The following is a 57,671-nucleotide window of genomic DNA, read 5'->3' as shown; positions in this document are numbered from 1 at the left end:
TCTCCGCGCCCATCTCGACGTGCACGGCGACCTTGCCATCCACGAGCGGACCGACCACGGTCGCGCCGTCTGCCGGGGCGACGAAGAACACGCGCGCGTCGGGCGAGACCTCGGGCATGGGCATGGGCTGTTCCTCGCCATGGGCCGCGTGCTCGTGCGCATCGTCCTCGGAACCACAGGCAAGGCAGAGCCCGACGAGCGAGGCACAGAAGACGGCCGACACCCAACGGGCAGGGGTGGCGACGCGCGAGGGGGTTGAAGCAGGGCGGAACGATACGGACACAGTGGCTCCCGAGCGAAAGGTGGTGCGGGGAGTATGACCCCTTTCGTCCAGTGGCGCCCCCGTTGGTCGCCGCGACGTCGTCGGCTGGCCTGGCTCGTCCACGTCCTCGTGCTCGGACCCAACGCGTCAGCGCAGCAGGACCCCACCGCCACGGAGGATCCACGCTGCCAACGTGGTGCTCCAGGCGAAGTGCCCAGCCAGCCACGCCACGAAGACCCAGCGCGGCGCAGCCCCTGCGGGGGCAGCCGTGAACGCCCACAGCATCGCCGCGAGCGTCAGCGCCACCGCCGCGACGTTCGCGCGCGCGAGGCGGGGCGTGACCGTGCACGAGACCAGCAGCTTGACCCCAGGGAGGTGACCGACGAAGCCGATCAGCGCGCAGCGGCGTAGACGTTCGGGAGACGGCGGCGCGGGCGTCATGGGCGCAAGATAGGCGGCGGGTGGAGTCGGCGCGAGCACACGCATGGTAGGCTGGCCCAGGACGCGACGCGCACTCCTCAGCCGTGAAGCTTCTCGCCAGATAGTCGGAGCACCAGAACAGGGAGCATGACCGAGCCGACGCGGTACTGGACCCCCACCCTCCACCCCGTGACGGCGGAGCTCGTGGGCCTGAGCACGAGGCTCGAGGGTCGGGACCATCCGCTGCAACTGGAGTACGGCGGGCTGCGGCGCCTGCGCGTGGCGCGCGGGAACGAGCCCCTGATCTGGGCGCGGGTGCTCCCACGTCACGAGGGCCTGTGGGTGGTGCGCAGGCGAGGGCCGCGCGAGCTGGGTGTGCTCCCACCCATCCGCGCCGACGACGCGCGCACGCGACGCACGTCCGTCGACTGGATGAAGTGGGTGGCCAACGGGCTCCAGCGGAGCGAGACGCCGCTGCGCGCGGGCGAGTGGCAGCTGACCGACATGTACCAGGCTCCGCCGTCGCTGATGAACCGCGTCCGGGGGGAGCTGCCTGACGCCTACGGTTCGAGGGAGCCCGACCACCTGCCGTCTCCGGCCTTCGGCGTGCGCGATGCGCTGCGGGTGCCGAACGTGTCCTTCCAGCGCTGGTGCGTCAACGGTTCCGCGCGCGTCCTCCCGCTGAGGGATCCATCGCCGCCGGACGCGGGGCGAGTGAAGGCCTGGCGCAAGCATGCACGCAAAGGCACGCTGCCGCCCCTGGTGCTGTGGTGGGTGAGCGCGTTCGACATGCACGTGCTGGTGGATGGACACGATCGACTGCAGGCCGCGGTCGCCGAAGACGTCGCGCCGCATGCGCTCGTGCTCTGGCAGGCGCGCGAGGAACCCTCGTGGAGCTCCCCCGAGTGGCGCCATGAGATGCTCGGGCGCTACCAGCGGGCCTTCATGGCCGAGGACAGGCTCTCGCTCCGTCGCAGGCTGGGCCTGAACGCGTCGCTGGTGGAGGCCTTTCGCACCTATCGACGGGTAGGCACACGGGCGCGGGCGCGGGCGTCGATGGGCGCCGAGTGGGCCGCCGAGGTACGGGCGGAGCTCGCCGACGACCCCGCCGCGGCCCGACGGGTGTGCGACGAGTAGATGAGGGTCGAGCGCGTCCACGAGCGCCGTCGACCCGGCGAGCCGACGCGCGCATTGCCCCAGGATCAGGACGCGTCGCCAGCCTCGCCGGTGCGCTGCGTGACCGCCTCGGGGGTGAGCGAAAGGCGCGCAGGGATGCCCGAGCCACGGTGCTCGCCGATGGCCTCGACGAGCGCGCGGCGCATGCTCTGGCAATCGCTGTAGCGCACGCTCCGGTCGCGGTGCAGGGCGCGGCTGACGATGCGGCTCACCTCGGGCAGCACGTCGGGGCGTAGCTCGTCGATGATCGGCGGGGGCTCGTCGATGATGCGGCGGAAGAGCGCCGCCACGCTGCGCGAGTCGCGCAGGTCGTAAGGGGGGCGCCCGGCGAGCAGCTCGAACAGCGTGCAGCCCACGGAGTACACGTCGGAGCTGGGGCCCACCTGCTCGCCCATGATCTGCTCGGGCGACATGTAGGGGGGCGTGCCGAGCGCGACGCCCGAAGCGGTCAGGCGGTCGTCCTCGCCGAAGCGGCGCGAGAGACCGAAGTCCACCAGCTTCACCATGCGCTCGCCGCCGACGGTGCCGACGATGATGTTCCCGGGCTTGATGTCGCGGTGGACGATGCCCGCCGCGTGCACCGCCGTGAGCGCACCCAGCAGGCCAATCGTGATGGCGACGGCCAACGACTCGTCGACGGTTCCGTCGGCGATCAGCTCGGCCAGGGTCTGCCCGTCGAGCAGCTCCATCACGACGAAGGGGTGACCCACGGCATCGAAGCCCATGTCGAACACCTTCACGATGTTCGGGTGACTCACCGTCGCGAGCGCCTGGGCTTCGCGCAGGAACCGCACCCGCTCGACCGAGCCGGGGAGGAACTTGCGGTGGAGGATCTTGACCGCGACCTCGCGGCCCGTGTAGCGCTCGGTGGCGCGGTACACGACACCCATCGCGCCACGCCCCAGCTCCTCGGTGAGGACGTACCGATCCGGCCCGTTGGCGCCGGGCTCAGAGTCCGCGACCGGGGGGTAAGACGACCGGAGACCGCAAGCGCAACCCCCGGACTGGGGACGACGCTCTGCACCGCAAGCGCGGCATATGGTCAGTGTGGGTTCATCCGACATGATCTGGCATCGGGTGCCTAAGCAAAGAACGCGCCATCTCATTTCTGGGACAGTTGGTCAAGTTCGCGGTGAAGATCATTGGACAAAAGCGTATACGCGGATCCATGGGGTAGCCATCGCGGCCACTGCGCATTTCACCAGGGTGGGGGGCGAACCCAACTCTGCGAAGGCTGGCGCCCACACTTCATGCCGGCGGCCGAGCCAAGCTCAGGGCTTGGAGTCGTTGCGCTGCTTCTGAGCCAGCAGGCGCTCGGCGAGTGACTGCCCGGCAACCGACGCCGCGACGGGGACCTCGACGGTCTCCGACCCCGCGCGCGCTGGCTGCGACTCGGTGGGTACGGGATCCGCAGCGACCGCCCGATGGATGGGTGGTCCATCGCCCACCTTGGCGGGTGGATGCCGGACGAGCGCGATCTCTGGGGCGACATCCCGCTCGTGCTCGGCAGCGCGGGCCGCACGACGCGCGGCGAGCTGCTCCGCTGTCGACGGCGCCTCGCCAACTCCGTTCGGGATCGTCCGGGCCTGGATGCGCGCACGCAGCAGCTGGTGCACGGGTGGCAAGACGAGTCGGCGCCCAGACACGCCCAACAGCAACGCGAGCAGCGCCATCCGCAGGGCCCACTCCCACAGCGGGTCGAACGCGCGGTGAGGGGGCGGCCGCTCGACCAGCGCGTCCGCCAAGGAGAGGTGCACCCGTCCTCCGGTGAGCGCGGCGACCTGGGCGAGCAGCACGTGGTCGGTACCTTGCCCGCGCAGCTCGTCCGCCGCGGTCATCACGCCCCCCGCCGTCCCAACGAGCTGTTCGCCCGCCGAGGTGGTCACCAGGTAGGCCCCCGGCGCACCCGGTGTGAAGGTGGCCTCGTAGCGCCCGGGACCTGTCTGTCGAAGCTGGAGCGCCTCGCTGCGTCCGTGGGGTCCCGCCACATGCGCACGCAGCTCGAGGTGGTTGCGGTAGCGGCCGTCGTCGTCGAGCGCCTCGACCACCACGCGCCCCTGGCCGCCCGTGAGCGCGAGCTGCACGCGGGCGTGTGGATCCTGGCGCGGTCGCGCGACGTCGCGCGCGAGCTGACCCATCAGCGGCACGTAGCCGGGCCAGCTCAGCCAGGGAGCGGCGTAGCGGGCGCCCGCGTCGGTCGTGAACACGGCGGACCGGCCGAGGCCGTGCTGCCACGTCGCGAGCAGCGGATCGCCCTGCCCGGCGAACAGCAGCACGGACGCGTCACTGCGCGCGTTCACGATGCTGTACCCGAGCAGCGGCGGCGCAGTGGACACCTCGATGCCGTCGGTGGGCGGCCCTCGCTCGCCGAGGCTCACGGAGGTGGGCTCGCGTCGCAGGACGGAGCGGCTCGCCTCGATGGTCTCCTGCGTGAAGATGCGAGGCAGCTCGGTCAGGTCCTCCACGATGTAGAACCGACCACCTCCGGTGGTGCTGAGCCGCTCCAGCGCCGGAGTATCGGGCCCGTTCCCCATCGACACCACCGACGTCGTGATCTCGCCACCCTCCGCGCTCGCCGCCGCGCGCACGAGGGACTCGGCCCGGGTCATCTCCTCCGAGTCCGAGCCGTCGCTGAACAGCAGGAGGTGGCGTAGTTGGGTGGGCTCGTCGCGCAGGGCCGCGTAGGACGCCTCGAGCGTCACATCCACGTAGATGCCGCCACCACCCGGGCTCGCGCGTCGCACCGCCGCCGCGACCCGCTCCGGGTCGGTGACGCTGACCATTGGTTGCGTCCAGTGGACCTCCGTGTCGACGTGCATGACGCCGACGCGGTCGTTCACGCTCAGCAGCAACGCGGAGCGTGCGGCCGCCTCGTTCGCGAGGTCCAGCTTGGTGCGCCCGCCGCTCACCGTGACGCCCATCGAGCCACTGTTGTCGATGGCGATCACCATCGCGAGCGACATCCGGTCCCGGCGTCGTCGTAGATCGAAAGTCGCGGGGAGCACCTCCTCGACCTCGGTGTACGCATAGCCGCCGAGCCCGAACGCGTCGTGGGCCCCCTGCATCACCAGCCCTCCGCCAAAGTCCCGTACGTAGGCCCCGAGTGCCTGCATCTGAGCCTCGGACAGCAGGCGCGCGTTGACGTCGGAGAGCCAGATCAGGTCGTAGGCGCCCAGCTCACCCAAGGTGGTCGGCAGGCCCGCCCCCGGGACGAGCGTCGTGAGCAAGTCGCGCGCCTGCAGCGCGCCCGCCAACCCGCTCGCCTGCTCGGGGTCCCCCGCCACGACCAAGGCACGCGCCGGGCCAACGACGCGCGTGAACGCGCCGCCCATGTTGTTGAGGCGCGCGACGTCGCGCGCCTCGTCCAGCGGCACCAAGGTGACGTGGTAGTGGTGTAGCCCGGGTCCGGGGGCGCGGTCGCGGAACACGAAGACATCCTCCCCCACGGGCAGCTCGATGTCGGCTTGCGCGAGCGGCTCACCGTCGCGATCGACCAAGACGCGCGCTGGTGTCGCCGCGGTGGCGCGCGTGACGATGCGCACGTCCACCGGTTCGTCGCCCTGGACGTCAGCTGGCGCGCGCACGCTCGTGATGGCGATGTCCGGCCCCGGCTCACGCTCGACGGGCACGACGTCTATCGCGATGCCGCGGGCCGCCGCAGCCTGCGCTGCGGCGAGCGTATCCCCCTGCGTCGCGTGTCCGTCGGTGAGGAGCACGAGCCGCCCGACGTAGCCATCTGGGACGTCCGCCAACGCGCGACGCAGCCCGGCTTCGATGTCGGTACCGTCACGCGGCACGCTGGCGCTCAGCGGTCCCAGCTCGCGCCGGGTCGCGGGCCTGCGCTCCGTCGCCGCCTCGCTTCCGAACACGACCACCCCGGCCGCATCCTCGGGGGCCAGGGCACGCAGCGCCCCGCGCACGTCGTCGAACGAGTCCGTCGAGGTTCCGTCGGCCGCGGCCACCGAACGCGAACGATCGAGCACGAAGACCACGGCCATCCGGTCGACGTCGCGCCCCAGCTCGAGCCCCCCGACAGCCGCGAGCGTGAACAGGGCGGTGAGCGCCATGCACACCTGCACGAAGCGCCGACGTGTGCCGACGAGGGAGGCGGGGAGCCTGCCCAAGCGCAGCAACACGAAGAGCGCGAGCGGGGCTGCGACCGCCAGCAGCCACGGCTGAGAGAAGCGCATCACGGCCGCGTCGCCTCTCTCATGCGGCGCTCCGACGCGTCGCCCAGCCCACCTCGAGCGCGCACACGAGCAGCAGCGCGAGGGCGAAGAGAGGGTGCAGCGCCCGCTCGACGTCCAGCGCGGAAGGCGTGGGCGCCTCGACGCCCCCTTCTCCGCGCGACGCCTCCGTGGCGGCGACGACCGACCGCGGGCGGAGGTCGCTGGCCTCGGCGCGCAACAGGTGGCGGAGCGCGACCTGCGTATGGCCCGCGACGTCCACTACGAAGGGTCCCGCGAGCGGCGGGACGGGCAGGATGGCCACACCGGCCCGCGACGTGGCGCGCAGCGTGCTGCCGTCTGGGGCGAGCGCGCTCACCTCGCTCCCCGGCGGCGCCGGGACGCGCAGCGGCATCCCGACCTCACCCGCTGGGATACCTCCCTCTGACCGGAGCGCCCGCGCTTGCTCGATGAGGTTGCGAAAGAAGATGACGAACCCCGGTGTTCGGGCCCAGCTGCCGCCGTCGGGGTCCACGGACACGACGGTGATGTCGGGACCGCTCCGTGGGATGACGCCGATGGCGGCGCCGACGGTGGTGTGCACCAGGGGGCGGGCGCCGTCGCCCAACGCGCGCACCTCGGCGAGCTCCACATCCGTGAGCCCCACGAAGCGCAAGAGGGGGTCATCCTCTTGCCAGCGGGTGACCTGCGCCCCACTGGCTCGAGCGCCGAGCGTCACACCGAACACGTCGGCGCCGCTCGGGCGAACGACGAGCACGGGAGCGTCCGCTTCCGGGACGCTGGGAAGGTCCCCCGTGTAGACGACGAGGCCCTCGAGCCTCCCGGCGGCGTCGCGCGGTTCGGCACCGCCCGACGAGGCACGGCGCGCGAGGCGCACGAGGTCCGTCTGGAACAGCTCGACGTCGGGGTCGAGCCCCAGCACGCGCTCGACGACGCGCGGCGCTTCCCCCACCAAGAAGACGGGGAGGCGCGAGCGGCCTGGGCTGGGGAGCCACACCTCGTCGTCCAGCGCGAGCGCGTCGGGCTGGTCGGCAGAGAGCTTGACCCGCACGAACGGCGCGCGGCCGTGGGCGTCTGGAGGCAGAGACGCGCGCAGCACGACCTGGGACGGCTCGTCCGGCGAGACCACCACGCGCTGGGACGCGAGCACGCGTTCCTCGGACGTGCCGCGCTCGACCGCCTCGCGCGGGTCGTAGCTGGCAGACGCCGTCACGAAGACCTCCTGCGGCACCGCACCAAAATGGGCGACGCGGACGAAGATCTCGACGGCGTCTCGTGCGTCCTCGGACGCTCGCGCGTCGGGGCGCGCGTCCGCCGCGACAATCCCCGTGTTGGCCCTCGAGTCTCGTCGCGCGTCGCCCGTCTCGGCGAGGACCGAGGTGACACGCACGGGCACGTGCAAGCCGCGGACGTCGATGGGTGCGTCCTGAGCGAGGTCCGTGAGGAGCACCACCTCGCTTCCGGACGGCGCGTCCGCCAGGCGCTCAGCTGCCAGGTCCAACGCAGCCCCGAGATCGGCGACCGCGCAGCCCACTCGTAGACCTTCCACCGCGCGCACCAACGCGGCGCGGTCGCTGGTCAGGGGGCTCAGCAGCGTCGCTGAGGTGCCGGCCGCGACGACCAGCGCCCGACTCCCGGGCGGGAGGTTCTGCGCGCGCTGCTGCACCAGCCGGCGCGCGCGCTCGAGCGGCGCGTCACGTCCGTCCTGCCCCGGGCCGTGGGCTCCCATGCTGAGAGACGTGTCCACGACGAACGCGACGTGGGCCCCCTCGGGTACACGCGCAGCGCCGGAGGGGCGCGCGAGCGAGAGCGCACCGAGGACGACGGCCAACGCCTGTAGCAGCAACGACAAGTGCGGCACGAGGCGACGGAAGGGCCTCTCGGCGCGGAGGTCGCGCAGCGCGGACTCCCACAGCAACGTGGAGGCCACGACGCGTCGCTCGCGGCGCCGCCGCAGCACGTAGAGGAGCACCAGCGGCACGAGCAGCGAGAGCCACGCCAACTGCGCGGGCGCAGCGAAGGTCACGAGGCGCTCCGCAGGTAGCGCATGAGCGCGTCCTCGAAGGCGGCATCCGGGACGAGCACGTAACGCACGCCTCGTCTGCGGCAGTAGTCGCGCGCACCAGCGAGGAACGCCTCGAGCCGGCCACGGTAGGCGCGGAGCGCGCGCTCGTCGAGCGTGACCGCCACCTCGGCTCCGGTCTCGGCGTCGACCAACGAGAGGTCCCCTCCGAGCGGAGGCGATAGCTCCGCGGCGTCCATCACGTGGAAGAGCGCGACCTCGAAGCGCGCGGCAAGCAGGCGGTCGATGGCGCGCTCGTATCCGCCGCGATCGAGCAGGTCGGTCAACAGCACCACCAAGCCAGCGCGGGGGCGTTGCGCCAGGAAGCGCTCGACTGACGCGTAGAGGTCGGTCCCTCCTTGCGGCGTGAGGGAGACTAGGTAGCGCATCAGCGCGCCGACCTTGCGGCGACCGCGCATGGCCTCGAGAGGACGCCCCAGCGAGGCGGCATAGGGCTGCACCGAGACCCGCTCGCTCCCGAGGAGTCCCAGGTAGCCGAGGGCGGCCGCGACGCGCCGAGCCACCTCCAGCTTGGACGGGTCACCCACGCTCAACGAGGCCGAGGTGTCGAGCAAGAGGTAGACGTGGATGTCCTCCTCGGCGGAGTAGAGCCGCAGCACCAGCTCGTCCAGGCGCGCGTAGGCGTTCCAGTCGATGCGCCGGATGTCGTCCCCCGCCGCATACGGGCGGTGATCGGCAAACTCCACCGACGATCCGCGGCGCACCGACACACGGCTCCCGCCAGCGCTCCCGGCGTAGCGCCGGCCGACCAAGAGGCGCAGCTTGCCGAGACGCGCGAGGAACGCGGGGTCGAGCAGCGCGCTGTCGGAGTCGGTCACTCGCCTGCCTCGGCAGGCGCACGCGTCTGTGCCACATCGTCCGTTGCCTGGGGCTCGCTCGCCGACGGTTCCGACGCCGGGCTCTCGAGCGCTGCGCGCGAGGCGGCCACCTGCTCGATGATTTCGCGCGTGCGACGGGCCGCGCTGACGTACAGGGCCAGCGCGAGCGTGGCGTACACCGCCGCAAAGAAGCCGAGCATCCACAGGTCTCCGGTGCGTCGACTCGCGACCATCACGGCGCCCGAGAGGGGCGCGAGGGGGGACAGGCTGAGCACGAGCGGGATGTGACGGTCGAGGTCGTCGAACACGCGGGGGTCGAGGATGATCGCGGTCATCGACGGTAGGACGACCAGCGCTGCCACGGTCCCGAGGAGCACCGCGCGCGCCGTGCCGCCGCTGCGCGTGCGGATGCGCACGAGCGTCCCGAGCGCGAGCAGGAAGCACGCAAAGATCGCCATGCTCGCGCCGACCACGGCGAACCCCAGCACGTCGTCCGCCCGAGCGTGGCCCGTGTATCCGCTCACGACGGCGAACACGCCCACCATCAGCGCGGTGGCGGCCAGCGTGAACCACACGCCGAAACGCATGGTCGGACGCGCCCCAGGGCCGAACGTGCGACGCAGCGACTCACGCAGCGCTCCGCCCTTCGCGCGGGCCGAGCGCGGCGGCAGCGGCGGCTCGTTCACGAAGATGTTCACGTAGACGTAGAGGGCCACGAAGAAGAAGCCGAGGATGAGCGCGAACACGTCGCGAACGTCGTGGCTCGGCGCCAAGCCGGAGGCGACGGAGACCAGCACGAGCGGGCACACCATCGACGCGAGCGCCCACACCTTGAGCGGCGTCGAGCGGTCCTCGGCGGCGGGGCGCACGCCCGCGATGGCGGACGCGACGAAGAACCACACGCACGTGACCACGGCGCAGAGCGGCAGCACACCCACGGCGAAGAACGTGTCCAGCGAAAGACCGCGCTCGACGAGCACCTCGGCGAACCAGAACGGGCCCGGACCGTCGATGTCCCAGGTGGACCGCATCTCCTCGCCGAAGATCGTGAACCCGATGAACCCGAAGAAGACGACGAGCGGCCACGTGCCCAACACGACCAAGATGGCCAGACGCGAGGTGGGCACGTGCGCCGAGACCGACACGCCGTAGGCCACGGCGGGCAGCAGCAAGACGAGCACGGACGCGAAGGCCACGAGAACGTAGCTCGGCGCGACACCCCCGAAGAGGAACACCACCCCGCCGATGGGGGAGAGCGCGACAAGCACGAGGGCCAGGGACGCGTAGGCCGCCCAGAGCTTGCCCACCACGATGCGCGCGGGGTCCATGCCGGTCAGCAGCAGCGACTCGTACGTGAGCCCCTCGCGCTCGCTGGTGATGCTGGACGCTCCGTAGATGGGGCCGACCACGCTCAGCACCATGACGCAGAGCGAGAAGAACGACTGGTAGATGACGCGCCCCGCCTCGGCGGGGGAGATGCGCCCATCGACGATGGTCGCGCCGATCAGCAGCACCAGCGCGCCGATGGCGAAGGCGCTCAGATACAGGAAGCGGACATAGAGCTTGGTGCGGAAGACGGAGCGCAGCTCCTTCACCACGATGGGGTTCGGGTCGTCGAACGCGCCGCGCAGGCGCTTCAAGAAACCGTTCATTGGAGCTCTCCTCGGGTGACCTCGAGGAAGAGCTGCTCCAGGTCGTCACGCTCGGGCTCGACGCGCACCACCCGTAGGCCCGTACGCACGGCTGCCTCGACGACGTCGGCGACGACGTGCTCCTCCCCCTGGTAGGCCACGCGCAGGTCGCCCTCGGGGCTCCGGTCGACGGCCACCACTCCGGGCACGGAGCGCAGCGCGTCGAGGTGCTCCGCGGCCAGCGCGCCCGCCGCGCGCAGCATGCGCATGCGGAGGACCCGCTGCGGCTCGGCTTGGCGGTCGAGGGAGCTGACCGCGCCGATGGGCCCCGCCGCCCGCACGCGCCCCGCTTCGAGGACCACCACCGACGTCACCATGTCGCTCAGCTCGGTCAGGATGTGGCTCGAGAGGATGATGGTCTTGCCCATCCCGCGCAGCTGCTCGATCAGGTCGCGCATCTCGATGCGCGCGCGGGGGTCGAGGCCGTTGGCGGGCTCGTCGAAGATGAGCACCTTCGGATCGTTCAGCAGCGTACGCGCGATGCACAGGCGCTGCTTCATGCCCTTGCTCATGCTGGACACCATCCGGTCGCGCAGCTTGCCGAGGTCCGTCAGCTCCATCACCGCGTCCATGGTGCGTGTTCGCGACTCGCGTGGGAGCCCATAGGCCGCCGCGAAGAACTCGAGGTACTCGCGGACGGTGGTCCGCTCGTAGACGCCGAAGCCATCCGGCATGAATCCGATGGTGCGGCGCACACGCGCCGGATCCTCCATCACGTCCACGCCATCGATGAGGATGCGTCCGTAGTGAGGCTCGAGCAGGGTGGCGAGCATGCGCAACGTGGTCGTCTTGCCTGCGCCGTTGGGACCGATGAAGCCGAGCACCTCGTTGGCGCCCACGGTGAACGAGACGTCGCTGAGGACGTGCAGCTGCCCGAAGAAGTGCGAGACATGCTCGACGCGGACCATGCTCACGGGGCGCCCTCCTGCGCGGCGGGGTCCAGCACGGCGCCGTTCCAGCCGAACGGGTCACTGCCCTCGTCCGTGCCGGCCTGCGGATCGGGCCGCGTGCTGGGCGCGTGCGCAAGCGGGTTGGCCGCGACGAACACGAACCGATGCTCCCAGTCGAGCTCGAAGCCCTCGGCGCTGGGGCCCTCGCCGGACGCCTCCAGCACGGCCCACACGCCCTCGCGCGAGGCCGCCTCACGGATGACCGACAGCGCACCGCGCAACGCGACGGAGGCGTCACGGGGCAGTCCCATCGCGTTCGCCATACGCTCCACCTCGGGCGAGTCACCACGCGGCATCCGCAGCTCCCACTCCGAGAGCACCGCGATCGGGGCGCCGGACGTCGTGGCGGTCCCCCCCGGGGCGACGTCTCCCAGCACGTGAACGTCGCCCGCCGGACCGACGTACACCGCGCCACGCAGCACGTCCGTCCCTTGGTTCACGGCGCTCGCTCGCGCGCCGTCCACGTGGAGCAGGACACGGAGCGCGTCCCCCGTGTCCACGGGGGTCTGCTCCTGCGCGACGACGGTCTCCCACAGGCCACTACGCACGTCGGTCAGCCGATTGCCGACACCCGTCGGCACGGACACGGGGCCCCGCCCGCCGCCGCCGCGTTCGAGCAACGTGACCCGCGTCCCGTCACGCGGCGTGAGATCGAAGGTGGTCGGACGTGTCAGGTAGTAGCCGAGGTAGCGCGTGCGCACCCCACGCGCCTCCCCGCTCATCAGCTCCACGACCTCCACGCTGCGATAGCGCCGGAACACACCCTTGCTGAGGTACGCCGCACCCGCCATCACGAACAGGCAGGACAGCGCGATGATCGGCGTCGTCACCAGCGCGAGGGTGGGCTTCCCGCGTTGTGACACGAAGTGGAAGTTGAGCGGTCCGACCGCGAAGACGTACAGCAGCAGCAGGATCGCGACGGCGCCCAGCGCAGGGCGGAACGACTCGTTCGGGTCGAGGGCGGTCCGCAAGGCGGCGCTGTCGTCGGGCACGCCCCCGAGGACGTGATGGGGCCGAGCTCCCCGGGATAGATGCACGACCATCGCGCGGAGCACCTGCGCCGTGGCGTTTGGGTCCGCCTGGGCGGCGTTGGCGTCCCAGGCCAGCATGAACGCGGTCCCGAAGCCCAGGGGGCGCGAGAGGCCGAACGGCTCGACCAGCGCGCGTGCGTCTCCATGCATCTCCAGCTGCCGAGCAGTGTCCCAAGCTGCACCTGACCCTGCATCCGGTTCGGGCGCCACGGCGAGCTCGGCGCAGCGCACCTGACCCATGAGCTCGCGGACGATCGGGAGCGCGCAGTCTTCCGACCGGTGGGGCACGAGGATGATCCGCGCACCCGCTTGGACGTGCTCGACGAGCGCGCGCCGCGCGACGCCCTCCAGTCGCTCCAGCGCCGCGATGGTGGCGAAGACCACTGGGAAGTTGGACCACCCCGCCGCCTCGTCGGGCACGAGAGGGTCCCCGCTCTCGGGGTCGAACGTGACCTCGCCCATGGCGAGCGGTCTGTGGTAACCCGCCGGCGCGGGCATGCCCGAGGCCGTCAGGAGCAACTGGGCGCGCATGCGCGGTGGGTCGGCCAGGATGGCCACGGCCGGCCCCGCGTGCAGCTCGGCCGAGACGCTCTCGGTGGTAGCGGGTTGGTCCACGGGTCGGTAGACGAGCTCGAAGCGCTCGGTGTTTCCGGTGACGCGCATGACGACCCGCAGCGTGCGTGACGCCCGTGGTTCCAGGTCCACGTGGGTGCGCAGGGTCTCCCCGGGCTCGCGCCAACCATACGGCGTGATGAGCAGCTCACCCCGCATCGCGCGCGGCGTGTGATTCGTCAGCGACACGCGCAAGGGCGTGGTCCCTGGGGCACCCAGGCCGTCCACGTTGAACAGCGGCGTGACACCGAGCGAGACCGCGCGAGCGACGGCGGCGTCCTCCTGGGCCTGGACGCTCGCGGAACCGAAGCTCCACACCAGCACGGCCAACGCGAGCCCGCAGACAAGTCGGAGGAGCAGGCGCGTGCCCGCGGCGAAACACGGAGAGCGTCGTTGGTCCAGCCTCACCCCGCGATCCCCGCGACGGCCTCGGAGGTGGTCGGGACCTCCAGCAAGAGCCGAGCGAGGATGGCGTCCGTGCTCACCCCGTCCGCGTCGGCCTCGAAGTTGGGGATGAGCCGGTGCCGCAGCGCTGGCGCGATCACCCGCTGGACGTCCGCGAGCGACACATGGGCACGCCCGGCCATCAGCGCCACGACCTTCGCCGCGAGCAGCACGCTCTGCGCGCCGCGCACTCCCGCTCCATAGCGCAACCAGCTCTTCGCGGCCGGTGCGGCGACGTCGGCTTCTGGGTCCGACATGCGCACGAAGCGCGCGACGTAGCGCGCCACGGGGGAGGCCACCTGCACGCTCCGCACGAGCGCGCGCTGGCGCTCGATGCGCGCTCCGTCGAGCACCACGGGCACCGCGTCCGTCACGTTCCCGGTAGTGCGGTTCAGGATGTCCACCAGGGTGTCCTCGTCCGGCTGTGGAACGAGCACCTTGAACAGAAATCGGTCGAGCTGCGCCTCGGGGAGCGGATACGTGCCCTCCATCTCGATGGGGTTCTCGGTGGCGAGGACGAAGAAGGGCGCCTCGAGGGCATGACGCGCACCCGCGATCGTCACGCTCTGCTCCGCCATCGCCTCGAGCAGGGCGCTCTGCGTCTTGGGCGTGGCGCGGTTGATCTCGTCGGCCAGGACGAGCTGCCCGAAGATCGGTCCGCGCTGCAGCTCGAAGCGCTTTCGGCCGTGTTCGTCCTCCACCACCATCTGCGTCCCGACGATGTCGGCGGGCATGAGGTCCGGCGTGAACTGGATGCGCGCGAAGCGCAGCGCCATGGCCTCGGCGAGGGTGCGCACGAGCAGGGTCTTGCCGAGCCCAGGCGCTCCCTCGAGGAGCACGTGCCCCCCCGCGAACAGGCAGATCAGCACCTCCTCCACGACGGGCGCTTGACCCACGATCACGCGCGCCACGGCGTCGCGCAAGCGCGCCACGTCCTCACCGAAGTGGTCCAGCTCGTCTTGTCCGGGGAGCCCACTCTCACTCATCGATCACCTCCGAAGAACTCGCGTACGTGGTCTTGGTATTCGCGTGGGATGGGGTCGCGCGTCACGCCCTGTCCACCTTCGCCCGCGACGGCGGGGCCGCCACCGATCGCCTCGCCGGCCGTGGCGTCGCTGCCACGTGGGTCGACCCACTCGACCCATGAACGCGACGGAGCACCGGCGCGACGCGCGGGGCGGACGCGCCCGAGGAGCTCCGCGTCGGCGTCGAGGGCGTCGGTCTCTCCCCCCTCGACGCCTGCGCCGCCGCCTCGTCCAGGTCCTCCCGTTCCGCCGCGCGTTCCCTCACCATCGTGCGAGCCACCGCCCTGACCCTGGCCCTGACCTTGACCCTGGCCCTGGCCCTGGCCAGGACCCTGACCAGCGCCGCCGGCGGCCTGACGTGCGACCGGGATCCCAGCCCCCGCACCACGTGCGGGCGAGCCGGACGACTCTCCCGCCGCGCCCCCAGCACCCGCCTGCTGCTGCATCCGATCGAGCGCCGCGAGCGCGTCACGCAGCTGCTGCTCCAGCTCGTCGGCCGTCGGGGGCTGCGCGGCCGCGGCCGCCTCTGCCGCGGCCTGATTGTTCTCTGCCTCCTGCGCCTGCGCGAGGGCGCTCCCGAGGCGCTCGCGCTCCTCCGGAGTCAGCCGCTGCCACGCCTCGGCCATGGCGTCTACCATCGCCTGGGTCAGGCCCTCCGCGTCCCCGTCGCGCGCCAGGCGCTCCAGCTGCCGCCCGAGCGCTGCGCGCTGTGCCTCGGGCATCGCCTCGGCCAGCTGCCGCGCGAGGTCAGCCTGCTGAGCGCGTCGGTCGAGCGTGTCACGCTGGCGCAGCAGGCCGTCGGCCAGCTCGTCGTCTCCTGCTGCCCTGGCCGCGTCGGCTGCCTGGGTCAGGGCGGCGCGGGCTCTCTCTCGGTCCGCAGCCTCACGTCGGCCAGCGGCCCGTTGCGCTTCACGGGCGAGCGACTCGAGGTCGCGCTCGGCCACCGCGCGGGCCAGCTCCGGCTCGGCGGCCAGCGCTTCTGCGGCGGCGTCACGCGCGCGGCGGCGCTCGGGGGTCTCCGCACGTCGCGCACGCGCGACCTCCTCGCGCACCCGCCCGAGGGCGTCTAGCGCCTCTCGCCGCGGCATTCCTTGTTCCAACCTCGCACGAAGCGTCTCTGCCTCGACCGCGGCACGCTCGAGCTGCGCGCGCTGCGCCTCGTCGCGGGCGGCGCGGGGGAGCTCCGTCACGCGCGTCAGCGCTGGGGTCGACGTCATGGTGATGGATTCGGTCCCTGGCGGCGGAGGAGGGACGGCCGGCACCGGCACCACGAAGGCCGCCGCGAGCGCCGCCGCGCAGAACAGGAGGCCGATCCACTCGCCACGCCAGATGTTCGGACGCACGTCCGCCGCCGTCTTGCCCGCCAGCGCGGCGCGAGCGCTCGCGCGGGTGCGCTCGTGCGCCCCGCCTTCCACAGCCGCCACCAGCGCCAGCTCTGCGCCGAGCCGTTGGTCCACGTAGCTCACCAGATCGAGCGGGGCCTCGCGGCGCGACGCGGCTCGCTGGAGTGCCGCCACCAAGGCGATCCCCACCCCGACCAGGACGTAGCCACGAGGGGCCCGAGGCTGCGACAGCGCCAGCAGCACCCCCGCCGTCCCAGCGGGGATGGCCCACGTCGCGAAGGTCCGCACGAACGTCCGGAGGCGGACGGCGCGCTGCACGGAGGCGAGCAAGTGGGGGAGCTGGTCCATGGGGGCGATACCCGGTGCGAGCCCGCGGTCTTGGGCTCACAGAAGGAACGTCCGCATTCGACCACACCTTCCCCGCGCGCCGAAAGCCCTTCCCTCCGGGGTCAGTCTGCCGCGGTGGCGGCGGGGGGCGCGCTGGAGGTGGTGTCACCGACGCCGCCGTCCGCCGGCGGCCGCGTGTCGGCGGGAGCCGCCTGGGGCGCGAAACGGCGTATGTGAGCGACGAGGGCGCGCAGGCCATCGGCAGGGATGCGGTCGCCGAAGGCTGGCATCATCCCTCGGCCGAGGGAGATGATCGACAGCAGCTCGTCGTCGGTGCGGCTCGCCTGCCACGTCGCAGACGCGAAGTCCGGGAGGCGCATGACGGGCGCGCGCTCGGGGCCGTCGCCGTGTCCCGCGGGTCCATGGCACCCCGCGCAAGCCACCAAGAACACCGAGCGCGCCGTACGCTCCTCGGAGCTGAGACCGTCGTCCACCTGCGCTGCTGGGGTCTGCCCCGTAGGCACGCTCCCTGGCGCATGGGCGTGGTCCTCGGCCGTCCAGGTCCGCGTCGCGGGCGGCGTCTGGTCGCACGCCGCCAGCGTCAGACCCAGCAGCGCACCCCACGGTGCCATGAAACGGCTCCGACTCATTGGGAGTCCTTCAGCGCGGCCAAGAGCGGCGCGATGAGCTCACGCTTCAGCTTGAACCCCGCGCGGTTGGCCACGACCACGGACGACACGTCGGCGACCTGCTCGAGTGGAACGAGCCCGTTCTGGCGGAGCGTCTCCCCCGTCTCCACGAGGTCCACGATGACGTCGGCCAGTCCCGTCAGCGGCGCCAGCTCGACCGAGCCCTGGCAGAAGATGGTCTCCACGGGGAGTCCCAGCTGCCGGAAGTGACGCATGGCGATGTTGGGGAACTTGGTCGCGACACGCAGCGTGCGGCCGTTGCCCCCCGCGACGGGGTAGCTCCCCGGTACGCCACACACCATCATCTTGCAGCGACCGATGCCCAGGTCGATGGGGGCGTAGAGATCGTATTCGCGCTCCAGCAGGACGTCGCGGCCCACGACCCCGACGTCCGCCGCGCCGTACTCCACGTACGTGGGTACGTCGTCCGGCTTGAGCAACAAGAAGCTGACGCCCCGCCGTTTGTCGCGTCGGATGAGCTGACGCGAGTCCTCGGTGAGCGCGGTGGTGTCGATCCCGGCACGCTGGAAGCGCGGGACCAGCTGCTTCAGCACGCGCCCCTTCGGCACGGCGATGATGAGGTTGTCCTCGGGCGAACGCTGCATCACGGCCATCTCAGGCGTCTCCTTGCACGCGCTCGATCGTGGCCCCCAGCCCGGCCAACTTGCGCTCGATGTGCTCGTAGCCTCGGTCCAGGTGGTAGACGCGGCGCACCATGGTGGTGCCCTCCGCGATCAACCCGGCGATGACCAAGCTGGCGCTGGCGCGCAGGTCCGTCGCCATCACCTCCGCGCCGCTGAGTCGTGGGACCCCGTCCACCGTGGCGGTGCGACCGTGCACGTCGATGGTCGCGCCCATGCGGTTCAACTCGGGGACGTGCATGAAGCGGTTCTCGAAGATGGTCTCGGTGATCTGGCTGCGGCCCGCGGCACGGCACATGAGCACCATGAACTGCGCCTGCATGTCGGTGGGGAAACCCGGGTGCGGCTGTGTCGTGATGTCGGCGGAGCGCAGCGGCCCGTTGGCTACGACGCGGATCCCCGTGCCTTCGCGCTCGATGGCCACGCCGGCGCGGCGCATCTTGGCCGAGAGGGCCTCCAGGTCCTCCAGCGAAGCCCCCTCCACCAGCACATCGCCATAGGTTGCGGCCGCGGCGACCATGTAGGTCCCCGCCTCGATCCGGTCCGGCATGATGGCGTGGTCGACAGGCGAGAGGCTCTCGCGGCCCTCGATGACGATCACGTCCGTTCCCGCCCCCTCGATGCTGGCGCCCATCTTGTTCAGGACGCGCGCCAGCTCCTCCACCTCCGGCTCACGCGCCGCGTTCACCAGGGTGGTGCGCCCGCTGGCCAGGACAGCCGCGCTCATCAGGTTCTCGGTCCCCGTGACCGTCGGCATGTCCAGGTAGATCTCGGCGCCGCGCAGCCGCCCGCTGGGGACCTCCACGTGTACGTAGCCGTGCGACAGGCGGATGTCCGCCCCCATCGCCTCGAGGCCCTTGAGGTGCTGGTCGATGGGGCGCGCGCCGATCGCGCACCCGCCCGGCAACGAGACGCTCGCGCGGCCGTAGCGGGCCACGAGCGGCCCGAGCACGAGCACCGAGGCGCGCATCTTCTTGACCTGCTCGTAGGGCGCGGTGGGGTCCACCACAGGCGTCGCGTTCACGATCACGCGTCCATCCTCGAAACGCGCGTCCTGACCGAGCTGGCGCAAGAGGGCGCACATGGAGTGCACGTCCCGCAGGTCGGGGACGTTGCGGAAGACGTGCTCTCCATCGGCCAGGAGCGCCGTGCACAAGATGGGGAGCGCCGCATTCTTGGCGCCGCTGATGCGCACCGTGCCCGAGAGACGCGCGCCACCTACGATGCGGATATTGTCCACGGGGGCCTGCTTACGCCACCCCACCCCAGGCCGCAAGAGCCGGCCGCGAGGCGGGCGCCCAGAGAGGCGAACCGTTCTTGACGTCACCGACCACCCGCGTGAGCCTGCCGCGATGGCGACCTCTCCGACGATCCTGGCTGTCAACGGAACGATCTCTCACGATGCATCCGTCACGGTCGTCCACCGCGGAGAGCTGTTCGCCGTGGAGTGCGAGCGCCTGGACCGCCTGAAGAAGTCCGGAGGACACCGTTACACGGTCGAGCGCACGGAGTCCGGACTGGTCTATCGCTTGACGGCCTACGGGGACGTCACCGCGGCGATCGCGTATTGCCTCGATCTGGCGGGCGTGACCCAGGTGGACCACATCGTTCACTTGGCCGAGTGGAAGTTCATCGTGGGACTTCGCCTCCACCAGTACCTCGCCCCCGGCGGCAAGATCCAGCGCTTCCCCTCCCATCACCTCGCGCACGCTTGCAGCGCGTTCTACTACTCACCGTTCGAGGAAGCGGCGGTGCTGGTCGTGGACGGCTCTGGGAGCGACGGCGGGACCCCGGCCATGGTGCTGCAGTCGTCGTACTTCTTCGGCGGCCGCACCATCCGCGTCGTTCGCCGCACGCTCAACACGGACGCTCACCAACTCGGAATCGGCCTCAACTACTGGCTCCACACCATGCTGACGGGCCACGAGGAGGGATCCATCATGGGGCTGTCGTCGTACGGCGACCCCAAGCGCTTCCCGCAGTCGATGCTGCACGAAGCGGGGGGACACATCTACGTCGACCCGACACGTCTGCGGGGCAGGGTCTCCACCAACGGCGACGGCGCCGACGCGAGCACGCTCCTGGACCACTACGGGCTCAGCGCAGAAGAAGCCAGAGACGCGCGCCACAACATCGAGCGAGGCGTATTGGCAGATGTCGCGGCGCGATTGCAGGAGGAGACCGAGGACCGCTTGGTGCAGCTCGCCCAAGAGCTGTACGACGAGACCCAGTGCAAGCAGCTGTGCTTCGCGGGCGGCGTCGCGCTGAACAGCGTCGCGAACCACAAGCTGCTGGAGCGCACCCCTTTCGAGCGCATCTTCGTGCAGCCTGCGGCGCACGACGGGGGCATCAGCCTGGGCCTCGCGTTGTTCACCCACCATCACCTGCACGGAGCGCCGCGCCAACCGAGGCACCACGTCTCGCTCGGGAGGGAGTACACGAACGCGGAGGTCGAGTCCGTGTTGCGCCAGCACGCCGACCACCTGCGTTGGGAGCGCGTGGAAGACCCCGCGCTCGCGGCCGCCGAGCTGATCGCCAACGAGGCGATCGTCGCGTGGTTCCAAGGGCGCATGGAGTTCGGCCCGCGGGCGCTGGGCAACCGCTCGATCCTCGCGCACCCCGGGAGCGACGCCATGCGGGACCGCGTGAACGACGTGAAGACGCGGGAGCGATGGCGCCCGCTGGCCCCCGCGGTGCTCGCCGAAGCGCTGCCACACTACTTCGAGATGCTGGACACCAACGCCTACATGTTGCTCGTGGCGCGGGCGACCGAGCGCGCGCGACGCGAGGCCCCCGCCGTGGTGCACGTGGATGGCACGGCGCGCCCACAAGCCGTCACGGAAGCGGGGAACCCGCGACTGCACGCCCTACTCCGCGCCTTCGAGGCCCGGTCGGGCGTGCCGATGGTCCTGAACACATCGCTCAACTCGAAGGGCGAGCCGCTGATCGAGAACCCAGAGCAGGCGGTGTTCTTCCTCCTGCGCAGTGGCGTCGACGCCCTGGTCATCGGGGACTTCGTCGTCCGCCGCGACCCTACCTCCCCGCTGCGGCCCCACGTCCAGGTCATCCGGCCGAGCGAGTCCGCCCAGCACGCCGATCTCTCGGCGCTGCGCGACGCCTTGAACGCGTCGTCGAGGGGAGCGTACGTGCAGCGGATCGAGCAGCACGGCGACACGTTCCTCGCGACCGTGACCGCGGGACTGACCCAGCACAACCGTGTCCTCGAGCTCGCGTTCGAGGTCGAGGGAGGGCGCGTGGTGCGCGTGATCAACACGAAGCGCCGAGCGCCGCTGAACGACAAGTTCCTGCCACTCGTCAGCCAGCTGCTGGCCGCGCTCGAACAGCAGCTCGCGACCCCGTCGACGCCACGTCCTCGCCCATGACGCCGACCCAGCCCGCGCCGACGCCTGACGCGTGTTGGCCACCCCGCCCCGACGTACGTGCGACCATCGGCGCCCAGGCGCCGAGGCGCGGCGCACGTGCGACGTCACACCAAGGACCAGAGACCGGGGGCCGGGGGCCAGGGACGGAGCGCCCGCGGCTCGCTCCCGTGCTCATGCTGCAAGGGACGGCCTCCGACGTCGGCAAGAGCCTGCTGGCGACGGCGCTCTGTCGCGCGTTCGCCCGCGAGGGCCGCCACGTGGCGCCGTTCAAAGCGCAGAACATGTCGCTCAACGCCTACGTCACGCCGGCTGGCGAGGAGATTGGCTCGGCGCAGGGCTTCCAGGCGGAGGCCGCGGGGGTGGTGCCCAGCGCCCTGATGAACCCGCTGCTCATCAAGCCGATGCCCGGCGGCACGGCGCAGCTCATCGTGGCGGGGCGCGCGGCGGGCGCGTACGACTACACGCGCGTCCGGAGCGCCCGCGAGGAGCACGCGGCGCTGGTGGCGCGCTCCCTGACCACGCTCCGGGAGACGCACGATCTGGTCATCGCGGAGGGTGCGGGGAGCTGCGCCGAGATCAACCTGCGCGCGTGGGACCTGGCCAACATGCACGTCGCTCAGCTGAGCGACGCGGCCGTGCTGCTGGTGGGCGACATCGACAAGGGCGGGGTCTACGCGTCCCTCCTTGGCGCCCTGTCGCTGTTGTCCGACGCGGATCGGCGACACGTGCGCGGTTTCATCATCAACAAGTTCCGAGGTGACCCGAGCGGACTGCGCCTCGCGAACGACGAGCTCGAGCGCCGCAGCGGCCTGCCGCTCCTGGGCGTGGTGCCGCACCTCGCGTCCCATGGCCTCCCCGAGGAAGACGCGGCCAGCCTGGACAGTGCCGGAACGACGCGCCGTGGCACGATGGAGGAGCTGGAGCTCGCCGTGGTGCGCACACCGGCTCTCTCGAACTTCGACGAGCTGCGCGCCCTGGCCGACGAACCGGGCGTGCTGCTGCGCTTCATCGACAACCCGCGCGAAGTGCACGGCGCAGATCTGGTGATCCTGGCCGGGAGCCGGGCGACGCTGAGCGACTTGCGCTGGCTCCGTGAGCGCGGCTTCGACCGAGCGCTCGCGCTGCGGGCCGTGCGCGGAGAGCCCGTGTTGGGGGTATGTGGTGGGTGCCAGATGCTCGCGGAGCGCATCCACGACCATGCCGGGGTCGAAGCCTCCGGGGGCTCGACCGAGGGCCTCGGGCTGCTGCCCCTCGAGGTGCATTTTGCGCCCGAGAAGCGCCTGGCACGCGTCGAGGCGCGCAGCGAACACCCCCTGCTGCGCGGACCTCTGCTCTCGGGGTACTTCATGCACCACGGGCGCGCGGTACCCACGCACGAGCGCGTCGCGCCGCTCTTGTGGATCACGGGCGGCCCAGAGGGGGAGCGCGACGGCGCGGTCGCAGGGTCCGTGTTGGGCACGATGATGCACGGCTTGTTCGAGGCGCCCGAGGTCCGACGACGCGTGGTCCACCACCTGCGCTCGCTGCGGGGCGAGGAGCCCACAGCTGGCGTCACGAGCGCCTCCGCCGACGAAGGCACCCCGCTGCGCCATCCCCGCGACAGGGTGTACGACGCGCTCGCCGCCCAGGTGTGCGCGGCGCTCGACATGCCGCGGCTGCGTGCGATGGTGCCGAGGCCATGAGTGACACACCCACCCCCGAGCAGACCGAAGAGCAGCGCAACGCCGAGCACAACGCGAAGATGGCGGAGCTGAAGCGCATCCAGGACGCCGAGGTACGCAGCAAGAAGGAGCGGCGCGGGCTGACGCTGGTGCACACGGGCGACGGCAAGGGCAAGAGCACGGCCGCCTTCGGGCTGGCCCTGCGCGCGGCTGGCAACGGCTTCCGCGTGTGCGTCGTGCAGTTCACCAAGGGCACCTGGAAGACGGGCGAGGGCGTGCTGCTCAAGACCCTCCCGGGGGTGGACCACTTCATCGTGGGCGACGGATTCACCTGGAACACCCAGGACCGCGCCGCAGACGTCGCGTCGGCGAAAGCCGGCTGGCAGGTGTGCGTGGACGCCATCGAGGCCAGCCGTGGCCCCGACCCCAAGTACCACCTGATCATCATGGACGAGCTCAACATCGTCCTGCGCTACGATTACCTGCCCATCGAGCCGGTGGTCGAGGCCGTGCGCAACAAGCCGCGCGACCTGCACCTGTGCATCACGGGGCGCGACGCAAAACCCGAGCTGATCGAGGTGGCCGACACGGTGACCGAGTTCAAGAAGGTCAAGCACGCCTACGAGGCTGGCGTGCGCGCCATGCGCGGCATCGAGTTCTGAGCCGCATTTCACCCGGCCGTCACGCCCCGTGTGGTAGACAAGCGGGCGTGAGCGCGCCGCGCACGAGCCCCGACACCGAGCCCCCCAGCCTGCCCCACGACCCTACGCCCCTCTCGCGCGTGCTCGCGCGGGTGAGCGCCTCGCGCGCCGCAGGGGGGCCGACGCCGGTCGTGGTGTTCGACCTCGACGCCACGCTGTACGACAACCGCCCGCGCACCCTCGCCATCGTCCGCGAGTTTGCTGCAACCGTCCCTGCGAGTGAGGCCGGCCTTCGTGAGCGCCTCGACACGCTCACCCTCGACCACATGCGCTACCTCGTCGCCGACGCCCTCGAGTTGGTGGGCGTCACGGACCCGAGCGTGGTGAAGCGCGTCACGTCGTTCTGGTGGGCGCGCTTCTTTCGCGACCGCTACATCAAGCACGACGTTCCAGCCCCCGGTGCCGTGGCGTTCGCGCAGGCTTGCTACGACGCGGGCGCGAACCTGGTGTACCTGACGGGCCGCGACCTCCCGGGGATGCTCACTGGGACGGTGAAGAAGCTGCGCGACGACGCCTTCCCGTACGCGGTGGCGGGCACGCAGGTCATCCTCAAGCCCACCAAGAAGGCCTCCGACGACGCGTTCAAGCGCGCCGTGCTGCCCACGCTCACCCGCCTGGGCGCGCCCGTGGCGTTCTTCGACAACGAGCCCGCCAACTGCAACGCCGCGCGTGAGCTGCTGCCAGACGCCGACGTGATCTGGCTGGACACGCAGTGCGTGCCGAACCCCCCGCCGCTGGCCGAGGGCATCCCCATGGTGCGCCACTTCGAGGGCTTCCGGTGAGCACCGCGGCGCCCGCGCACGCGGACGCGTTCCGCCGCCGACGCTTCATGAACTGGTTCCCGCTCGGCGTCTCGTACGCCTTGCTCTACATGGGGCGCTACAACCTCACCGTCGCCAAGACGAACCTCGGTCAACTGATGACCAAGGAGGACTTCGGGCTCATCTTCGCGGCCGGAACGGTGGTCTACGCGCTGGCGTTCTTGGTGAACGGTCCGCTGGTGGACCGCGTCGGGGGGCGGCGCGGCATGCTCATCGGGCTCGCGGGTTCGTTCGTGGCGAACGTCGCGATGGGCGCGTACCTGCACCACGTGCTGCGCAGCGCGGACCCCACGGCCGCCCCGCTGCGTGCGGTGTTCTCCGTGCTGTACGCGGTGAACATGTACTTCCAGAGCTATGGCGCGGTGTCCATCGTGAAGGTGAACGCCCACTGGTTCCACGTGAGCGAGCGCGGGGGCTTCTCCGGCATCTTCGGCACGATGATCGCCAGCGGCATCTTCCTCGCGTTCACCGTGAACGGGTGGCTGCTCGACCTCGCCGAGACGCACTTCCCCGGGTCGGGCACGGCCGAGCGCGCGTGGGTCGTGTTCGCAGTCCCCGGGGCGCTGCTGGGCCTGGCGTGGGTCGCGGAGCTCCTGCTGCTGCGCGACCGACCGAGCCAGGCGGGGCACGCGGACTTCGACACCGGCGACGCGTCGAGCGGGGACGACGACGCCCCCGTCCCGACCGCGCTGCTCTTCCGGCGCATCCTGACCAACCCGGTGATCCTGACGGTGGCGCTCATCGAGTTCTGCACCGGCGTGGTGCGCAACGGCGTGATGCACTGGTTCCCCATCTACGCGAGCGAGATCTGGGTGCTGCCGCGGACACACGTGCTGCGGCTCGGGCAGTGGGAGCACCTGGGCGTGGTCGTCGCCTGCTTCGCGGCCGCCGCCGTGTCCGGCGTGCTCGCGGCGCGCGCCGATGGTCGACGACGCGGGGCGCTCGCCGTGTTCTCGGGGCTCGCGTTCCTTGCGCCGTTCTTCCAGGCCGGCTGGGGTGGCCTCCTGATGATCGCGGGCGTGCTGGGCGGGAACGTCGCTGGCTGGGTGTCGGACCTGCTGTTCCAGAGTCGGCGCGGTCCGGCCGCGGCGGGCATGTACGCGCTGCTGTGCGGGCTGACGCTGGGCATGACGCTCACGCTGGCCGTGCCCGGCACGACCGTGGCCAGCGCCGGTCCAGCGTCGGGGTTGGTCGCGGGTGACCAAGTGCTCGCCATCGCGGGGCGCGACGAGCTCGGCACCTGGTCCGACGTCCGCGCCGCCGTGGCCTGCTTCGAGCCCGTGTGTCGTGACAGCCGCTGGGACCCCGAGCGCTGCGAATGCCGCAGCGCGCCAGCCGGACGGGTCGCGCCCATCGACGCGGAGAGCCCCCTGCCCCACCGGGCCATCCCCGCGCGGGTGCTGCGCGACGGTGCGACGCTGGAGCTGCAGTTGACCGACCCGCGCCCCGAACACCGAGCCGGGGACCTGCGGCTGCTGGACGCTCGGCCGGAGCTCCCGCTGAGTCCGCTGTGGCTGGGGACGTTGGTGTTCCTGATGAGCCTGTGCGTGATCGGGACGCACGGCTTGCTGTCCGGCACCGCCACCATGGACTTCGGTGGCCGCAAGGGCGCCGCCACCGCGGTCGGCGTGATCGACGGCTTCGTGTACCTGGGCACCGCATTGCAGTCGGTGTGCCTGGGGTACCTCACGAGCAACAGCTGGACGTACTGGCCGTGGTTCTTGCTCCCCTTCGCGCTCATCGGCTTCGGCCTGTGCTTGCGCATCTGGCACGCCAAGCCGGGGCGCGCCGCCGCTCACTGAGCCATGACCTACCGCGACGACACGGAGAGCCTGCACGCGCAGGTCGAAGACCTCGAGCGGCGGCTCGCCGAGGCAGACCAGGAGATCGCGCGCCTCAAGGGGCTCGCGCCGGTCGGGGCTGCGCAGGCCGCACACGGGAACGTGGACCGCTGGGTGGGAGAGCCCCTGACGTACGAGGACACAGTGGAGCTCCCGTACCGTGTGGGCGAGCGGGGCTACGAGGCGATCGCCGCGCTGCTGACCGAGCGGCTCGGCACGAGCATCGCCCAGGTGGGGAGCACGCTGCGCGGTGGCGCCTTCAGTCTGACCACCGAGGGTGAGAGCACCCGCATCACCCTGCGCACGGACCTCCGGCCGCTGCGTGCGAGCGTGCTCGCCGGCGGGAGCATGGCGGCGCTGTTCGGCGGCCTGCCGTTGGTCGGCGTGCTGATGGACGTGACCCACAGCGCCGCGATGGTCGGGCTGCACAGCTTGTGGGCCCTCCCCGCCCTGGCAATCGCAGGGGGCGCCGCGACACGCCGGGTCGCAGCGCGCCGCGCGCGGGAGGGGCGCGCGAAGCACCAGGGCACGCTGGCCGCGGTGGTGGCCCTGGCGGAGCAGCACCGCGGTTCGGGGGGCACGGCGGCGCGCGTGCGCGTGGCGGAAGAGGTCGCCGAGCGGGGGTCCTGGGCCGCCGCCGAGGGCGCCTTGGACATCGTCACGGTGGGCGCGCACGAAGGCTCGTCGGCCGCCAGCCCGCCGACGGCGCGCGAGAGCGACCGCTGAACGCCGCACCTCGTCGCGCCGGGTGGCGGGTCGCTCGCCACGGACCGCAAGCTAGCTACACTGCGCCGCATGTCGCCGTCGTGGACCGCGGTCCGATCCCTACTCGCCACGCTGTGGCTCTCTGGCTGCCTCGCGCCATCCACGCTGGTCGGCTGTGGTTCGGCGGAGTCCACCACGGCGCAACCGAGCGCGGGCGGAGCGTCCGCCACGCCCGCCACGTCCACGACGGAACAGCCGGCTCGACCCCGTGAGGCCGACCCGGGCCACGAGGCGGAGCCCGCAGCGGGGGACGACACGGGCCCTGAGACTGCGCTGCCCACGCGCGCCTCGGAGGAGCCCACCGAGGCGACGACCGCCGCCGCCACCGACGCCGCAGCCGCCCCTGCCCCGTCTGCCCCCACGGCTGGCGACGTCGCGCCGGCCGGCCCGCGCGCGCATGGCCCTTTGCCGGCCGCCATCCGCGCGCACTTCGACGCCATCCGTCACGACCCCGCGCCGCCCGCCATCGTGCGCTCGAGCCACTACTACCGCACCAACGAGAACGCGCACTACGTGTACCGGGAGCGGGTCACCGACCTGGGCGGCGTCATGACCGGCGTGGGCAGCGATCAGCTCTATCTGCTCGCGGGCTGGGCGCACCCGGAGATCCTGGTGCCCCTCGACTTCGACGCCGAGATCACTCAGACGCACCGCGTGTTCGCCGCGGCGTTCCTCGCGAGCGAGACGGCGGATGACCTCTTCGCGCTGTTCGACGAGGACGGCTTCGGGACGCTGCTGGGGCTGGTCCGCACCCACTACGCAAACGACCCCGACCTCGAGAGCCTGCTGCGGACGGCGCAGCGAGCCGCTGGGCCCCTGCGCGACTCCCTGCGCTCCATCCGCCGGCGCTACCGGCAGTTCGGCGTGCCCACCTACCTCACCGATACGGCGCAGTACGACTTCGTGCGCGGGCTGTTCGTCGAGGGGCGCGTGTTCCCGGTGCGAGGCGACCTCACCGCCGACAACACCATGCTGGACCTCGCGCTGGCGGCGCGCCGCGCGCAGCTCCCGGTGCGCCTGGTGTACGTCTCCAACGCCGAGACCTACTTCGAGTTCGGGCCCACATATCGCCGAAACATCGTGGCGCAGCCGTTCGACGAGCGCTCCGTGTTCCTGCGCACGTTCCACTCGAACCTGGAGCACCCGGAGGGCGAGCCGAACTACCACTACAACATCGAGACGGGCCCCCACGTGGCAGCCATGATGCAGCGCTCGCCCATCGACAGCGTGCGGACCCTGCTCGTGCAGACGCGCAGCCGCACGGGCGTGCGTGGCCTGACCGAGATCATCGCGGAGCCCACGGGGGCGCAGCAGCCCATCGCGCCGCTGCCGGAAGGTCACCCGCTGGCCGCCCTGTGGACACCGCCTACCGCGTCCCCTCCGGCCGCGAGCGCGCCTGCTGCGGCGCCGAGCGCGCCCGCCACAGACGCGGAGTAGGGCCCTACGGGGCGCTAGGCAGGCTCTGCGCGCAGCGGAAGCCGAAGTGATGAATCAGCCGGTTGTCTGGCATGTGCCGACGTCGGTGGTAGCCCGTCGCGTGGGACGCAGGCCAGTACCACGAACCTCCGCGCACCACGCGCCGGTTGTGGCCCGGACACTCGTCCGCGCCTCCGCACGGCCCCTGCGGGTCTCGTCCTAGGCACGCCTCCCCGCACGCGGCGTACGTGGGCGACCACCAGTCCGCCACCCACTCCTCCGCGTTGCCCATCATGTCGAAGAGCCCGTAGCGTCCGGCCGGGCGCGCGGCGACTTCGTTGACGCGCCCCGAGGTGGGACGCGTGCTGCGCTGCTGACGTCCGCACGAGCGTCCGGTGCTGTCCTTGATGATGGCCAGCGTGCAGTCGGACTCCTGGTTGCCCCACGGGTGGGTGTCCCCGTCGGGTCCGCGCGCAGCCAGCTCCCACTCGGCCTCGGTGGGGAGCCGCTTGCCTTGCGCGCGACAGAAGGCTCGCGCGCTGAACCAGCTCACGCCCGTGATCGCCTGCGTCGGAGCGGAGAAGTCACGGTAGCGTGGTCCGTCGCGCGGACAGTCACGGGCTGCGACGCACGCCTGATACGCGCCGTTGGTGACCTCGGTCAGGTCCATGAAGAACGTGCTGACCTCCACCCGGTGCGCGGGCGTGGTCGTCGGCGCGCGGTCGTGGTTGTTGCCAGGCTGGTCGCAGACGTGGGCGTCCGCGTCCACGCCCATCACGAACGACGCGCCAGGGACGCAGGCCATCCCCTCGGGCGCGGCCGGGCAGGGAGCCGCAGTGGATGGCGCGCGAGGGGCAGGCGCTTGTCCGGGCCCTGGGGACGGACCGAGGGACGACCTGCCCGCGGGTGGGGGAGCGGGTTCCGCGGTCCGGGGTGGGTGCGCAGCGGGCGGAGCGGGGCGGACCGCGGGCTGTGCGTGGGCGTCGGCAGGACCAGGCGTCTCGCACGCCGACATCACGATGGCCGCGCAGAGCGACCACCACGGGCCGAGACGGCGGGCCGCCCCGAGGCACCGCGGCGTGCCCCCTCGGTCGGTGTGGTTGCAGCAGTCGAAGGGGTTCGGGAGCTGACAGAGGGCGGGTCGGGTGGGCGTCACGACAGCGACCATACAGGACGGCGCCCAGACTGCACGCCGGTCGCGAAGGCGCCCCGTCATGACGCGCCGACGCGCACGACCTGTTCCCCGTGGAACACACCGTCGGCCGTCCACCACGTGATCAGCCCGGACCCGCGATTGCCTCGGAGCATGGAGAGCCCGTGCAGGAGCGCCTGCTCCACCGGGAGCGACGCCACCTCGCGTTGCCACTGCCGATGAAACACGGGCGTGAGGCGCCGCACCCGTGAGAGCGAAGCGCTCGGATCGGCGGCCTGGCGCACCTGGGCCAGCGCGAGCCCCAGCCAGCTGCTGAGACGCGTGGGGTGTCCCTCGAGCGCAACGCGGAAGTCGGCTTCTGCGGACCGGGGATCGCCCAGCAAGAGGTGGGACTCGGCGGTGCACGCAGCGCTGTTCGGAAGCGGCACCATCGTGTTCGCCTGCCGGGTCATGGTGTCGAGCGCGGCCTGCGGGTCCCCCTTCAGGTTTTGAAGCGTGGCGAGACCGACGTGCCCCCAGCGCGTCCCCGGATCGAGGTCGAACGCCCGCGCGAGCCACGCCTCCGCGCCCTCGTAGTCCCCCCACCACAGCAGCAGCTCTGCGCCGTAGGTCGCGATCAACGGATGCGGTCCTCGCTCGGCCTCGAGCGCCGCGCACTGGTTGAGCACCTCTGGGAGGGGCAGCAGCGTCAGGGCCTGTCGGAGGATCGCCACGCGGTCGCGCATGGGCCGCGCGACGCGCTGCCTGCGCAGCGTCCCGTCGGGCCGCGGACGCGTGGCGGCGGCGCCCCAATTCCCGCTGAGCGCGTCGAGGGCGGCCTGCGCGAACGCGCGTGGCTCCTCGATGGCGGCGAGGTCCGGGAAGTCCGCGCGCAGATCGGCGACGAGTGCCCCGGGCTCCCCCTCGACGTCGTCCCACCCGGTCATGCAGCTCACCCGGCAGAGAGGCGCCGCCGCGCTGAGGGCGAGCGTGTCGGCGGAGAGCGCCGCGTAAGCCTGCATGGCCTCCTCGACGTTCCCCCTGCGGCGTAGCGACTCGGCCCAGATCAGCTCGTCGGCGGGCGCGCGGTCGGTCTCGGCGAGGAGCGCGGTCACGCGCTCGTGGTCGCCCGACAGCAGGGCCAGCGCTGCTAGCGTCGTCCGACGCTCCGGGCTCTCCGTCGCGCGCGCGAGAAGCGCCCGCGCATCCTCGAGGCGCCCTTCGTAGAGCGCCATACGCCCCATCAACAGCGTGTCGCCGCTGAGCGACGCGCTGCGTTGGGCGATGGTGCGCGCCTCGTCCGGGGCATCCACCGCGAGCATGGCGTCGAAGGCCTCCGCCGCGAGCGAGGTGCCGTGGACGAGCACCCGACGCCACGCGTCGACGGCCGTGGGGGTGTCACCACGTGCGGTCGCGACTCGCGCCTCGAAGATCTGCTCGAGGTCGGGCGGAGCGCTGGGTGGCACCAGCTCGCAGAGGCGCGCGGCGTCGTCGAGCCGCCCGAGGGCGATGAGCGCACGCACGCCGCTCTCCCACTGCTCCACGGTCGGTCGAGCGTCCGAGCTCAAGGCGATGAACGCGCTGTTCGTCGGCAGCTCGCGGCGCGCCCAGCGCAGCGCTGCACGTTGCTTCTCGATCCCGACCGTCGCGCCCTCGAGCGCGCGCTCGAGGGCGATGTCATCTCCCGTGGAGAGCGCCGCCTGCGCGCACGCCAGCTGCAGCGTGTGCGACGACGGGTTCTCCCGCAGCGCGTACTCGAGAGGAGCGCGCGCGTCCTCGGGGCGCCCCGCTCGCAAGAAGCTCATGCCGACCAGCGCGGCACACTCCGCCGCTAGGCTGGGGTCCTGCCGGGCCACGTGGCGCGCGACGCGGGCTGCCTCCTCCCAACGCCCCGCGCGGAAGAGCTGTCGGGCGAGCGTGATGGTCGAGGGGCTCGGCACGAGGCCGCAGCGTAGCGTCTCCCCCCCCCGTCGCGCCGCCAAAACCAGCGGGTGGCGCGGCGATTGCGCGGTGTCGCCCGGCCGTGCGAACGTCCACCCCCTCGTGAGTCAACCCCTCGATCGCCGCGCCGTCGCGCTCCGCCTGCTCGTCGCCGTGGGCGGCACCCTCGTGGCGCTCGGAATATTGAGCGAGGGTACGCCTCCCGCCGAAGCGGGAACGCGAACGCTCGCGGAGCTGATCGCGCCTCTCGCGCCAGGCCGTGAAGTCGCGGACGGATTCGTGCTCGCCTTGCCGCACCGCGGCGAGACCCACGACATCGTGCTGCCTGCGCGGCGGAGCCGAGGGGGGCGAACCACCACGGTCGAGCTGCACCTCCTCGACCGTGGCACGTGGCGCGGCGTGCGCACGAGCGCCCATTACGACATCGCGTGGGAGCAGCCGCGCTCGACGGCCACCCAGAATGAGTGCGAGGCCGTGACCGAGCGGCTGGCGTCCGTGGTACGCGCGAACGACGTCCGCGACGAGGTGCCCGTCGACGCGCTCACGCTAGCTCCCGACGTGCCACGCCCGCACATCGCCCGCGCTCTCTCGGGCGCGCGAGGGGGCCGCGCCTTCGCCATCGCGGCCCTGCTCGCGCTCACGACGTGGGCGCTCGCCACACTGCCGCTAGGGGGCTTCTGGGCAGGAGCGTTCTTGTTCGCGCTGGGGCTGGCCCTGCGCGTCCCGCACCTCGATGTCCCGTTCGTGCGCGACCAAGACGTCCAGCGCTTGTTCACGGGGCACGCGTCGCTGGTCGACATCTTCACGGGGATCGGGCTGCGTGACCGCCACCCCCCGCTGTACTTTGCGGTGCTCCATGCAGCACAGCTGTTCGGCCAGTCCGAGGCCGTCGTACGCGCCCCGGCGGTCCTCGCGGGCGCGCTCGCCGGTCCGATGCTCGTCCTCGCGGCGGCCGTGACGGACCGCAAGGTCGTGCTCGCCGCGCTCCTGGGTTTGGTACCCGCCACGTCCGCGTCGTTCGTGGCCCACTCCCGCGAGGTCAGCTCGCTCCCGTTCTATGCGCTGGTGCTGACCGTCCTCGCGATGGCGACCGTGCGCTATCAGCAGACGGGCTCGCGCGGGTGGTACTCTGCCGTGGTCGCGAGCGTGGTCGTGGCGCTGTTCACCTATTACACGGCAGTGTTTGCCGTCGCGGCGCTCTTGTGCTGCCTGCTCTGGCTCGGGCCGACCTACGGCGACGCGCGCCGAGCGCTCGGTGTGGGGCTCGCCTGCGGGTCCCCAGCGCTGGCGTTGGCGGCGTACACGTTCGTCCGGGACCGAGGCGCGCGCCTGGCCGCCGAGTCGCGCCCGTCACTCGCGTGGGGCGACCGGAGCGTCATCGGCACGGCCGAGGCCATGGCCGACGTCGTCCGCGAGGCGCTCGGCCCAGCCCTGGTGGTCGCAGCCTTCGTCGCCGTCACGTACGCACTCCGTCGGCGTGAAGGCCATGCCCCGATCGCTCTCGCTCTGGTCCTCGGCTCGTTCGTCGGCATCGCGGGCCTGGCCCCGGTGGCGCGCGTCCAACCCTACTACCTCCTCGCGGCGCTGCCGGTGCTGCTGCTCGCGGCGGCGTGGTCTCCGCTCCCAACGCACGCGACGCGACGACTCGCCGTGGTGGCGACCTGCGGGTTGCTGGTGTCGACCACCGTCGCGGATCGCACCATGGCGAACGCCACGCTCTACACCCCCGACGAGCGCGCCGTCGCGCCCGCCTTCGCCGCCCTCATCGCGAGTCGCCCGGAGCGACGTGTGGTCACCGTCGCGCACTACGACATGACGCTGTTCGCGTACTACCTCGGCCGCGCCAGCGGTGTGGAAGTGGACTATGCGTCCCTCGAAGCATGTGGCGACGCGTTCGCCCTGCGTGGCACTCCGTACGTCTTCCACCCCCTGGTGCAGACGCATGACGATGGCGCCTCTGCGGCAGGCGCAGCTGCGGCGCTGGACACGCTGGTGCAAGCTGGCCCGTGCCTGGTGGTCGACCGCCCCACGCTCCCCCTCGACGGAGTGCGCGAGCGGCTCCAGCGCTGCACGCCGCTGGACCAGGGCCCCGACGCCACGCTGTACCACTGCGCTCCGGACGACGTCGTCGTCGACGAGCCAGCGACCGATCCAGCCACGTCGGTGCCAGAGACCTCGTCGACGGGCGCGTCGCTTTGAATTTTCCAGTGGCGCGGGGTACGGTGCGCCTCCTGCCGGCCGTTCGAGACGAGCCTTGACCTACCTTGATCCAGACACAGTTGGGCCGATGCGCCGCGTCATCGGTCCCTTGGGGGCCCTCTCCATCGTGGCCGGGTCCATGCTGGGTGTCGGCATCTTCGTCAGCCCACCAGTCGTCGCGCAATTGCTCCCTTCGTCGTGGGCGTTCTTCGGCGTGTGGTTCCTGGGCGGAGTCTTCGCGCTCGCGGGGGCCTCGGCGTATGCCGAGTTGGGCGCGCGCCACCCACACGCGGGCGGCGACTACGTGTTCGTGCGCGAGGCGCTCGGTCCATCCGCGGGCTTCGCGACGGGCTTCATGCTGTTCACCTGTGTCTTCGCAGGGAGCATCGCGACCGTGGCCTCGATCCTCGCCACCGAACACCTCCCCGGCCTCCTGCGTGTGTTCGGCGTGACGCTCCCCACCGCCATCGCGCTGCCGTCCGGTGTGAGCATCGAGCTAGGACGCGTACTCGGGCTCGCGCTGATCTGGCTGCTGACAGCCATCAACCTACGGGGGGCCAAGACGGCCGCGCTGCTGCAGGTGTGGACCACCGCCATCCCGCTCGTGGCCATGCTGTCGCTGGCCGCGTTCGCCATCACGAGCGGCGCCGCCTCTCCCGGCGCACCCACCGAGGCCGCCGGCCCCATCACCGCGTCCGCCGTCGGCAAGGCGCTGGTCACCATCTACTTCGCCTACTCCGGCTGGAACGCCATCGCCTACGTGGGCGGTGAGGTCGTGCGCCCCGAGCGCACGCTCCCGTGGGGTCTGCTCGGCGGCACCGCGCTCATCACCGCGCTCTATCTTGTGGTGTGCTCGGCCTACACCGCCGTGCTCGGCCTGCCGGGGCTCGCGTCCGTCGCCGACGCCGGCATCGCCACGGCCGCCCACCTAGGCGGCCAGGCCACGCGCGTCGTCATCACGGCCTTGATCGTGGTGACCCTGCTGGGCTCGCTCAATGGCACCGTCCTGGCCGGCGGGCGGATCGCCGTCGCGATGCGGCCTGGCGGACACCAGGAAGGGCCGCAGCGTCCCCTGCTCTTGCAGGCGGGTATCGCGAGCCTGCTCCTGCTCACGGGCTCCTTCGAGCTGCTGCTGGAGCTCACCAGCATCGCCATGCTCGTCATCGGCACGCTCGCCGTGGTGTCGCTGTTCGTGCTGCGGCGCCGCTTCGGCGCGCCCGCCACGTACCGTGCGCTCGGCTATCCCTGGCTGCCCGCCACCTACCTCGTGCTCGCCTTGTTCGTGGTGGGGGTGTGCATCGATGGCTCCGTCACGGCGGTCCGCACGGAGCACGACACCCTCAAGGCGGCGCTGCCGCTGCTCGGCCTCCTCGTGTTCGCCGCGTCGTTCTTCGGGCACCGCATGCTGCTGGCGCGGCGCCGCTTCTCAGACGCCATCGGCGCCGAGGGGGTGGGGCTGGCTGCCGAGAACGTCGGCCCCAGCGTCGGAGAGTGACACTCGGTTCCGGCCGCGGCTCTTCGAGGCGTAGAGCGCCATGTCTGCGGCGCGCAGCAAGTCCTCTGGGCCGGGAGCGCGCACGGCGTCCAAGACCGCCACACCGAAGCTCGCGGTGACACGCACGCTCGGTCGGTGCTCGACCTGCACCGGCGTCGCCCCGAGCAGCTCGCGACACCGTTCGGCGACCCGTTGCGCCCCCTCGAGATCGGTGTCCGGCAGGAGCGCGCCGAACTCTTCGCCACCCAGACGCGCGAGGACGTCGGTCTCGCGGAGGGCCCTGCGCAGTCGCAGCGCCGTCTCACGCAGCACCTCGTCGCCCACGGCGTGTCCGTGCTCGTCGTTGATCCGCTTGAAGTGGTCCAGGTCCACCATCACGCAGCTCAGCGGACGACCGTAGCGGGTGGCGCGCGCGTGCTCGTGCGTCATCTGCTGCATGAAGTGGCGCCGGTTGTACAGGCCCGTGAGCGCGTCGGTCCGCGTGAGCTCGTGGAGCGCTGCCTCCCGCTTCCTGAGCTCGGCCAAGAGCACGTGGAAGAGCGAGAGCAAGAGCGCGCTCACCGAAGCGACGATGACCCACATCAGCGCCGTCCAGAACGTCATCATCTCGGGGTCGTCCTGCGGCGCGACGCGGAGCAGGGGCGCGTAGGGGATGAGACCACGGAGCCGCGCCAGCTCGGGCAACAGGAGGCCGATCACGACGGTCCCCACGGCGGCCCAGGCGATGCGCGGGGGAAAGGTGAGCATGCCGAGTAGCCCACTGCCCAAGAGCACCACCAAGAACGGGCTGGTGACTGGCCCGAGCAGGTACACCGCATACAGGTTGGGGAGGGCATAGAGCTGCACCGTCAGGTGTCCCAGCCACGTGGGACCCTCCTCCTGCCGGCGCATGATCGTGGCGGTGTAGGCCATCAGCGAACACCAGACGAACGTATAGGCGACCAACACGTAGAGCGTGATCTGCAGCACGTGGACGTCGAACACGCCATGCAGAGCGTCAGCGTGCAGGGCGTACTCGCACACGACCCAGTACATGACCGTGAAGGGGACGACGAGCGCTTGCAGCATGAAGCACCGCTCAGCCAACGAGCGGTCACGGAGATGTCTGTCGCTGGGCAGGGACAGAGCATGACACGTGCATGGACGAAGACCCATGTGGTCATCTTCCGTACCCCTGACGGCGTGGCTGCGCGCGGAGCGCGCGAACGGGCGCGTACCAGCACGGACCGCGCGGGAGGCAGTGCCGACGCGCGATCCCCCGGTTACACTCCCCGACATGCGCGCACCTCTCGCTCTCACGCTCGTATCGCTGGTCTCGGTGCCTCTCGGCTGTGGTGGAGGCGATGGCGGGAGCAACCCTCGCGCCGACAGCGGCCCCGCCCAGGCGCCCAGTGCGATGTGTGGCAGCGTGCGCCTCACGTCCTACAACGCGGGCTCCCAGGGCTGGTGCGAGTTCCCGCGCAACGCGAACTTCCTGCCGAGCTTCGTGCGCAACGGCGTGACCGGCGCCATCGCCGAGCCCTGGAACGGCAGCTCCTACGACGGCGACCCGGGCGAGGCCTGCGGCGAGTGCTGGGAGATCGACACCATCAACGGGACCGAGGTGGTGATGATGACGGACCTCTGCCCCATCCAAGGCAACCCCCTCTGCGCAGGCGGCCACTTCCACATCGACCTGGCAAACGAAGCCGCAGAGGCGGTGGGCGGCGGCGCCAACGACGAGGGCAGCGCGAGGCGCGTCGCGTGCCCCGTCAGCGGCGACATCCACGTGCGGGTGAACGACCGCAACCCCACGTACCTGCGCTTCGCGCCGATGAACCACCGCATCCCAATCCGCTCCGTAGCGTTCCGCGGCGCTGGGCCAGGCGTGGCCGCCGACAACCCGTGGACCGACGCGCGCCGCAGCGGAGGCGCGTGGGAGGCCGTGGGCGGCACGCTCGCGCGGGGCGGCACGGGCATCGTGTTCCGCTTCACCAGCGCACAGGGCCAGGTGGTGGAGTCCACCGAGATCATCCCCACCAGCGGCGGCAACGGCGTGAACGTGGACGTGGGGGTGCAGTTCACGGACCAGGAGCCCAGCAGCGGTGGCGCGTGCGAGTTCATCCCGCCCGCCGTGGTGTACGGCGAGGAGTTCGGCGGTATCGACGAGATGCGCTGGATCATCAACCCCTGGGGCGCCGCCGAGAACGGGCCGTACGGTCCCTACGATCAGGACTGCTATGCGGGCAGCTCGTGCCTGCGCATCCGCGACCTCGACCAGTGGACGGGCTTCCACCTGTACTACCGACAGGCCTTCCCCAGCAGTACGTTCCGCACGCTGTCGCTGCAGGCGCGCACCGTCTCGGGTACAGGGCGCATCCAGGTCACGCTCAGCAACGAGAACGGCGACCGCTGCACGGGCACCACGTTCGACATCGGCGAGACCTACACGGAGATCACGCTCGACATCGCGACGGTGTGCGCGGAGCTCAGCCCCATCGCGAGCGTCACCATCGACAACCCGGGACCGGACATCGGGCTGCTGCTCGACGACGTGATGTTCATCCGCTGAGCGCGGCGCTGGTGTCGCGGCGCCTCGGGCCACAGTGGGGCGACGCTTCGTGCGACGTCGGGCACCGCGAGAAGCCGCTCAGCCGTGGCGCACCGCGTCGAGGCGGCCGTAGTGGCGGTAGCCCAGCTTGTCCAGCGCCTCGCGTGGAGCCAGGCCGATGTCCACCAGCGTCTTCAGGGAGTACGTGCCCGCGAGCACTGGCGGGCCATAGCTGCGCCGCGCCTCGGGGGTGCAGAACGCGGGCAGCGGGAACAGGGGCTGCAAGCTGTGGACGTGGATGAAGTGCGCCATGCTCGTGCGGGAGTAGCCCGGCGTGGACGGCGCCGTGATGACGTGTGGAGTGGCCAGGAACGCGCCACCCGTGAGGATCTCGAGCTGCTGACCCACCTGCGCCACGATGCAGCCCGGCGGGGGCGCGCCGTGCACCAGCTCCCCCTTCGGATGCTCCTCCGTAGGGCGCGTGCGCAAGTAGAGGCCGCTGGTGCTGTCCGGTCGCGCACACGGCGCCCCGCTCGGGTCGAAGAAGCGTCCGCCTGGGAGCAACGTGAGCAGGTTGAAGTCGGTGTGTTCTTCGCCCCACACGATGCTCGCGTCAGCGGCCTGCTCGGCGCTCAGCGGCAGGTAACGCAGCGCGCGGGTGACGTGCGGTCCGCCCCCCGTGCGCTCGGCGAACGTGTCGGCGGGCAGCCCGAGCGACGTGGCTGCCACGGAGAGCACCTGCATGCCCACCGCGTGGATGGCGCGCCCGAGCGACGAGTAGCGCCGCTCGAAGTCCGGGGCGTCCTCCGGCCAGCGGTTGTCCGCGTAGATCTCCGGGTAGACGTCGCGCAGCTCGTCGTCCAGCGGCTCGGGCGCGATGAAGTAGCACTCCTTGAAGTCGGGCTGACCCCCCGCGATGACGGCCTTCTCCGTGTTGGGCGGCGTCCAGCCACGCTGATACCAGATGTCCCCCGAGGCCCAGGTCTGCTTCTCGGCCTCGGGGCGCGCGCACAGGGCGAGGAAGTCGTCGTAGAACCCGGAGAGCTCGTCGGCGTCGAGCCCGTGGGAGCGGATGTAGACGAGCCCGAAGTGACCCAGCCCGGCGCGCACGGCGTCCTCGGCGCGCACACGGGCGGCGGGATCGGGAGAGTGCGCGTCCGCGAGATCGAGGACGGGGAGTGCGGTGGGGCCTCTGGTGCCGACGGACATGCGTCGATCGCTACCCGTTGCGGACGGTAGGGTCAACGGAAACGGTGCGAGGGCGCGGCGGCCCCCACCATGGCCCGAGGTGACCAGCGCAGCGGGCCATCGCGCTCACGTCGAGCCCGTCGCCTGGACACCTCGGGTGCGTGGGGTCACGGACCAGCGTGACGTCGAGCACCACCCCTACCCTCTCGAGCCACTTCGTGTGCGGCCTCCTGGACGGCGCGGCGCGACGCGGCGTGGACACGGTCGCCATCGCGGCGCGCATGGGCTGGGACCACGAGGCGCTGCAGGCGCCAGGCGCGCGCGTCCTCGCGGCGGACTTCTCGGCGCTCGTGCGCTTGCTCTGGGACGAGTGTGGAGACGAGCTGATCGGGCTGACCGCGTCTCCGTGCCCGCGGGGGGCGTTCGCGCTGGCGTGCGAGGTGGCCATCCACCAGGAGACCCTCGGCCGCTCTCTCGCGCGCTTCATCGCAGCCCACGCCGTGCTCACCCAGGACATCTCGCTCGCCATGGACATCGAGGACGACATGGCCGTCGTGCGCGTGCGCGTCCGGCAGCCGGAGCTGGACCCCACCGGTGTGCTGCAGGAGCTGTGGCTGATGATGGTGCACCGCGTGGCGTCGTGGCTCATCGCCCGCAAGATCCCCATCGCGCGCGTGGACTTCCCGCACGCACGGCCCGCGCACGCGGACGACTACGACAGCATCTTCCCGGGCACCCACCGCTTCGGCGCGGAGTGCGCGGCCCTGCACTTCTCGACGCGCTACGTAGGGCTGAGCACGCTGCGCACCGAGCACGAGCTGGCCCGCTTCGTCCAAGCGCGGCCCATGGACGCGACCGAGGTACCAGGCGAAGACGCCACCTTCTCCACCCGCGTGCGCACCATGATCCTGCGGCAACGCGGCCTGCCGCTCACCATGCCCTCCCTCGAGGAGGTGGCCGAGTCGCTGCGCATGAGCACGCCCACCCTGCGGCGGCGTCTGCGCGAGGAGGGCACCACCTACCGCGACCTCACGCGGCGCCTGCGGCACGACGTGGTGCTCAGCAAGCTGGCCGACCCGCACCTCTCGGTCGGAGAGATCGCGCACATCGCGGGCTTCGCCGACGCAGGCAACCTCACCCGCGCGTTCAAGCGCTGGGAGGGCATGAGCCCCACGAGCTACCGCGGCGAGCGCGACGCAGAGAACTGAGCCGCACCAGCAAGCGCCCCGACGAGACGCGACGATGAGGACCCGGCGCGCGGCAGGCCTTGCGGCCATCGCGTGCCACCCCTACCCTCCCCGACGTGGACTCACCCGAGACGTTTCGCACCGCGTGTGCGCAACGCGGCAGAGCCTGGCTCTGCCTCTCCGGGGTTACCCCGGGGACACGTATCGACCACCCTTCACGAGGCACGTCCGCCCCGACACCCCATGTCGATCTGGACGCGCCCCTTCGGACTCGTCGGGGAGGCTCCCGCGGAGCACATCCGCGGGGGCACCACACTCCGTGACGACGACGATGGGGAGACGCGTGGCGCTGCGCCTCGAGGCGCTGGCTCTGTCGGCCGTCGAACAACACGCGTCACGAGAGGACGGCAGCACGCTCGCGGACGCCCTCGATCACATCGCGACCGACGCTTCACCACGCCTGCGGCGCGCGTGCCGGCGCGTACCGCTCTCTGCCCTGTCCGCCGAGTTGGCGCATCCCCCGGTGGACCTCGACCGACTGATGCGTGCCATCGGTGCGCGCCTGTCGACGAGAGCCCGCAGCGAGCTCGCGACGCTCCGTGTGCGCAGGTTTCCGCTGGTTTCGCTGGGCGATCCCGCGCAGCCCTTCCCGTCCTTCGGTCCCTCGGGCCTGGACACGCGACTGGGGTTGTCCTCGACCGAACTGCACTGGCTGGCGGACCCGCAGTGTCGCCGTGACCGACTGACCGTGACCGAGAGCCACTACCGGTACGTGGTGGTTCCGAAGCGTCGCCACGGGGTTCGCCTCCTCGAGTGCCCGCTCCCGCGCCTGCGTCGGGCACAACGCGCGCTGCTGGACGAGGTGCTGGCGCCACTGCCCGTGCACCCGTGCGCGGCAGGCTTCCGGCGCGGCATGGGCTTCGTCGAGCACGCGGCACGCCACGCCGGCCAAGACGTCGTGCTGCGGGTGGACCTGCGCGACTTCTTCCCGTCCATCCACAGAGGCATGGTGGTGCGCGCGCTCGTCGACGGCGGCACCCCGCTCGCGACGGCGCACCTCGCGGCGGCGCTGGCGACCCACACGACGCATCGTGACGTGGCACGACGCTTCGACGGATCCACACGGGCGCGCTTGCGGTCGGCACACCTCCCGCAGGGAGCGCCGTCTAGCCCAGCCCTCGCCAACCTGGTGTGCAGGCGCCTCGATGCGCGCCTGCACGGTCTCGCGGAGTCGCTGGGCGCGACCTATTCCAGGTACGCCGACGACCTCGTCTTCTCCGGCCCACGGCACCTGCTGGACGACGCTGCGCGCATCGTCTCGCTGGTGGGACGCATCGCTTCGTCCTGTGGGTTCGCCCTGCGTCCCGAGAAGACGCGCGTCATGAGCGCCGCGCAGCGACAGTCGCTCGGTGGGGTGGTGGTGAACACGCGTCCGACGCTCGCGCGCCCCGAGCTCGAGCGCCTCGAGGCCATCTTGACCAACTGCGTGCGGCATGGCCCCGCGGGGCAGAACCGCGCCGACGTCGCCGACTTCGCTTCGCACTTGCGCGGGCGTGTGGCCTGGGTGGAGCAGCTGCACCCCGCGCGCGGCGCGAAGCTACGGAATCTGTACGCCCAGATCGCGTGGGGATGAGCGCCGACGAAAGAACGCGGCGGGCGCGCCCCGGAGAACCGAGTCGCGCCCGCCGCGCCATCAGCGCAGCCCGTAGGCGGCGTTCACGGGGCGAGCCACGTGAGAGTCAGCGTCGCGGAGTTCTTGTCGAGGCTGACCGTGTCGGCGCTCGTGTCGCCGTCGGTCAGCATCGGGTACCCGAGCCGCAGCTGCGTCTGGTCACCCCGCGCTTCGCGCTGCGCCAGGTCGTCCGCGACGAAGCCCGTGATGTCGACCGAGCGCTGGAAGGGCGTGGCCGACGGGGAGACAGTCACGTTGAGGAGGTTCGGCAGGCCAGCCAAGATCTCGGCGCTGAAGCCGTCCGCAAGCGCCCCGAAGAACACGTGCGCCGCCTGCAGCTGGCCGAGCCCGGCGTCCGCGTTCCCGACGCGGCCCGTCTCGTCGATCACGAACCGAGCCTGCTCGAGCTGCACGCCCTCGGGCACGTCGGCGACCGAGAAGGTGAGGAGGCCGCGCAGCCCCGAGTTGGTGGTGGCATCGCCAACGATGACCGACGTGCTGGCGCTCGAGCCCGTGGACGACCCGTAGCCCGTCAGCGCGGCAACCAGCGTGGCTTCGTCCGTGATACGACGGAGTGTCGTGAAGTGCACCGAGGCGCTCTCCCCCATGGGCTCCCCCGCCGCGCTCTCTGCGGTCGCTCCGATGGTGGCCGCGAAGCCAAGCGCGCCAACGTCCGGTCCGCCTTCCGCATAGGGGAGGTCGTTGGTGGGGAGGATGGTGAGCGTGCGGAACTCGGCATCCCAGCCGAACGTGACCATGTTCGCCGGCAGCTCGTTCGACACGTATGCCGCCTCCGTGGTGTCGGGATCCATCGGCTCGGAGAACTCGAACACGATGGCGGCCTCCGCGTGCACGCCGGTGGCCTCGTCCTCGGGGGACGTCGAGACCACCGTGGGCACGGTCGGCGCTTGGCCGTTGTCGACCTCGTCGCCCATGTCCGGCGTCTCGACCACGTCCATGTCGGGGTCCAGAACGCCGCCATCGGCGGACATGCCCACGTCCGGCATGCCGTCGGGGTCAGCGTTCGAGCCCTTGCAGCCCGGGGCAAGCACGAGCGCGGCCAACACGGCGATCAGTCCAAGCTTCTTCGTCATCATGTACTCCTTCGAGGGTTCGCCGTGGCGAGCGTTGGCTCACCGCTGGCTCACTCCCTTGGTGGAGCGCCGCGGAAGATGTGACGTGCTTTTTTCTGAAGTCGCCGCGTCACCCCGCGAGGGCATCGCGCAGCTTCGTCTTCACGCGTTCGAAGCGCTTGCGGAGCGTCGCGGCCTCACGCGTGAGCGACTCCTCGTCGAGCGGCGTCCCCTCGTCGCCATCGTCGTGGATGACGCGCGCGATCTGCTTCCAGCTCATCTTCTCGCCGATGCGGAGCATCACGAGCAGGCGCTCCTCGTGTGGCAGGCCTTCGCACAGCTCGCGGAAGCGGCTCTTGGTCTCCGTGCGCTGCCACTCGGCGGTGGCCCGGCGGGACCACTGGCGCGCGACGAGCGCTTCTTGCTCCCCCGTGTGGAGCCGCTGCTCACGGGCGCTTGTCTTCCTGCGCAGGCGATGCGTGACCGCCCTGCGGGCCAGCACGTAGGCCCAGGTGTAGATGCTGCTGCGACCCTGAAAGGACGGCAGGCTCTTCCACAGCTCGATGCTGAAGTGCTGGAAGACGTCCTCGGCCACCGCGGTGTCGTGGAACACGCCCGCGATCATCCCGTAGATGGAAGCGCCATGCGCCTGGAGGACCCTCTCGACGGCGGCCTCCACCTCCCCGCGCGCGAGCAGGTCCGCAATGTCGGCGTCGATGGTGGCGCGTCGGTCGTCGGTCATGGTCAGGGGGGAGGACGCTCGATCCGTGCGCGGACCTCGGCGAGCAGCGCGAGGTCGCCACGCATGCCGTATCTGAGCGCATACGCCAGCCCCTCGTCGAGCAAAATGCGCCCCTCGTCGCGGCCCTGCGAGAGCGCGTAGAGCCCGGCCGCGGCCGTGAACAAGCCCTTCTTCGCCCGACTCCGCTCGGCGGCAGCGCGCCCCGATGACGCCACGTGGTCCAGCCGGGCGATCACGTCGCCGTGTAGACCGTGCCGGGCGGCGAGGGCTCCGGTCAGCAGGGCGTTCCCGTCGATGTTGCACACGAGCGAGTCGAAGCGCCCGGCGCGCCACGCATCGACCACGTCGAGCGCGAGGTCGGGGCGCGCGCGGTGCTCGACCATGGCGCGCGCGAGCGCCCCGTAGGAGCGTAGCTGCAGCGCGAGCATGCGGCTCCCGCGCCGCTCCATGGCGTCGGCCTCGCGAGCCAGCGCGACCGCGTCGTCGAACCGCCCGGCTGCCATCGCGGCGGCGCAGCCACCGATGACCGCCATCTCGCCCACGCGGGTGTAGCCGTGGTGTGCGCCGAGCTCACGGGCCAGTCGCGACACGGCGGCGCTCTCGTCGGCTCGACCTGCCGCGGCGAGCGTGAGGGCATGCGTCGAGACGACGGTCATCATGCGCTGCGGCTCTTCCACCCGCTGCGCGATGGCCCAGGCCGCGGCGCTGGCGTCGAGCGCGCGCGTGAGGTCACCCGCGCTGACGAACGTCGTGCCGACGAGCGCGCTCGCGAACATGAGCGTGACGGGGTCGCCGAGCTCTCGCGCCACGCGCAAGGCGCGCTCTCCAGCCACCTCGGCCACCTCGAAGCGTCCGTCGAGGCCCGCGAGGAACGCCGTCAGCGCGAAGGTCTGGGCGGCGGCGCGCCCCGTCCCGAGCCGCACCGCCAGATGACAGGCGAGCGAGTGGTAGAAGTCGCGGCGCTGCGGGTCGTAGTAGTAGGCGATCTCCGCCAGGTTCCGGTACGTGTCACACAGGACCTCGAGGCGCGTGGCCTCCGCCGCGTCGAGCGAGTCCTGCGGTGCCCCCGCGCGCTCGGAAGCGAGGAGGACGCGCTCGGCGGCCTCGCGCGTGGCCTCGACGGCCTCGGCCCGTCCATAGACGTGGCCCCCGAGCCGCGGGAGGAGCGCCTCGAGAGGCGAAGTCGCCCGCGTGAGTCGCGCGGCCCGGAACTCCAGCTCCGCCACGCGCGCGAGCAGCGCGACACGACGCACATCGTCTCCCGGGGCGCAGCGGTCGAGCGCGCGTTCGTAGGCGCTCGCGGCTTGGTCCCCGCGGCCCGAGAACGTGAGGGCGTCGCCCCACCGCTCGAGATCCTCTGGCGTGACCGACAGGCCACCGGCGTCCGCGGCCGCGAGCGCGCGTCCGTAGTGATCGGCCGCGGCCGAGAAGCCGTGTTGTCCCAGGGCGAACGCACCAGCCCGCAACCCCCACCGATACGCCGGCCCGTGGTCGCCCGCCGCGCCGAAGTGAAAGGCGAGGCGCCCGGCGACCTCGTCGCCCCCACCGTGCACGGCCTCGAGCGCCGTCGCCGCGTGACGGTGGAGCGCGGGCAGATCTTCGCCGAGGCGCGCGAGCACGGCCTCGCGCAGCTCGTCGTGCACGAACTGATAGGTGGCCAACACGTCGCGACGCTGCGTCACGAACCCGCCGCGTTCGGCCTCGTCCAAGTGGTCCAGCAGCTCGAGCTCGGTGGTCCCGAGGCCCGCGGCCAGCTCGGCGGACGAGAACTCGCTGCCCAGCACGGCCCCGAGCGCGAGGCTCGCCTTGGCGAGCCCGGGCAACCTGGTGGCGCGCTCTCCGACGGCGTCCTGAACGGTCTGCGGGAGCTGCGCGAGCGCGAAGGACGTCGCATCGAGCCCGCCCTCGGCGAGGGCGTCCCTCCCCAGCAGCACGTGCAGCGTCTGCACGACCAACAGGGGCGTGATGCCTTCGCTGTGGAGCTGCCCCGCGATCGTCGTGCTGCGCGGGTCGTCGACCAGCAGCGCCTCCACGAGCCGCTGCGTGTCCCGCGGACCCCACGCCGGGAGCTCGATGCGGCCTGCGCGACCGTCCGCCGACGTCTCCCGGACGACGGCTTCCAGATAGGTCCCGTCTGTGGGGGGTCGCACCGTGACCAGCACCGCTGTCGGGGCTCGTCGCTCCGCGATGGCGCGAGAGAACCGGTCGATGAGCTCGAGCGAGGCCTCGTCGAGGTGGTGCGCGTCTTCCACGACGATGACCGTCGGAGTCTGGCCGAGCCACCCGAGGAGCGCCTCGACCTGGCGCCGCAGGAAGGCGCGGTGTTCCGCTTCGAGGTCGGGGACGTCTTCGGGGTGGCCCGCGGCGAGACCCAGCCAGCTGGAGCGCTGGTCGCTGGATGGCGCGACGGCAGGCGACGGCGCACCGGCGCTGGACTCGCCCGCTTCGCCGCGTGGCTGCGTGGCGAACATGGCGTCGTCGCCGTGCGCTCCGCGCAGAGGGTCGAGGACGCCGGCGAGGCCCGCGAGCGGCCTCCCAGCCCCGGGGAGCGCGCGCGCGTACAGGGTGCGCCACCCGCGCATCTCCGACGCGAGCGCCTGCAGGAGACGGCTCTTCCCGACCCCTGCGCCGCCGACCACCCACGTCACTACGGGCGGGGGCGGAGGCGTCGTGCCCAACCGGGCACGCAGCCAGGCGCGCAGCTCGGCGACCTCGCGCTCACGACCGACCAGGGGCGCCGAGGCCAGGTACGGTCGGCCCTCGAGCGGTGGCCGAGCGGCGCGCGCAGGCATCTCTCGACCGAGACGGTCCGCGACCTCGCGCGCGCTGCGTGGCCGCGCCTCGGGGCGCTTCTCCACGAGGGCTCGGAGGACCTGCCAAACGCCGTCCGGCACGCCGTCGGGTCGGGTCACGGGATGCGACCGGTGTCGCGCTGGCCACTCGCTCGTCGGCGCGGCGCCGAGCGGGTGCACGCCGGAGAGCATCTCGAGCGCGATCAGACCGAGCGCGTACAGGTCCCCTCGCGGGTCGAAGCGTTGCTCGTCGAAGGCCTCCGGGGGCATGTACGCGGGTGTTCCGCTCAGCCCGTGGAGGGACGCGTCCCGGTCCAGCTCGCCGAAGCGCGCGATGCCGAAGTCTGCCAGCTTCGCCACCTGACGAGCCCCGTCGCGTCGGTGCGAGAGGAGGACGTTCTCGGGCTTCAGGTCGCGGTGGACGACTCGCTCACCGTGGATGTGGTCGAGCGCGGACAGCACGTCGAGCACGACCTCGAGGACCTCTTCGAGGGGTACGCGACCTCGCGCGATGCGCGCGCGCAAGGACTCCTCCATGAGCTCCATCGTGAGCGCCCAGGTCTCGCCCCCCTCGAACAGCTGGAGACTCCGGACCACGTGGGGATGGGACAAGCGCCGTCCTCCGCGGTACTCGCGGCGAATGCGGGCCAGGCGGTCGGGCTCGGCTCCGTGCACGGGCACCAGCTTGACCGCCACGGACTCCCCAGAGGGCTGCTGTGCGCGGACGACCGTCGCGAAGCCGCCAACGCCGAGGGTCTCCCCCAGCGTCAGCTGCTCACGGGCCTCGTCTGCGATGGCCTCCCACAGCTCCCGCGCCGAGCGACGGTCGGGCTCGGACGCATCGAGCAGCGCGCCCAGCTCGGCCTCGAACGAGTCTAGCGATTCCCGGGTCGCGAAGCTGGGCGTCGTCCGGTCGCGCGGCATGGCTGCTCAGAGGTCGTAGCGCCCGAAGAAGTGGCGCATCATCGCCGCGACCTGCTCGGGCGACTCGATGTGCGGATAGTGCCGCGTCCCGACGACCGCCCCGATCCACGCGTCGGGGCGAAGCTCCCGGAGACGGTCGAGCTCGCACACGCCCGTCCCCGCGTCGATGTGGAGCACTGGGACGTTGGGATGCGCAGCCAGCACCGGCCCGCCAGCGTAGGACGCGACGGACGCCAAGATCTCGGCCATCGCCGCTGGGCGGAAGTGAGACAGTTGGTCCAGCAGTCGCTCGGCGCGCTCGGGGTCGTTCGGGAACCCGACCATCGGCGCCATGAACGCGCGGTACTCGTCCACCCGCTCGGGCGAGAGCAGCGCTTCGCGGAGCGACATCAGCGCGCCGGCCATCATCGCGGGCAGCGCGAGCGGCGCATCGACGCTGACGATGGCGCGGACGTCCACACGCGCCTGCTCGAGCATGCTCTCGGCCACCGCCCCCCCGAGGCTGTGCCCGACCACGACGACGGGGCCCAGCGACAGCGCCTCGACCACGCGGGCCGCGTCGTCGGCGAGCGTCGGCACGTCGTAGGGCCCGGCGGCGTCGGCCGACTCGCCATGCGCCCGCTGATCCATGGCAACGACCCTCCGCTCGGCCCCGAACGCTCCCCCGAGCGCCTCGAAGTGCTCGCGCGCACACCCACCGCCGTGCAGACAGAGCAGCGCGGCGCGCTCCCCGTTCCCCCAGGTGTCGTAGTGAAAGGTCGTGTCGGGGAGGGTCAACGCGGTCATGGCGGTAGCGCATCTGCGTTACCGCCATTTCATCCCCGGGGCAATTGGATTGGGCCCCGGGGCCCTCGGACCGCTTGGTTCAGATCCCCTCGAACTCGGAGACGCTGCGCAGCTCGTCGTCGGAGGTGAAGAACACCCCGTCCTCTCCAGCCGCGACATACCGTCGCTCGGTCCGCGTCACACCGTCCGCGTCGTACTCGAACCCCGTGTAGCGAGACACCCCGTCATCTGCGGTGCCGCGCACCCCGTCGTCACCGACCGAGTGGTCCACCTGCCGGAGCGGGCGCCCCGCGCTGTCCAGGTCGACGTGAGAGACGCTCGATGGGACGTCGTCGGCCGTGCGGAAGACACCGTCCTCCCCGGCGGACGAGGTGCTCCAGATGCGGGTGAACACGACCTCACCGTCGACGTGCTCGTAGCGCTGGTAGCTCGCGATGGTGGTGTCGTCGTAGGCCGGGAAGCCATCGCGCCGCACGTCCGAGTGCTTGCTGGACCCCACGGCGACTCCGTCCGCGTCGAGCTGGACCACGCGCGCGTAGCCCACGTCGTCGCCCGTGCCGAACTCTCCATCCTCGCCCGCCGTCTCCGCCGAGAACGATCCGATGAAGAAGCCATCCGAGAAGTAGTAGTCCGCCGTCCGATACACCACGTCGTCCGCTGTCAGGGCGAGTCCGTCTGGGCCCTCCGTGTAGCGGACGAACGACACCGGTTGGCCGTGCGCGTCGTAGATGACTTCCGTCCGGTCCTCGGCTACGTCGTCCTCGTCGCCCCAGATCCCGTTCGCGCCTGGATCGTCCACCCGATACTGGCGCGTCCGGTCCGCGAGGAACTCGCGACGCGAGATGGCGATGTGCTCGTCGTCCTCGTTCCACCACAGGAGGTCTGCTCCCGCGGAGGTGAAGCTGTGCAGCTCTTCACGGGTCGCGTCTCGGTACGCGTCGGTGTATGCGCCGATGAGGTCGTCGGACGTATCCCACTGACCGTCCTCGCCGATCCCGAAGTAGAGCGTCTGCCGGATGCCGCCGAGAGGCGCGTCAAACGTCGTGCGGTAGTAGTGGTCGACGACTCCGTCGTACTCGTCGTGCGTGTAGAGTCGGACGTCCGTTGCCGTCTCGAAGGACAGCGTGTAGGGCGCGAGGTCATTGCCCGCCAGGTCGACCGCCCCCGCCACCTCGAGGCGATAGCGGGTAGCGTCCAAAAGGGGACCGAGGGGTCGAATCGTGAGCGTCGTTCCGCCCGCGTCGAGCTCTGCGCGCAGCGGGTGGCGGCCCAGCGCGTCCTGCTCGAGGGCGGTCGCTCGGTCGGCGTACAAGCGCGCGATGCCCTCGATGCCGGCTGGGTCGACCGGCTCGGAGAACTCGAGGGTGATCGCGGTGCGCCACGGGACACCCGTCGCACCAGCGTTGATGGACGAGGCCATGACCGTGGGGGGCTCCGTGTCCGGGGGGGTCCCTCCGCCGCACCCTGCGGACACGAGCGAGAGCGTGAGAAGGAAGGAGGCTGCGCACTTTCGAATTGAGTTCAAGGAAGGCTCCATGCTCGAGAGGTGGCACGGGGTCCGGCGCTGCCCGACCGTCGTGCTCGCTGGGTTGGTGGCGGGCCCGCTGGGATGTGACGCAGAAAATCGGACGCCCAGCAGACCAGGATCGCCAAGAGGGCCTTTCGCCGGGCCAGCCATCGGGGAGGCCGGGGAGGTGCGGTGCCGCACGTGCGCTCCGCCGCGGGGAGGCCGGCGCCGTGCTTCGTCACGTCGGCTCGCCAGCGAAACTTGTGTCGGCGCATGCGTCACAAACGCGCGGCCGCGCCACCAACGGTCACGTGGACGATCGAGTCCACTTCACGGAGCCCACATGACCCACCCAAGAGCCGCCCAGACCACCTCCTCTCGCCTTCGCCGCCTCGCGCCATTCCTGCTGCTCTCACTCTTGTCCCCGGGATGCGGCGGAGGAGGCGGCGAGCCGCCCCCGCCCGTCGTCCACCAGTCCCAAGCGCCATCGTGCGCCGACCTCGTCGGTGACGGCGATCCGCGCCTGCTCTTCAGCCATCGCCTCATCGATCCGGAGGCCGTCTCCGCGGCCGTGGTGCTGGGCGACATGGACCCGAGCAGCCCGCAAGAGACGCTGAACTTCGAACAGGGCATGTACGTCCCGGTCAACACGCCGCTCAGCGCGCCGACCGACATCTACGTCGAGGCCATCGTGCGCTCGGACCACGCCGACGTCAGCGACTGGGGCATCGCCTACCACGTGTGCTCGGTGTTGGGGGAGGACGGCGTCCGGCGACCCGGCGTCCATGGCAACTTCGCGCACGTCACCACGCTTCCCCCCACGCTCCAGGCGCTGTTCGACGCCGAGCTGGCGGCCTTCGAAGGGGGCCTCACGTCCGCCGTCGCGTGTTCGTCGGGCGGCTGCGACCTGAACCTGAACCGCATGAGAGACAACCTCGGAGACCCGGACTACGTGCTCGTCGTGGCCGCGGGAGCGAGCTTGGGCACCGCGGGTCCGATCGACGGCGTCGGGCCCGCGGGCGTGGACACCAACCTGCTCGACCGGCGCATGAACGACGGCGCGGGCAACGCGTACATCAACCCCAACCGTCTCGGCGCCGAAGAGGGGCACGGCGTGGGGTGGCGCTATGGGGCGTGCTTCTACGAGTACTTCCCGGCGGAGACACGTGACGCCTACCTCGCGAAGATCAGGGTGCTGGACGAGCCGCGCGTGTCGGCGACCACGCCTTGCGGCACGCTGGACGTCGACGTCGCGAACAGCCCGGCAGGCGTGTGGGCCACCAGCACCATCGCCGATCAGAGCATGAGCGCCGACTTCGACGGCGCCGCCCTGGACCAGTACCTCGGCCAGGTGGTCGTCCTGGCTGACCACTACGCCCGCCCGGACACCCACATGATGATCTCGACGTCGCTCCCGGGCCTGGCGCAGCTCGGCGAGGCGGTCTACGCGATGGAGTTCGAGAAGTCGGCCGCAGACAGCGTCGACGCCGAAGACTACGTGAACCTCGATTTTGCGCAGGCCGAAGCGGGCCCCATCCACTGCTATGCCGGCACGCGGGTCGGAGCGGTCGAGGCGGTCTACTACCTGTTGCAGCTCGCCCCGGACGGGGACGCGCTCACCATCGAGCGCGTGGAGACCGACTGCCGCGCGACGCCCGCAGCGGAGCGAGCGTTCTCAGAGGCGGGGGACGGCTACGTACAGCTCACGCGTTGACGGGCGGTGGCGTCACCAGCGCACGTCCAGCACGGCGTTCGCGATGTCGATGGCGTGGATGCGCACATCCGGCTCGAAGCCGTAGTGGCGCACCATGCCTTCGACCACGCCGATGTAGTACGGGTCGAGGATGCCGTAGATGTCGTAGTACTCCATGCGGACGTGCCGCTCCGCGATGGTGGTGACGGTGGCCATGCCCGGCCGGACGCTCTGCGAGACGCCCTTGGGTCCGGCCTCGAAGGCGCGGCCGAGGTCGTCGCCGAACATCCCGAACACGACGCGGCCCAGCATGGTGCCGGCGAAGTCGGGGAACGCGCGCCAGCCCATGCGGCGGAACGCCTCCCGCGTGGGAAGGCCTGGGTAGAGGCGCGGCACGACGACAAACGACAGGCGCATGTGCTCGAGCAGCGGGTAGTCGAGGAACGGTAGGTAGCGTGTGCGCTCGAGGGTGATGTCCGCCACCTGCTCCTTGGGCAGCCGACTCATCATCTCCAGCATGGTGTTGAAGTAGAGCCCCTTGCACGTGGCGTTCTCCGGCGTCGCCGCCAGGAAGGCGGCCGCGTCCACCTCGCCGGTGAAGTCGGGCACGCGGAAGTCGTAGGGGTGGTCCATGAGGCTCGGAGCACGCGGGGGATGGACGCGTCCCCGGATTGTGACGAAAGCGAGGGAAAATTCGAGCCGACGCTGGGCACGTGGGTTGCCCGGGGACGCGTTTCTTCGGCGTGGGCGAACCCTTTCCGGGCTGCGTTGGCTCCTATTCGTGGCCGCCCCTTTGGCGCGCCTCGACGAAGAAGGAGTCCGCCATGTTGAAGAAGCTGCTTCCGAACAACGAGCACCCGATCGAGCGCGGGGTGCGGGTGGTGGTCGGGCTGGGCCTGATCGCGCTGGCTTTCGTAGGGCCGGAGACCCCGTGGGGGCTCTTGGGCGTGGTCCCGTTGTTGACCGGCCTCATCGGCAGCTGCCCGCTCTACACGGCGCTGGGCTTCAGTACGTGCCCCGTGAAGCGCGCTGCCGACTGATACGCAGCGTCAGGGACGGCGGCCGAGGTGTAGCGCGGCCGTCTGGAAGGCGGGCAGGGACGCGAGCACGCGCACGCGCGGGAGTGACGCCAGCCCCTCGACGGCGTGACCAGGCGTGCACCCGAGCCACACGGTCGCGTGCTCGGTCAGGCTCGCGACGGCCGCGCGCAAGCGCTGGAGCTCCGCGTCGTCGATGGCGCGCGAGACCGCCAGCAAAACCACCTCCGCCCCCGTGCGGCGCAGTGTAGCCTCGAGCTCACGCAGCGGGACGTTCGCCCCGAGATAGATGGGCGCCACGCCCACCTGTGCGCCGAGAACAGCCGCGATGAGCCCTCCGAGCTCGTGCTCGTGACCTTCAGGGGCCGCGATCAGGAGCTTCGGCGCGCCACGGTCCACCGCGATGGTCTGCAGAAGCGTCGCCAGCAGGCCGCGCACCTGCGCGCTCGCGGCGTGCTCCTGCGTGACCGTGAGCCGTCCCTGCTCCCAGCCGTCTCCGATGGCGCGCAGGATGGGCGACAGCACCTCGAGCGCGAGGGCGTCAGGCGGACGCAACGTGGCGGCCCGCGTGAGGATGGCCTGCGACTCACGCAGGTCCCAGGCCTCGATGGCCGCGACGTAGGCCGCCAGCGTCTCTTCCGTGGCGGTGTCCTGCGCGCTGATGGCCACCTCGGACAGGAGCGCCGAGAGGGTCTCGTTGGGCAGCGACGCGACGTCGCTGATGGTGTGACCGAGGGCGACCACGTCGCGCAGCAGCTCGAGGCGCTGGATCTCGGCCTGGGAGTAGCGCCGCGCATTCCCGTCCGTGCGGTCGGGGGTGATCGCCTGATAGCGCTTCTCCCAAGCTCGGATGAGGTCGGCGCTGAGACCCGTGCGGCGAGACACGACGCGCATGGGGTAGACGGGGGCGGAGCGCGAGTGGGTCACGGTGGAGTGCTCAAATTACGCCGGGAATCAACTCACGTCCATCACTTGTCCAGATTTTTTGTCCAACGTCTAACTTTTGTTCAGAAAAAAACTGGACACGCTTGGCGCGTGATCCATGATGTGGGCAACTCGGCGCCTCGTCGGCGCGCACCCACCCTGGAGGTATCCACGATGAAACACGCTCCCTCGATCGCACTCCTGCTCCTGCTCGCCCTGGTCGCGGGCTGTGGCGACAGCGACGGCACGAACCCCACCCCCGATGCGGGCCAGCCCAACACCATCGTCGACGTCGCCGTGGCCGACGACGACTTCAGCATCCTCGTCGCGGCCCTCACGCGCGCCGACCTCGTGAGCACCCTGCGGTCGGCGGGGCCCTTCACCGTGTTCGCCCCGAACGACGCCGCCTTCGCCGCCTCGGGCATCACGCTGGAAGCGGTTCAGAGCATGGACGTCGACGCGCTGACGCAGATCCTGCTGTACCACGTGATCTCCGGCGCTTCCGTCGGCAGTGGGGCCGTCACGGCGGGTCCGGTCGACTCCGCAGCCGAGGACGACAGCGGCACCTGGAACCTCTCGTTGATCTTGGGCACGACGGGCGGGGTCACCATCAACGGCGGCAACGCGGTGGCTGGCGGCGCGACTGTCGCGACCCCGGATATCAGCGCGTCCAACGGCGTCATCCACGTCATCGACCGCGTGCTGCTCCCGCCCACCATCGCGGACATGACGGCCTACGCCGGGCTCACCGACCTGCGCGAGGCGGTCGTGGCGGCGGACCTGGCCGACACGCTGGGCGGCGCGGGACCCTTCACCGTGTTCGCGCCCACGAACGCGGCCTTCCCCGACGGTGGCGAGCGCCCCACGGGTGACGCGCTGGCGAACATACTCCTCTACCACGTGGTCGGCGCGGGCGTGCCCAGCAGCGCGGTCCCGGCGCGGGCGAACGCCGTCGCCACGAACGAGGCGGGCAACAACCTGACGCTGCTGTTCGACACCAGCGCTGGCGTGGCCGTCAACGGCATCGACGTGGTCCTGGCCGACGTGGGCTGCACGAACGGGGTGGTGCACGTGATCGACGGCGTGCTCCTGCCCCCCACCGTCATCGACATGGCAGGCATCGCGGGGCTGACCTCGCTCGCCGCGGCCATCGGACGGGCAGACAACTCGGGCGCCGGGATCGCGGCGCTGCTCTCGGGCGACGCTCCCGGCAGCGCCACGGGCTTCACCGTCTTCGCGCCCACCAACGACGCATTCGCCGCCATCCAGTCCACGGTCGACAGCCTGACCGATGCACAGGTGGCTCAGGTGCTGCAGTACCACGTGCTCGACCCGGCCACGTTCACCGCGCCCGTGCTCTCGTCTGGCCTCGCCAACGGCGACGTGCAGACGGCGCTCGGTCAGACGGCCACGGTCGACGTGTCGGTGACGCCGCCCACCATCGACGGCGCCGCCGTGGTGCCCAGCCTGCTCGACATCCACGTCACCAACGGTGTGGTGCACGTGCTGAGCGACGTGATGGTCCCGACGCTCTGAGGCGCGCCATGCTGCGCTTCGGTTGACGATGGCGAAGGGCTCGAGCTGCTGCGGCTCGGGCCCTTCGCCGTTTCGACATGAGCGCGGCGGCCCCGTGCAGCGACGCGGATGGCCATGGACGCTGCGACGTCCGCCACCCAGCCTGCACTTCGCGCGTCGTCACCTGCGACTGCGCGAAGGAGCCGCCGATCATGTCCGTCCTGTCCAGCCGGAAAGCCGATCACTTGGAGCTGTGCGCGAGCGACGCCGTCGCCTACCGCGGCACCGGCACGCTGCTCGACTGCGTACGCCTACCCCACGAGAGCCTACCCGACCTGCACCTCGAGCAGCTCGATCTGCGCTGCCCGCTGCTGGGCAAGACGCTGCGCGCGCCGCTCGTGATCGCGGGCATGACGGGCGGGCACCCGGACGCGCGGGCCATCAACCGCGACCTCGCCAGCGTCGCCGAAGAGCTGGGCTACGGCTTTGGCCTCGGCAGCCAGCGCGCCATGGAGCGGGAGCCCGCACTGGCCGCGACGTACCAGGTGCGCGACGTGGCGCCGACCGCGCTCCTGCTGGGCAACCTGGGCGTCATCCAGGCGCGCGACCTCCCCACCGAGCGCATCGCCGCGCTGCTGGACACCGTGGGCGCCGACGCGCTCTGCGCGCACATGAGCCCGGCGATGGAGCTCATCCAGCGCGACGGTGACCGTGACTTCCGCGGTGGGCTCGACACCTTCGCGCGCTTGGTGTCCGAGCTGCGCGTGCCCATCGTCGCGAAGGAGACGGGCAACGGCATCGGCCAAGCCTGCGCGCGGCGGCTGAGCGACCTGGGCGTGCTGCACGCGGACACGTCGGGCGCGGGTGGCACCTCGTGGGTCGGCGTCGAGACGCTGCGCGCCGACGGAGAGCGCCAGGCGCTGGGGGAGACCCTCTGGGACTGGGGCACGCCGACGGCCGCGTCCGTGCACTACTGCGTCGCGGCGGGCCTCGTGACCATCGCGACGGGCGGCATCAAGAGCGGGCTCGACGTGGCGCGCGCGCTGGTGCTGGGCGCCACGGCGGCGGGCATCGCACGGCCGGTCTACCAGGCGTGGACGCGCGCCGGCCGTGATGGCGCGCTGGCCTTCATGCGTGGCGTCGAGGCCGAGCTGCGTGCCGTCATGCTGCTCACGGGCTGTGGCTCACTGAGCGAGCTGCGCGCGCTGACGCCCATGATCGTGGGCGAGCTGCGCGACTACATGCGCGCCGAGCCCGCACCCCACGCAGCGCCCCGCCGTGCGCTCCGCCGCGAGGTGCGCGCGTGACCCGGGGCTACGACGTGGTCGTGGTGGGTGCCGGCCCCGCGGGCATCGCCGCAGCGGCAGGCTTCGCACAGCGCGGCGCGGACGTGCTGCTGCTGGAGGCCGCGCCCGAGGCCAAGACGCGCCTGGCTGGCGAGTGGCTGCACCCGCGCGCAGCGACCGCGCTCTCGAAGCTGCGACTGCTGGAGGCGCTGCCCCGTAGCGCGCGGCAGACGGGGCACGGCTTCGCGTTCTTCTCCGATGACGGCAGCGCGCCCGTGCTGCTGCCCTACGCCGAGGGGCAGCGCGCGTTGGCGCTCGAACACAGCGTCCTGGTGGACGCCCTGCGCACCGCCGTGGCCGCGGCTCCGCGCGTGACCTACGTGCCGCATGCGCGCGTCCACACGCTGAGCGCGGGCACGCTCGACTACACCCAGCGGGGCACCACGCACCACGTGCGGGCGGGGCTGGTGGTGGGCGCGGACGGGCGCAGCTCCTTCGTGCGAGCGGCCCTCCTGGGCCCCCGGCACGCACCTCCGGCGGTGTCGCACATGGCGGGCGTGCTGCTCGAGGACGTGACGCTGCCCTACGAAGACCACGGCCACGTGTTGCTCGGCGGCCCCGGGCCGCTGCTGATGTACCGCGTGTCCGAGCGGCACGTGCGCCTGTGCTTGGACGTGCCGGCGGGAAGCGCGGCGCGCACCCCCGAGGCGATCTACCACGCGTTCGCGCCCGTGCTGCCCAGCGGCCTGCGGCGCGCGTTCCGCGACACGCTCGAGCACGGCAAGGTGACCTGGGCTGCGAACCGCCTCACGCCGCGCAGCCACTACGGCGCTGGAGACGTCGCGCTGGTGGGCGACGCGGTGGGGACCACGCACCCCCTGTCCGCCGCGGGCATGTCGCTCGGCATCCTGGATGCGATGGCGCTGGTGGGCGCACGCGACGTACGCGCTTATGCGCAGCGGCGGTCCCGCGAGAGCCACGTGCCCGAGGTGCTGGCCCGCGCGCTGTACGAGGTAGTCACCCGCGACGACGAGAGCGCTACGGCCGTGCGCGACGCGATGGTGCGCATGTGGCGTCGGTCGCCCCGTGAGCGGGCGCGGACCATGCACATCCTCTCGGGCCAGGATCCCGGGCGCGCGTCGTTCGCAGCGGCGTTCACGAAGGTGGCGGGGGGCGCGCTCGCTGCAAGCGTCGCGATGCCGGGGGTCGTCACGACGCGCGCCGCCCGCGTGGGCGCGCTGGGGGAGTGGGCGCGCTACCCGCTCATGATGCTCCCCGCGCGAGGCAGTCGTGTTGGCGACCGCGAGCCCGCGCGCGAGGCCCCGACGGCCCCAGGGGAGTTTGTCGACAAGGGCGCGGACACAGCACGGTCGCACACGCCACAGGACCGCACGACGCCCCCAAGCGCGTCGGTCGGCGACGCTGCTCGTACCCACGCTCCGCTCGACCACGCCACGCTCGCGCGGCTGCGCGCCAAGGCCTGGGCCGTCACCGGACCCGTCGGCGGGGGCACGTGGCCCCGCGCACCGCAGGTGCGTCGCGCCGTGCGCGCGCTGCTGGCGGACGTGGGCGCGCTCCGTCGCGCAGGAGCTCACCGCAAGCCCGCTCTGCGCGAGGAGCACGCCCTCACCAGCGCCGTGGTGCTCGGCGCGCTCCTGGACGGGCGCTGCGCGGACGCGGACGCCATCGCGGGGGTCGCCCGAGGCCTGACCGCCGGCTTCCCGTACGCGGCGCACGTCGCGCCGCAGGTGGAACACGCGC

The 57,671-nt window shown here is 71.5% G+C and carries 43 protein-coding genes (1 of these 43 running past the window's edge); 18 read left to right on the top strand and 25 right to left on the bottom strand.

From position 1 onward, the window contains the following. Window positions 1-124 carry the start of a DUF4399 domain-containing protein gene (locus H6726_09680; GenBank protein MCB9657904.1) on the bottom strand. The gene continues 329 nt to the left of window position 1, outside the view, so 124 of the gene's 453 nt are visible here — the first part of the coding sequence; the start codon lies at window positions 122-124; its stop codon lies off the left edge, out of view. A gap of 285 nt (window positions 125-409) precedes the next feature. Beyond that, entirely contained in the window at window positions 410-703 is a 294-nt protein-coding gene (locus tag H6726_09675) for a hypothetical protein (protein ID MCB9657903.1), read from the bottom strand. A gap of 126 nt (window positions 704-829) precedes the next feature. Here H6726_09675 and H6726_09670 point away from each other — a divergent pair, with 126 nt between their 5' ends. Then, window positions 830-1,819 (top strand): hypothetical protein, encoded by a 990-nt coding sequence (locus tag H6726_09670; GenBank protein ID MCB9657902.1) that lies wholly within the window; start codon window positions 830-832, stop codon window positions 1,817-1,819. Window positions 1,820-1,884: 65 nt separating this feature from the next. On the opposite strand, the gene H6726_09665 is transcribed toward H6726_09670, so the two are convergent. From H6726_09665 to murA, 12 genes are all read right to left on the bottom strand, one after another. Continuing rightward, window positions 1,885-2,748, bottom strand: coding sequence for a serine/threonine protein kinase (locus tag H6726_09665; GenBank protein MCB9657901.1), 864 nt, complete (start codon window positions 2,746-2,748; stop codon window positions 1,885-1,887). Between the two features lie 381 nt (window positions 2,749-3,129). Next, window positions 3,130-6,051 carry a VWA domain-containing protein gene (locus H6726_09660; GenBank protein ID MCB9657900.1) on the bottom strand — a complete coding sequence of 974 codons (2,922 nt, stop codon included), beginning with the start codon at window positions 6,049-6,051 and terminating at the stop codon, window positions 3,130-3,132. 16 nt (window positions 6,052-6,067) lie between these two features. Beyond that, window positions 6,068-8,071, bottom strand: coding sequence for a VWA domain-containing protein (locus H6726_09655; protein ID MCB9657899.1), 2,004 nt, complete (start codon window positions 8,069-8,071; stop codon window positions 6,068-6,070). Then, window positions 8,068-8,946, bottom strand: a complete 879-nt coding sequence (locus H6726_09650) for a DUF58 domain-containing protein (protein MCB9657898.1) — start codon at window positions 8,944-8,946, stop codon at window positions 8,068-8,070. Before H6726_09650 ends, H6726_09655 begins: the two co-directional genes overlap by 4 nt. After that, a complete protein-coding gene (locus H6726_09645) occupies window positions 8,943-10,598 on the bottom strand; it encodes a hypothetical protein (GenBank protein ID MCB9657897.1) in 1,656 nt (551 codons plus the stop codon). Before H6726_09645 ends, H6726_09650 begins: the two co-directional genes overlap by 4 nt. After that, a complete protein-coding gene (locus tag H6726_09640) occupies window positions 10,595-11,551 on the bottom strand; it encodes an ABC transporter ATP-binding protein (protein MCB9657896.1) in 957 nt (318 codons plus the stop codon). Before H6726_09640 ends, H6726_09645 begins: the two co-directional genes overlap by 4 nt. Further along, the gene (locus tag H6726_09635; protein MCB9657895.1) at window positions 11,548-13,638 is read right to left on the bottom strand and encodes a hypothetical protein; all 2,091 of its coding nucleotides are present in this window, start codon (window positions 13,636-13,638) and stop codon (window positions 11,548-11,550) included. The genes H6726_09640 and H6726_09635 overlap by 4 nt, the downstream gene beginning before the upstream one ends. Beyond that, window positions 13,635-14,660 (bottom strand): AAA family ATPase, encoded by a 1,026-nt coding sequence (locus H6726_09630; protein MCB9657894.1) that lies wholly within the window; start codon window positions 14,658-14,660, stop codon window positions 13,635-13,637. The genes H6726_09635 and H6726_09630 overlap by 4 nt, the downstream gene beginning before the upstream one ends. Beyond that, window positions 14,657-16,390 (bottom strand): hypothetical protein, encoded by a 1,734-nt coding sequence (locus tag H6726_09625; protein MCB9657893.1) that lies wholly within the window; start codon window positions 16,388-16,390, stop codon window positions 14,657-14,659. The genes H6726_09630 and H6726_09625 overlap by 4 nt, the downstream gene beginning before the upstream one ends. A 101-nt stretch (window positions 16,391-16,491) precedes the next feature. Further along, window positions 16,492-17,001 carry a cytochrome c gene (locus H6726_09620; GenBank protein ID MCB9657892.1) on the bottom strand — a complete coding sequence of 170 codons (510 nt, stop codon included), beginning with the start codon at window positions 16,999-17,001 and terminating at the stop codon, window positions 16,492-16,494. Between the two features lie 14 nt (window positions 17,002-17,015). Further along, on the bottom strand, window positions 17,016-17,672 hold the full coding sequence (locus tag H6726_09615; protein MCB9657891.1) for an ATP phosphoribosyltransferase: 657 nt from the start codon (window positions 17,670-17,672) through the stop codon (window positions 17,016-17,018). A 1-nt stretch (window position 17,673) separates the two neighbouring features. Next, window positions 17,674-18,939 (bottom strand): UDP-N-acetylglucosamine 1-carboxyvinyltransferase, encoded by a 1,266-nt coding sequence (murA, locus tag H6726_09610; GenBank protein ID MCB9657890.1) that lies wholly within the window; start codon window positions 18,937-18,939, stop codon window positions 17,674-17,676. 112 nt (window positions 18,940-19,051) lie between these two features. Here murA and H6726_09605 point away from each other — a divergent pair, with 112 nt between their 5' ends. The 7 genes from H6726_09605 (at window position 19,052) to H6726_09575 (ending at window position 28,308) form a co-directional block, all read left to right on the top strand. Then, window positions 19,052-21,082 (top strand): hypothetical protein, encoded by a 2,031-nt coding sequence (locus H6726_09605; protein ID MCB9657889.1) that lies wholly within the window; start codon window positions 19,052-19,054, stop codon window positions 21,080-21,082. Between the two features lie 173 nt (window positions 21,083-21,255). Continuing rightward, window positions 21,256-22,764 carry a cobyric acid synthase gene (locus H6726_09600; GenBank protein MCB9657888.1) on the top strand — a complete coding sequence of 503 codons (1,509 nt, stop codon included), beginning with the start codon at window positions 21,256-21,258 and terminating at the stop codon, window positions 22,762-22,764. After that, entirely contained in the window at window positions 22,761-23,405 is a 645-nt protein-coding gene (cobO, locus tag H6726_09595) for a cob(I)yrinic acid a,c-diamide adenosyltransferase (GenBank protein MCB9657887.1), read from the top strand. The genes H6726_09600 and cobO overlap by 4 nt, the downstream gene beginning before the upstream one ends. Before the next feature lie 47 nt (window positions 23,406-23,452). After that, window positions 23,453-24,226 carry a haloacid dehalogenase-like hydrolase gene (locus H6726_09590; GenBank protein ID MCB9657886.1) on the top strand — a complete coding sequence of 258 codons (774 nt, stop codon included), beginning with the start codon at window positions 23,453-23,455 and terminating at the stop codon, window positions 24,224-24,226. Beyond that, a complete protein-coding gene (locus H6726_09585; protein MCB9657885.1) occupies window positions 24,223-26,067 on the top strand; it encodes an MFS transporter in 1,845 nt (614 codons plus the stop codon). Before H6726_09590 ends, H6726_09585 begins: the two co-directional genes overlap by 4 nt. A gap of 3 nt (window positions 26,068-26,070) precedes the next feature. Further along, a complete protein-coding gene (locus H6726_09580) occupies window positions 26,071-26,832 on the top strand; it encodes a hypothetical protein (GenBank protein ID MCB9657884.1) in 762 nt (253 codons plus the stop codon). A gap of 69 nt (window positions 26,833-26,901) precedes the next feature. After that, window positions 26,902-28,308: a hypothetical protein gene (locus H6726_09575; protein MCB9657883.1), complete on the top strand. Its 1,407-nt coding sequence runs from the start codon at window positions 26,902-26,904 to the stop codon at window positions 28,306-28,308. 4 nt (window positions 28,309-28,312) lie between these two features. Here the strand turns inward: H6726_09575 and H6726_09570 are convergent, their stop codons facing one another. Together H6726_09570 and H6726_09565 are read right to left on the bottom strand one after the other, a co-directional pair. Beyond that, the gene (locus H6726_09570; GenBank protein MCB9657882.1) at window positions 28,313-29,092 is read right to left on the bottom strand and encodes an SUMF1/EgtB/PvdO family nonheme iron enzyme; all 780 of its coding nucleotides are present in this window, start codon (window positions 29,090-29,092) and stop codon (window positions 28,313-28,315) included. 407 nt (window positions 29,093-29,499) lie between these two features. Further along, a complete protein-coding gene (locus tag H6726_09565) occupies window positions 29,500-31,359 on the bottom strand; it encodes a tetratricopeptide repeat protein (protein ID MCB9657881.1) in 1,860 nt (619 codons plus the stop codon). A gap of 103 nt (window positions 31,360-31,462) precedes the next feature. Here H6726_09565 and H6726_09560 point away from each other — a divergent pair, with 103 nt between their 5' ends. After that, a complete protein-coding gene (locus H6726_09560) occupies window positions 31,463-33,559 on the top strand; it encodes a glycosyltransferase family 39 protein (GenBank protein MCB9657880.1) in 2,097 nt (698 codons plus the stop codon). An 88-nt stretch (window positions 33,560-33,647) separates the two neighbouring features. Then, window positions 33,648-35,054, top strand: coding sequence for an amino acid permease (locus tag H6726_09555; GenBank protein MCB9657879.1), 1,407 nt, complete (start codon window positions 33,648-33,650; stop codon window positions 35,052-35,054). Here H6726_09555 and H6726_09550 read toward each other — a convergent pair. Then, window positions 34,986-36,122: a GGDEF domain-containing protein gene (locus H6726_09550; protein ID MCB9657878.1), complete on the bottom strand. Its 1,137-nt coding sequence runs from the start codon at window positions 36,120-36,122 to the stop codon at window positions 34,986-34,988. The genes H6726_09555 and H6726_09550 overlap by 69 nt on opposite strands. Before the next feature lie 208 nt (window positions 36,123-36,330). On the opposite strand from H6726_09550, the gene H6726_09545 reads away from it, so the two are divergent. Continuing rightward, entirely contained in the window at window positions 36,331-37,605 is a 1,275-nt protein-coding gene (locus H6726_09545; protein ID MCB9657877.1) for a hypothetical protein, read from the top strand. A 78-nt stretch (window positions 37,606-37,683) separates the two neighbouring features. Here H6726_09545 and H6726_09540 read toward each other — a convergent pair whose 3' ends face one another. Continuing rightward, window positions 37,684-38,793, bottom strand: a complete 1,110-nt coding sequence (locus H6726_09540; protein ID MCB9657876.1) for an isopenicillin N synthase family oxygenase — start codon at window positions 38,791-38,793, stop codon at window positions 37,684-37,686. A 158-nt stretch (window positions 38,794-38,951) separates the two neighbouring features. Between H6726_09540 and H6726_09535 the strand changes: the two genes are divergently transcribed. Together H6726_09535 and H6726_09530 are read left to right on the top strand one after the other, a co-directional pair. Beyond that, entirely contained in the window at window positions 38,952-39,980 is a 1,029-nt protein-coding gene (locus tag H6726_09535; GenBank protein ID MCB9657875.1) for an AraC family transcriptional regulator, read from the top strand. 322 nt (window positions 39,981-40,302) lie between these two features. Then, window positions 40,303-41,592: an RNA-directed DNA polymerase gene (locus H6726_09530; protein MCB9657874.1), complete on the top strand. Its 1,290-nt coding sequence runs from the start codon at window positions 40,303-40,305 to the stop codon at window positions 41,590-41,592. Between the two features lie 83 nt (window positions 41,593-41,675). Here the strand turns inward: H6726_09530 and H6726_09525 are convergent, their stop codons facing one another. The 5 genes from H6726_09525 to H6726_09505 all read right to left on the bottom strand — a co-directional run bounded on the left by H6726_09525 (window position 41,676) and on the right by H6726_09505 (window position 49,368). Next, on the bottom strand, window positions 41,676-42,725 hold the full coding sequence (locus tag H6726_09525) for an Ig-like domain-containing protein (protein MCB9657873.1): 1,050 nt from the start codon (window positions 42,723-42,725) through the stop codon (window positions 41,676-41,678). Window positions 42,726-42,834: 109 nt separating this feature from the next. After that, window positions 42,835-43,446, bottom strand: coding sequence for a sigma-70 family RNA polymerase sigma factor (locus H6726_09520; protein MCB9657872.1), 612 nt, complete (start codon window positions 43,444-43,446; stop codon window positions 42,835-42,837). A 2-nt stretch (window positions 43,447-43,448) separates the two neighbouring features. Beyond that, window positions 43,449-47,162 carry a protein kinase gene (locus tag H6726_09515; GenBank protein ID MCB9657871.1) on the bottom strand — a complete coding sequence of 1,238 codons (3,714 nt, stop codon included), beginning with the start codon at window positions 47,160-47,162 and terminating at the stop codon, window positions 43,449-43,451. Between the two features lie 6 nt (window positions 47,163-47,168). Then, window positions 47,169-47,948 carry an alpha/beta hydrolase gene (locus H6726_09510; protein ID MCB9657870.1) on the bottom strand — a complete coding sequence of 260 codons (780 nt, stop codon included), beginning with the start codon at window positions 47,946-47,948 and terminating at the stop codon, window positions 47,169-47,171. Between the two features lie 79 nt (window positions 47,949-48,027). After that, the gene (locus tag H6726_09505) at window positions 48,028-49,368 is read right to left on the bottom strand and encodes an Ig-like domain-containing protein (GenBank protein MCB9657869.1); all 1,341 of its coding nucleotides are present in this window, start codon (window positions 49,366-49,368) and stop codon (window positions 48,028-48,030) included. Between the two features lie 430 nt (window positions 49,369-49,798). Between H6726_09505 and H6726_09500 the strand changes: the two genes are divergently transcribed. Next, window positions 49,799-51,169, top strand: coding sequence for a hypothetical protein (locus H6726_09500; GenBank protein MCB9657868.1), 1,371 nt, complete (start codon window positions 49,799-49,801; stop codon window positions 51,167-51,169). A 12-nt stretch (window positions 51,170-51,181) separates the two neighbouring features. On the opposite strand, the gene H6726_09495 is transcribed toward H6726_09500, so the two are convergent. Beyond that, window positions 51,182-51,781 carry a DUF2378 family protein gene (locus H6726_09495; GenBank protein MCB9657867.1) on the bottom strand — a complete coding sequence of 200 codons (600 nt, stop codon included), beginning with the start codon at window positions 51,779-51,781 and terminating at the stop codon, window positions 51,182-51,184. A 191-nt stretch (window positions 51,782-51,972) separates the two neighbouring features. On the opposite strand from H6726_09495, the gene H6726_09490 reads away from it, so the two are divergent. Then, window positions 51,973-52,188: a DUF2892 domain-containing protein gene (locus H6726_09490; GenBank protein ID MCB9657866.1), complete on the top strand. Its 216-nt coding sequence runs from the start codon at window positions 51,973-51,975 to the stop codon at window positions 52,186-52,188. Window positions 52,189-52,197: 9 nt separating this feature from the next. On the opposite strand, the gene H6726_09485 is transcribed toward H6726_09490, so the two are convergent. Then, on the bottom strand, window positions 52,198-53,112 hold the full coding sequence (locus H6726_09485) for a MerR family transcriptional regulator (protein ID MCB9657865.1): 915 nt from the start codon (window positions 53,110-53,112) through the stop codon (window positions 52,198-52,200). A gap of 171 nt (window positions 53,113-53,283) precedes the next feature. On the opposite strand from H6726_09485, the gene H6726_09480 reads away from it, so the two are divergent. The 3 genes from H6726_09480 to H6726_09470 form a co-directional block, all read left to right on the top strand. Beyond that, a complete protein-coding gene (locus tag H6726_09480; protein MCB9657864.1) occupies window positions 53,284-54,645 on the top strand; it encodes a fasciclin domain-containing protein in 1,362 nt (453 codons plus the stop codon). Between the two features lie 191 nt (window positions 54,646-54,836). Then, window positions 54,837-55,931: a type 2 isopentenyl-diphosphate Delta-isomerase gene (locus H6726_09475; GenBank protein MCB9657863.1), complete on the top strand. Its 1,095-nt coding sequence runs from the start codon at window positions 54,837-54,839 to the stop codon at window positions 55,929-55,931. Then, a partial coding sequence (locus H6726_09470; GenBank protein ID MCB9657862.1) for an FAD-dependent monooxygenase occupies window positions 55,928-57,671 on the top strand: 1,744 nt, incomplete at its 3' end. The genes H6726_09475 and H6726_09470, both read left to right, overlap by 4 nt.

It is taken from the genome of Sandaracinaceae bacterium (genome assembly GCA_020633055.1).
Lineage (GTDB): Bacteria > Myxococcota_A > Polyangia > Polyangiales > Houyiibacteriaceae > JADJJE01.
The sequence above is the reverse complement of the archived record's forward strand: the minus strand, read 5'-3'. Positions and strand labels throughout refer to the sequence as shown.

Excerpts from the sequence above, each read along its gene's own strand:
- H6726_09675 (MCB9657903.1), bottom strand. The coding sequence starts at position 703 with ATGACGCCCGCGCCGCCGTCTCCCGAACGTCTACGCCGCTGCGCGCTG.
- H6726_09670 (MCB9657902.1), top strand. The coding sequence starts at position 830 with ATGACCGAGCCGACGCGGTACTGGACCCCCACCCTCCACCCCGTGACG.
- H6726_09665 (MCB9657901.1), bottom strand. The coding sequence starts at position 2,748 with ATGGGTGTCGTGTACCGCGCCACCGAGCGCTACACGGGCCGCGAGGTC.
- H6726_09645 (MCB9657897.1), bottom strand. The coding sequence starts at position 10,598 with ATGAACGGTTTCTTGAAGCGCCTGCGCGGCGCGTTCGACGACCCGAAC.
- H6726_09630 (MCB9657894.1), bottom strand. The coding sequence starts at position 14,660 with ATGAGTGAGAGTGGGCTCCCCGGACAAGACGAGCTGGACCACTTCGGT.
- H6726_09625 (MCB9657893.1), bottom strand. The coding sequence starts at position 16,390 with ATGGACCAGCTCCCCCACTTGCTCGCCTCCGTGCAGCGCGCCGTCCGC.
- H6726_09620 (MCB9657892.1), bottom strand. The coding sequence starts at position 17,001 with ATGGCACCGTGGGGTGCGCTGCTGGGTCTGACGCTGGCGGCGTGCGAC.
- H6726_09615 (MCB9657891.1), bottom strand. The coding sequence starts at position 17,672 with ATGGCCGTGATGCAGCGTTCGCCCGAGGACAACCTCATCATCGCCGTG.
- H6726_09605 (MCB9657889.1), top strand. The coding sequence starts at position 19,052 with ATGGCGACCTCTCCGACGATCCTGGCTGTCAACGGAACGATCTCTCAC.
- H6726_09600 (MCB9657888.1), top strand. The coding sequence starts at position 21,256 with ATGCTGCAAGGGACGGCCTCCGACGTCGGCAAGAGCCTGCTGGCGACG.
- cobO (MCB9657887.1), top strand. The coding sequence starts at position 22,761 with ATGAGTGACACACCCACCCCCGAGCAGACCGAAGAGCAGCGCAACGCC.
- H6726_09580 (MCB9657884.1), top strand. The coding sequence starts at position 26,071 with ATGACCTACCGCGACGACACGGAGAGCCTGCACGCGCAGGTCGAAGAC.
- H6726_09575 (MCB9657883.1), top strand. The coding sequence starts at position 26,902 with ATGTCGCCGTCGTGGACCGCGGTCCGATCCCTACTCGCCACGCTGTGG.
- H6726_09570 (MCB9657882.1), bottom strand. The coding sequence starts at position 29,092 with ATGGCCTGCGTCCCTGGCGCGTCGTTCGTGATGGGCGTGGACGCGGAC.
- H6726_09555 (MCB9657879.1), top strand. The coding sequence starts at position 33,648 with ATGCGCCGCGTCATCGGTCCCTTGGGGGCCCTCTCCATCGTGGCCGGG.
- H6726_09550 (MCB9657878.1), bottom strand. The coding sequence starts at position 36,122 with ATGCTGCAAGCGCTCGTCGTCCCCTTCACGGTCATGTACTGGGTCGTG.
- H6726_09545 (MCB9657877.1), top strand. The coding sequence starts at position 36,331 with ATGCGCGCACCTCTCGCTCTCACGCTCGTATCGCTGGTCTCGGTGCCT.
- H6726_09540 (MCB9657876.1), bottom strand. The coding sequence starts at position 38,793 with ATGTCCGTCGGCACCAGAGGCCCCACCGCACTCCCCGTCCTCGATCTC.
- H6726_09525 (MCB9657873.1), bottom strand. The coding sequence starts at position 42,725 with ATGACGAAGAAGCTTGGACTGATCGCCGTGTTGGCCGCGCTCGTGCTT.
- H6726_09520 (MCB9657872.1), bottom strand. The coding sequence starts at position 43,446 with ATGACCGACGACCGACGCGCCACCATCGACGCCGACATTGCGGACCTG.
- H6726_09515 (MCB9657871.1), bottom strand. The coding sequence starts at position 47,162 with ATGCCGCGCGACCGGACGACGCCCAGCTTCGCGACCCGGGAATCGCTA.
- H6726_09510 (MCB9657870.1), bottom strand. The coding sequence starts at position 47,948 with ATGACCGCGTTGACCCTCCCCGACACGACCTTTCACTACGACACCTGG.
- H6726_09505 (MCB9657869.1), bottom strand. The coding sequence starts at position 49,368 with ATGGCCTCGTCCATCAACGCTGGTGCGACGGGTGTCCCGTGGCGCACC.
- H6726_09500 (MCB9657868.1), top strand. The coding sequence starts at position 49,799 with ATGACCCACCCAAGAGCCGCCCAGACCACCTCCTCTCGCCTTCGCCGC.
- H6726_09495 (MCB9657867.1), bottom strand. The coding sequence starts at position 51,781 with ATGGACCACCCCTACGACTTCCGCGTGCCCGACTTCACCGGCGAGGTG.
- H6726_09490 (MCB9657866.1), top strand. The coding sequence starts at position 51,973 with ATGTTGAAGAAGCTGCTTCCGAACAACGAGCACCCGATCGAGCGCGGG.
- H6726_09480 (MCB9657864.1), top strand. The coding sequence starts at position 53,284 with ATGAAACACGCTCCCTCGATCGCACTCCTGCTCCTGCTCGCCCTGGTC.
- H6726_09475 (MCB9657863.1), top strand. The coding sequence starts at position 54,837 with ATGTCCGTCCTGTCCAGCCGGAAAGCCGATCACTTGGAGCTGTGCGCG.